The 57671-nt window shown below is 59.7% G+C and carries 48 protein-coding genes (1 of these 48 only partly in view); 26 read left to right on the forward strand and 22 right to left on the reverse strand.

Annotated elements, in window-relative coordinates; all coding sequences use genetic code 11:
* Both IEX75_RS02570 and IEX75_RS02575 read left to right on the forward strand, forming a co-directional pair.
* Positions 1 to 2782: response regulator (locus IEX75_RS02570; RefSeq protein WP_188792685.1), on the forward strand; the 2782-nt coding region annotated here is incomplete at its 5' end.
* On the forward strand, positions 2779 to 4791 hold the full coding sequence (locus IEX75_RS02575) for a response regulator (protein WP_188792686.1): 2013 nt from the start codon (positions 2779 to 2781) through the stop codon (positions 4789 to 4791). The genes IEX75_RS02570 and IEX75_RS02575, both read left to right, overlap by 4 nt.
* 87 nt (positions 4792 to 4878) lie before the next feature.
* Here IEX75_RS02575 and IEX75_RS02580 read toward each other — a convergent pair whose 3' ends face one another.
* Complete coding sequence (locus IEX75_RS02580; protein WP_188792687.1) at positions 4879 to 5952, reverse strand: MBL fold metallo-hydrolase; 1074 nt, start codon at positions 5950 to 5952, stop codon at positions 4879 to 4881.
* 204 nt (positions 5953 to 6156) lie between these two features.
* On the opposite strand from IEX75_RS02580, the gene IEX75_RS02585 reads away from it, so the two are divergent.
* Positions 6157 to 6504, forward strand: coding sequence for a hypothetical protein (locus IEX75_RS02585; protein WP_188792688.1), 348 nt, complete (start codon positions 6157 to 6159; stop codon positions 6502 to 6504).
* A 62-nt stretch (positions 6505 to 6566) separates the two neighbouring features.
* On the opposite strand, the gene IEX75_RS02590 is transcribed toward IEX75_RS02585, so the two are convergent.
* Positions 6567 to 7070, reverse strand: coding sequence for a phosphatase PAP2 family protein (locus IEX75_RS02590; protein ID WP_479725507.1), 504 nt, complete (start codon positions 7068 to 7070; stop codon positions 6567 to 6569).
* On the opposite strand from IEX75_RS02590, the gene IEX75_RS24065 reads away from it, so the two are divergent.
* Positions 7026 to 7391 carry a hypothetical protein gene (locus tag IEX75_RS24065; RefSeq protein ID WP_229720780.1) on the forward strand — a complete coding sequence of 122 codons (366 nt, stop codon included), beginning with the start codon at positions 7026 to 7028 and terminating at the stop codon, positions 7389 to 7391. The genes IEX75_RS02590 and IEX75_RS24065 overlap by 45 nt on opposite strands.
* A gap of 176 nt (positions 7392 to 7567) precedes the next feature.
* On the opposite strand, the gene IEX75_RS02595 is transcribed toward IEX75_RS24065, so the two are convergent.
* Together IEX75_RS02595 and IEX75_RS02600 are read right to left on the reverse strand one after the other, a co-directional pair.
* Positions 7568 to 8779, reverse strand: a complete 1212-nt coding sequence (locus tag IEX75_RS02595) for an ABC transporter permease (RefSeq protein ID WP_188792690.1) — start codon at positions 8777 to 8779, stop codon at positions 7568 to 7570.
* A 10-nt stretch (positions 8780 to 8789) separates the two neighbouring features.
* Positions 8790 to 10112: an ABC transporter permease gene (locus IEX75_RS02600; RefSeq protein ID WP_188792691.1), complete on the reverse strand. Its 1323-nt coding sequence runs from the start codon at positions 10110 to 10112 to the stop codon at positions 8790 to 8792.
* 513 nt (positions 10113 to 10625) lie between these two features.
* Here IEX75_RS02600 and IEX75_RS02605 point away from each other — a divergent pair.
* The gene (locus IEX75_RS02605; RefSeq protein WP_188792692.1) at positions 10626 to 12422 is read left to right on the forward strand and encodes a M61 family metallopeptidase; all 1797 of its coding nucleotides are present in this window, start codon (positions 10626 to 10628) and stop codon (positions 12420 to 12422) included.
* 60 nt (positions 12423 to 12482) lie between these two features.
* On the opposite strand, the gene IEX75_RS02610 is transcribed toward IEX75_RS02605, so the two are convergent.
* Positions 12483 to 13295, reverse strand: coding sequence for an AraC family transcriptional regulator (locus tag IEX75_RS02610; RefSeq protein ID WP_188792693.1), 813 nt, complete (start codon positions 13293 to 13295; stop codon positions 12483 to 12485).
* 79 nt (positions 13296 to 13374) lie between these two features.
* Between IEX75_RS02610 and IEX75_RS02615 the strand changes: the two genes are divergently transcribed.
* Positions 13375 to 13908 carry a hypothetical protein gene (locus tag IEX75_RS02615; protein ID WP_188792694.1) on the forward strand — a complete coding sequence of 178 codons (534 nt, stop codon included), beginning with the start codon at positions 13375 to 13377 and terminating at the stop codon, positions 13906 to 13908.
* Positions 13909 to 13955: 47 nt separating this feature from the next.
* Here the strand turns inward: IEX75_RS02615 and IEX75_RS02620 are convergent, their stop codons facing one another.
* From IEX75_RS02620 to IEX75_RS02640, 5 genes are all read right to left on the reverse strand, one after another.
* Positions 13956 to 14510 carry a GNAT family N-acetyltransferase gene (locus IEX75_RS02620; RefSeq protein WP_188794296.1) on the reverse strand — a complete coding sequence of 185 codons (555 nt, stop codon included), beginning with the start codon at positions 14508 to 14510 and terminating at the stop codon, positions 13956 to 13958.
* A 209-nt stretch (positions 14511 to 14719) separates the two neighbouring features.
* Positions 14720 to 15910 carry a cellulase family glycosylhydrolase gene (locus IEX75_RS02625; RefSeq protein ID WP_229720611.1) on the reverse strand — a complete coding sequence of 397 codons (1191 nt, stop codon included), beginning with the start codon at positions 15908 to 15910 and terminating at the stop codon, positions 14720 to 14722.
* Between the two features lie 140 nt (positions 15911 to 16050).
* Positions 16051 to 18081: a beta-L-arabinofuranosidase domain-containing protein gene (locus IEX75_RS02630; protein WP_188792695.1), complete on the reverse strand. Its 2031-nt coding sequence runs from the start codon at positions 18079 to 18081 to the stop codon at positions 16051 to 16053.
* Between the two features lie 123 nt (positions 18082 to 18204).
* Complete coding sequence (locus IEX75_RS02635; RefSeq protein ID WP_188792696.1) at positions 18205 to 18951, reverse strand: SDR family NAD(P)-dependent oxidoreductase; 747 nt, start codon at positions 18949 to 18951, stop codon at positions 18205 to 18207.
* Positions 18952 to 18996: 45 nt separating this feature from the next.
* Positions 18997 to 19845 carry an alpha/beta fold hydrolase gene (locus tag IEX75_RS02640; protein WP_188792697.1) on the reverse strand — a complete coding sequence of 283 codons (849 nt, stop codon included), beginning with the start codon at positions 19843 to 19845 and terminating at the stop codon, positions 18997 to 18999.
* A 179-nt stretch (positions 19846 to 20024) separates the two neighbouring features.
* Between IEX75_RS02640 and IEX75_RS02645 the strand changes: the two genes are divergently transcribed.
* Positions 20025 to 20924, forward strand: coding sequence for a LysR substrate-binding domain-containing protein (locus IEX75_RS02645; protein ID WP_188792698.1), 900 nt, complete (start codon positions 20025 to 20027; stop codon positions 20922 to 20924).
* A 16-nt stretch (positions 20925 to 20940) separates the two neighbouring features.
* Here the strand turns inward: IEX75_RS02645 and IEX75_RS02650 are convergent, their stop codons facing one another.
* Entirely contained in the window at positions 20941 to 22353 is a 1413-nt protein-coding gene (locus IEX75_RS02650; protein ID WP_188792699.1) for an aminotransferase-like domain-containing protein, read from the reverse strand.
* A 104-nt stretch (positions 22354 to 22457) separates the two neighbouring features.
* Here IEX75_RS02650 and IEX75_RS02655 point away from each other — a divergent pair, with 104 nt between their 5' ends.
* Complete coding sequence (locus tag IEX75_RS02655) at positions 22458 to 23093, forward strand: hypothetical protein (protein ID WP_188792700.1); 636 nt, start codon at positions 22458 to 22460, stop codon at positions 23091 to 23093.
* A 258-nt stretch (positions 23094 to 23351) separates the two neighbouring features.
* Here the strand turns inward: IEX75_RS02655 and IEX75_RS02660 are convergent, their stop codons facing one another.
* Positions 23352 to 23756: a GFA family protein gene (locus tag IEX75_RS02660; RefSeq protein WP_188792701.1), complete on the reverse strand. Its 405-nt coding sequence runs from the start codon at positions 23754 to 23756 to the stop codon at positions 23352 to 23354.
* A gap of 110 nt (positions 23757 to 23866) precedes the next feature.
* Entirely contained in the window at positions 23867 to 24751 is an 885-nt protein-coding gene (locus IEX75_RS02665) for an aldo/keto reductase family oxidoreductase (protein ID WP_188792702.1), read from the reverse strand.
* 95 nt (positions 24752 to 24846) lie between these two features.
* Between IEX75_RS02665 and IEX75_RS02670 the strand changes: the two genes are divergently transcribed.
* The 6 genes from IEX75_RS02670 to IEX75_RS02695 all read left to right on the forward strand — a co-directional run bounded on the left by IEX75_RS02670 (position 24847) and on the right by IEX75_RS02695 (position 30325).
* Positions 24847 to 25767 carry a LysR family transcriptional regulator gene (locus tag IEX75_RS02670; RefSeq protein WP_188792703.1) on the forward strand — a complete coding sequence of 307 codons (921 nt, stop codon included), beginning with the start codon at positions 24847 to 24849 and terminating at the stop codon, positions 25765 to 25767.
* 124 nt (positions 25768 to 25891) lie between these two features.
* Positions 25892 to 26968, forward strand: coding sequence for an NAD(P)H-dependent flavin oxidoreductase (locus IEX75_RS02675; RefSeq protein ID WP_188792704.1), 1077 nt, complete (start codon positions 25892 to 25894; stop codon positions 26966 to 26968).
* Between the two features lie 182 nt (positions 26969 to 27150).
* Positions 27151 to 28122: a LysR family transcriptional regulator gene (locus IEX75_RS02680; RefSeq protein WP_188792705.1), complete on the forward strand. Its 972-nt coding sequence runs from the start codon at positions 27151 to 27153 to the stop codon at positions 28120 to 28122.
* A 104-nt stretch (positions 28123 to 28226) separates the two neighbouring features.
* Positions 28227 to 28937, forward strand: coding sequence for an SDR family NAD(P)-dependent oxidoreductase (locus tag IEX75_RS02685; RefSeq protein ID WP_188792706.1), 711 nt, complete (start codon positions 28227 to 28229; stop codon positions 28935 to 28937).
* A 54-nt stretch (positions 28938 to 28991) separates the two neighbouring features.
* Entirely contained in the window at positions 28992 to 29222 is a 231-nt protein-coding gene (locus IEX75_RS02690) for a tautomerase family protein (RefSeq protein WP_188792707.1), read from the forward strand.
* Positions 29223 to 29323: 101 nt separating this feature from the next.
* Complete coding sequence (locus tag IEX75_RS02695; RefSeq protein WP_188792708.1) at positions 29324 to 30325, forward strand: YncE family protein; 1002 nt, start codon at positions 29324 to 29326, stop codon at positions 30323 to 30325.
* Positions 30326 to 30540: 215 nt separating this feature from the next.
* On the opposite strand, the gene IEX75_RS02700 is transcribed toward IEX75_RS02695, so the two are convergent.
* Positions 30541 to 31524, reverse strand: coding sequence for an aldo/keto reductase (locus IEX75_RS02700; RefSeq protein ID WP_188792709.1), 984 nt, complete (start codon positions 31522 to 31524; stop codon positions 30541 to 30543).
* Between the two features lie 182 nt (positions 31525 to 31706).
* Entirely contained in the window at positions 31707 to 32606 is a 900-nt protein-coding gene (locus IEX75_RS02705) for a LysR family transcriptional regulator (RefSeq protein WP_188792710.1), read from the reverse strand.
* Positions 32607 to 32742: 136 nt separating this feature from the next.
* Between IEX75_RS02705 and IEX75_RS02710 the strand changes: the two genes are divergently transcribed.
* Both IEX75_RS02710 and IEX75_RS02715 read left to right on the forward strand, forming a co-directional pair.
* Positions 32743 to 33861: a hypothetical protein gene (locus tag IEX75_RS02710; protein ID WP_229720612.1), complete on the forward strand. Its 1119-nt coding sequence runs from the start codon at positions 32743 to 32745 to the stop codon at positions 33859 to 33861.
* 289 nt (positions 33862 to 34150) lie between these two features.
* Entirely contained in the window at positions 34151 to 36511 is a 2361-nt protein-coding gene (locus tag IEX75_RS02715) for a TonB-dependent receptor (protein ID WP_188792711.1), read from the forward strand.
* A 125-nt stretch (positions 36512 to 36636) separates the two neighbouring features.
* Here IEX75_RS02715 and IEX75_RS02720 read toward each other — a convergent pair whose 3' ends face one another.
* The 3 genes from IEX75_RS02720 to IEX75_RS02730 all read right to left on the reverse strand — a co-directional run bounded on the left by IEX75_RS02720 (position 36637) and on the right by IEX75_RS02730 (position 39950).
* Complete coding sequence (locus tag IEX75_RS02720) at positions 36637 to 37626, reverse strand: hypothetical protein (protein WP_188792712.1); 990 nt, start codon at positions 37624 to 37626, stop codon at positions 36637 to 36639.
* Between the two features lie 172 nt (positions 37627 to 37798).
* Positions 37799 to 39394: a SulP family inorganic anion transporter gene (locus IEX75_RS02725; protein WP_188792713.1), complete on the reverse strand. Its 1596-nt coding sequence runs from the start codon at positions 39392 to 39394 to the stop codon at positions 37799 to 37801.
* A 103-nt stretch (positions 39395 to 39497) separates the two neighbouring features.
* The gene (locus IEX75_RS02730; protein WP_188792714.1) at positions 39498 to 39950 is read right to left on the reverse strand and encodes a DUF3574 domain-containing protein; all 453 of its coding nucleotides are present in this window, start codon (positions 39948 to 39950) and stop codon (positions 39498 to 39500) included.
* 454 nt (positions 39951 to 40404) lie between these two features.
* On the opposite strand from IEX75_RS02730, the gene IEX75_RS02735 reads away from it, so the two are divergent.
* Positions 40405 to 42789, forward strand: coding sequence for a TonB-dependent receptor family protein (locus IEX75_RS02735; protein WP_188792715.1), 2385 nt, complete (start codon positions 40405 to 40407; stop codon positions 42787 to 42789).
* Between the two features lie 160 nt (positions 42790 to 42949).
* On the opposite strand, the gene IEX75_RS02740 is transcribed toward IEX75_RS02735, so the two are convergent.
* Together IEX75_RS02740 and IEX75_RS02745 are read right to left on the reverse strand one after the other, a co-directional pair.
* Entirely contained in the window at positions 42950 to 44239 is a 1290-nt protein-coding gene (locus IEX75_RS02740; RefSeq protein WP_188792716.1) for an NAD(P)/FAD-dependent oxidoreductase, read from the reverse strand.
* 114 nt (positions 44240 to 44353) lie between these two features.
* Positions 44354 to 45319 carry a GlxA family transcriptional regulator gene (locus IEX75_RS02745; RefSeq protein WP_188792717.1) on the reverse strand — a complete coding sequence of 322 codons (966 nt, stop codon included), beginning with the start codon at positions 45317 to 45319 and terminating at the stop codon, positions 44354 to 44356.
* Positions 45320 to 45434: 115 nt separating this feature from the next.
* On the opposite strand from IEX75_RS02745, the gene IEX75_RS02750 reads away from it, so the two are divergent.
* From IEX75_RS02750 to IEX75_RS02765, 4 genes are all read left to right on the forward strand, one after another.
* Entirely contained in the window at positions 45435 to 46076 is a 642-nt protein-coding gene (locus IEX75_RS02750) for an HD domain-containing protein (RefSeq protein WP_188792718.1), read from the forward strand.
* A 95-nt stretch (positions 46077 to 46171) separates the two neighbouring features.
* On the forward strand, positions 46172 to 47116 hold the full coding sequence (locus IEX75_RS02755; RefSeq protein ID WP_188792719.1) for a peptidylprolyl isomerase: 945 nt from the start codon (positions 46172 to 46174) through the stop codon (positions 47114 to 47116).
* A gap of 127 nt (positions 47117 to 47243) precedes the next feature.
* Positions 47244 to 49355: an AsmA family protein gene (locus tag IEX75_RS02760; protein WP_188792720.1), complete on the forward strand. Its 2112-nt coding sequence runs from the start codon at positions 47244 to 47246 to the stop codon at positions 49353 to 49355.
* Between the two features lie 426 nt (positions 49356 to 49781).
* Entirely contained in the window at positions 49782 to 50708 is a 927-nt protein-coding gene (locus IEX75_RS02765; protein ID WP_188792721.1) for a DMT family transporter, read from the forward strand.
* 8 nt (positions 50709 to 50716) lie between these two features.
* Here IEX75_RS02765 and IEX75_RS02770 read toward each other — a convergent pair whose 3' ends face one another.
* Entirely contained in the window at positions 50717 to 51598 is an 882-nt protein-coding gene (locus IEX75_RS02770; RefSeq protein ID WP_229720614.1) for a LysR family transcriptional regulator, read from the reverse strand.
* 124 nt (positions 51599 to 51722) lie between these two features.
* Here IEX75_RS02770 and IEX75_RS02775 point away from each other — a divergent pair, with 124 nt between their 5' ends.
* From IEX75_RS02775 to IEX75_RS02790, 4 genes are all read left to right on the forward strand, one after another.
* Positions 51723 to 52364 (forward strand): NAD(P)-dependent oxidoreductase, encoded by a 642-nt coding sequence (locus IEX75_RS02775; RefSeq protein ID WP_188792723.1) that lies wholly within the window; start codon positions 51723 to 51725, stop codon positions 52362 to 52364.
* 84 nt (positions 52365 to 52448) lie between these two features.
* Complete coding sequence (locus tag IEX75_RS02780) at positions 52449 to 53381, forward strand: 23S rRNA (adenine(2030)-N(6))-methyltransferase RlmJ (protein ID WP_188792724.1); 933 nt, start codon at positions 52449 to 52451, stop codon at positions 53379 to 53381.
* Positions 53382 to 53415: 34 nt separating this feature from the next.
* The gene (locus tag IEX75_RS02785) at positions 53416 to 53922 is read left to right on the forward strand and encodes a Slp family lipoprotein (RefSeq protein WP_188792725.1); all 507 of its coding nucleotides are present in this window, start codon (positions 53416 to 53418) and stop codon (positions 53920 to 53922) included.
* A 159-nt stretch (positions 53923 to 54081) separates the two neighbouring features.
* The gene (locus tag IEX75_RS02790) at positions 54082 to 54699 is read left to right on the forward strand and encodes a GNAT family N-acetyltransferase (RefSeq protein ID WP_188792726.1); all 618 of its coding nucleotides are present in this window, start codon (positions 54082 to 54084) and stop codon (positions 54697 to 54699) included.
* An 82-nt stretch (positions 54700 to 54781) separates the two neighbouring features.
* On the opposite strand, the gene IEX75_RS02795 is transcribed toward IEX75_RS02790, so the two are convergent.
* Positions 54782 to 55444 carry a class I SAM-dependent methyltransferase gene (locus IEX75_RS02795; protein ID WP_188792727.1) on the reverse strand — a complete coding sequence of 221 codons (663 nt, stop codon included), beginning with the start codon at positions 55442 to 55444 and terminating at the stop codon, positions 54782 to 54784.
* A gap of 176 nt (positions 55445 to 55620) precedes the next feature.
* Here IEX75_RS02795 and mfd point away from each other — a divergent pair, with 176 nt between their 5' ends.
* Positions 55621 to 57671: the 5' portion of a transcription-repair coupling factor gene (mfd, locus tag IEX75_RS02800; RefSeq protein WP_188792728.1), read on the forward strand. It continues 1399 nt past the right edge of the window; only the first 2051 of its 3450 coding nucleotides appear in the window; its start codon is at positions 55621 to 55623; its stop codon lies beyond the right edge, outside the window.

A 57671-nucleotide genomic window follows, 5' to 3' on the forward strand; every position in this document is an offset into this window, starting at 1 on the left:
AATCCTGGAACTGAAAAACACCATCAACACGATGGTGGACCAACTCAACTCCTTCGCCTCGGAAGTGACGCGCGTCGCACGCGAAGTGGGTACCGAGGGCAAGCTCGGCGGACAGGCGCGCGTACCCGGCGCGGCCGGTTTGTGGCGCGACCTTACCGACAACGTGAACCAGCTGGCCGCCAACCTGACCAACCAGGTGCGTTCGATCGCCGACGTGGCAACCGCGGTGACCAAGGGCGACTTGTCACGCTCGATCGCCGTGGAAGCCTCCGGCGAAATGGCCTCGCTGAAAGACAACATCAACGAGATGATCCGCAACCTCAAGGATCAAACCTTGAAGAATGCGGAGCAGGATTGGCTGAAGACCAACCTCGCCCGCTTCTCGCGCATGCTGCAGGGCGAGCGCGACCTGGCTACCGTGTCCAACCTGATCATGTCGGAACTTGCGCCGCTGGTGAATGCGCAATATGGCGTGTTCTACGTAGCGCGCCGCGAGGAAAGCGAAACCGTGCTTGACCTGGTCGCCAGTTACGGCGCGGAAAGCACCGGGATGCTCAAACCTACCTTCACGTTGCGCGAAGGACTGATCGGTCAGTGCGCAGCCGACAAGCGCGCGATTCTGCTCTCCGAGGTACCGGGTGATTTCATCCGCATCAACTCGGGCCTCCTCCAGGCAGCGCCGGTCAATATTGCGGTGCTGCCGGCGCTGTTCGAAGGCGACGTCAAAGCCGTGATCGAGCTGGCATCGTTCAGCCGTTTCAACGAAACGCACCAGAGCTTTCTCGGTCAGTTGATGGAATCGGTGGGCATCGTCCTCAACACGATCGCCGCCACCATGCGTACGGAAGGTCTGCTGAAACAATCGCAGCTGCTGACGCAGGAACTGCAAGCACGGCAGACCGAGCTGACCACCAAGCAGAAAGAGCTGCACACCACCAACGAGGAACTGCAGGAAAAAGCGCAACTGCTGGAGAACGAAAAGAGGCAGGTAGAAGCGAAGAACTTCGAGATCGAACTGGCGCGCCGCGCCGTGGAAGAAAATGCCGAGCAGCTCGCACTCACGTCCAAATACAAGTCCGAGTTCCTGGCCAATATGAGCCACGAGCTGCGCACACCGCTGAACTCCCTGCTCATTCTTTCGCGGCTGCTGGCCGACAATCCGCAGGGCAACCTCAGCAACAAGCAGACCGAATTTGCGCGCACCATCCACTCCGCCGGTTCGGACCTGCTCAGCTTGATCAACGACATTCTCGATCTGTCCAAGATCGAATCCGGCACCGTGTCGATCGAGATCGGCGACATGTCGATGAATAGCCTCAAGCAGCACATGGAACGCACCTTCCGCCAGTTGGCCATCGACAAGAATCTGGATTTTCGGGTCGAATTCCGCCCTATCCTGCCGACGTCGATCCGCACCGACGAAAAGCGCCTGCAGCAGATCGTGCTCAATCTGCTGTCGAATGCCTTCAAGTTCACCTCGCAAGGCAGCGTCACGCTGGCGGTGAGCCGCGTGGCCGGCGGCTGGAGCCCACATCACCCTGTACTGCGCGGCGCGGAATTCGCCATTGAAATTGCCGTGACCGATACCGGCATCGGCATTCCCAGAGACAAGCAGAAGCTGATCTTCGAAGCCTTCCAGCAGGCGGACGGCACTACCAGCCGCAAATACGGTGGTACCGGCCTGGGGTTGTCGATCAGCCGCGAAATCGCGCGTTTGCTGGGTGGCGAGTTGCAGGTTCGCTCCACGCCCGGCCATGGCTCCACCTTCACTTTGTTCGTGCCGATGGAGCTGCCCACGCATGCAGCCTTCTCGCCCAGCACCTATGGCGCGCGTTATGAAGACGGCGGCACCATGCTGCCCGACAACGAACCCGCTCAACTGGAAGCGACTGACGACCGGGATACCCTGGCCGATTCACCATTTGTGCTGATCGTGGAGGATGACCCCGCCTTCGCCTCGATCCTGTTGGACATTGCCCGCGGCGTCGGGCTCAAGGGCGTGATATCGACCGCCGGCGCCGGCACGCTGGCCCTGGCGCGCAAGCTTCGCCCCCATGCCATCACGCTGGATCTTGGCCTGGCGGATATCGATGGTGTCGTGCTGCTGGATCTGCTCAAGCACGATCCCCACACCATGCATGTGCCGATCCACATCATTTCCGGCGACGACAAGCTGGTGGGGGATCAGTCATTGAACGAATACAGTGTCACGGAAAAGCTGGCGACACTGGAACGCCTGACCGCCGTGTTTACCGATTTCGCGCGGCGCATCCGCCAGACATCGGCGTTGTCTCCGCCCGTGGCGACAGACGGGGCACTCGTCACGGAGTTGAACGCCATGCCCGAATTGGCGGGCGCAAAAATCCTGATCGTCGACGACGACATCCGCAATATTTATTCACTGACCAGCGTGCTGGAAAACTACAACGTGAAGGTACTGCATGCCGAACGCGGCCGCGACGGCATCCTCATGCTTGAGCAAACGCCAGGAATCGATCTTGCGCTGATCGACATCATGATGCCGGAGATGGATGGCTACGAAACCATGCAGCAGATTCGCGCGCAGCTCACGCTGGCCAGCGTGCCGCTGATTGCGGTAACCGCCAAGGCCATGAAGGGCGACCGGCAGAAATGCCTGGAAGCCGGTGCTTCCGACTACATCGCCAAGCCGGTCGACATCGAGCTGCTGCTTGCGCTATTGCGTGTATGGATCACGCGCTCGCGCGAACGTGCATGGCCTGGTTCCCATACGGCGGACCTGGCGCTGGAGAACCAGCCATGACTCCCCGCGCACACACGACATCCGACGAACCCGTGCAAACCGACGTCCACGCCCGTGTTCTGCTCGTCGACGATGACGAACGCAATCTGCGTGCGATCAAAACCGTGCTGGAAGACATTGCGGAAGTGGTGCTGGCCCGTTCGGGCGAGGAAGCACTGCGGCAATTGCTGAAGGACGAATTCGCGGTCATTCTGCTGGATGTCTACATGCCCGGCATGGACGGCTACGAAACCGCCAAGTTGATCCGCGCACGCGAACACACCAAGCGCGTCCCGATCATTTTTCTTTCGGCCGTCAACAAGGAGATGGAACACCTCATTCGCGGCTACGCGATGGGTGCGGTCGACTATGTGTTCAAGCCGGTCGAACCGATCGTGCTGCAATCGAAAGTTGCCGTGTTCGTCGACCTGTTCATGATGCGGCGGGACATGCAGCTGAAGGCCATGCGGGAGCAGCAACTGCGCGACGCCGCGTTGCAAGCCGAGCAGGCGTTGCGCCGCGTCGAACAGCGGCAGATCGCCATACTCGAATCGCTGCCGATCATGCTGTATCTGGAAAAATATGATCGCTCGCCGCACGCCCCCACGTTTGTGCGCGGCAACTTCAAGGCACTGACCGGCTTCACGATGGATGAGCTGATGGCCGAACCCGTGCCATGGATGGAACACGTGCACCCGGATGACCGGACACGCGTAACGGCAGAGCTGGCGGCACGCAGTGACGGCCGCGCCTATGCGGTGGAGTATCGCTGGCGTACGGCCGAGGGACAGTACCGTTATTTTTTGGATCAAGGCGTGCTGCTGCACGACACCCAAGGCCACGCTTTGGAATACGCAGGCACGCTGCTGGACGTGACCGATCGCAAGGAGCTGGAGTCGCAATTGCTGCACTCACGCAAGATGGATGCACTGGGCCAGATCACCGGCGGCATTGCGCACGATTTCAACAACCTGCTCGCCGCCGTGCTAGGTGGCCTGGAGATGCTGGAACTTCGCTTACTCATGGCGCCGGAGCAGAGCAAGATCTTCAACATCACCCGCCGTGCGGCCGAGCAAGGTGCCGCACTGGTGGCACGCCTGCTGACATTTGCGCGCAAGCAGAAGCTCGAACCGGCCAGCATCGACCTCACCAGGTTTTCCACGGCGGTGACGCAATTGCTGGAACACACGCTCGGCGGCCTGGTGATGCTGGACTGGCAGATGGACGAGGGTATTTGGTACCCCTATGTCGATGCGGGACAATTGGAACTTGCTTTGGTGAACCTGGCGATCAACGCCCGCGATGCGATGCCGGAGGGCGGCACGATTCGCGTCAAAGGCCGCAATGCACACGGCGACCATGCCAGTCTTGCCGACGGCGATTACGTGGTGCTGGCCGTATCCGATAGCGGCGTGGGCATTTCGCCGGAAGACCTCGAGCGAGTCACCGAACCGTTCTTCACTACCAAGGCGCAAGGCAAGGGTACTGGGCTGGGACTGAGCATGGTCTACGGCTTCGCCCGCCAATCCGGCGGCACCGTACATATCGAAAGCCGGCTCAGCCAGGGCACCACGGTGGAAATCTGGCTACCGCGCGCGACGGAGCTGCCGCAAGTCGCCGTCACATCGTCCGCATCCGCGATATCGCAAAGCACACCTTCGGACGGATTGCAGCACATTCTGCTGATCGACGATCACGACGGCGTACGCCTGACCACCATGACCCTGCTCGAAGAACTCGGCTACCGTGTCACCGCCCTGCCCGATGGCGTGCAAGCCGTCGAACTGCCGGATGAAGAACTGGAAGCGGTGGACATGCTGATCAGCGATTACGCCATGCCGCTGATGTCAGGCTCCGAAGTCATCCGCAAACTGCGCGCAAAGAAACATGCGCTGCCGGCGATCATCATTACCGGCCATGCGGATGCGATCGCGAATATCCCGGAGAGTGTGCGTGTGCTCAACAAGCCGTTTACGTTGATGCAGTTGCAGGAGGCGATTGTAGCGGTGGAGGCGATGCAGGCTGCATAAGCCACCGTAGGTTGGGGTGCAAACCCCAACATGGTGCAAGGATAAGCGTGGTGATGTTGGGGTTTGCACCCCAACCTACACGTATTGCTACCTCGATACCACCTGCAACCCCGAATCCTTCCACCGCTCCTGCTCAACCTTGCGCCACCAAGGCTGCACATCTTCCACGAACGCCGGTTCGAACGGCTCGCCCAGCAACGGCATGACCAACCCCTCGGGTGCCTTCGCGAACAACACTTCCGCCGGCTCATCCCAGGCATGCATCGCCAGATTGAACGTAGCCCAATGCACCGGCAGAAAGCTTCCACTGCCTAACTGCTTCCACGCTTTCAAAGCATTGTCAGGCCCCAGGTGCACGCTGCCCCACGAAGGATGAAACGCACCCACCTCCATCATCACCAGATCGAACGGCCCGAGCCGCTGACCGATCTCAGTGAAGTGCGGAGCGAGGCCAGTGTCACCGCTGAAGAACACCGAGTGCCGCTCGCCGCGGATCACGAACGACGACCATAGCGTCGAATTGCGATCGCGCAATGTGCGGCCTGAAAAGTGATGCGAGGGCGCAGCAGTCATGGTGAGGCCATTCGGCAGCGTCGTACTTTCCCACCAGTCCAGTTCGATGATGCGTTCGGCCGGAATGCCCCAAGCCTCCAGACGCGCGCCAACGCCAAGCGACGTTACAAAAGGTACGTTCAATGCCGCCAGTGCACGTACGCTGACGTAATCCAGATGATCGTAATGATCGTGCGATATCACGATGGCATCGAGTTCAGGCAGTGCATCGATGGCCACCGGCACCGGCTGAAAGCGCTTCGGCCCCAGAAACGGAAACGGCGAAGCCCGCTTGCCCCAGACGGGATCGGTCAGCACGCGCCTTCCGTCGATGTCCAGCAAGACGGTCGAATGGCCAAGCCAGGTGGCGCGCAAACCGGACTGCACCCGGCGCGTCCACGCCGCGCGCGGATCGAGCGACGGCAGCGGGCGCGAGGGCACCCGCAACTCCTTCCCGCGCAACATGAAGTCGACCATGGTCGGCCTGTTTTCCAGTACGCGCACGGCGCTAGGGGTATAGGTGTTGACGAAGCCATCCGCCGCATACTGCCTGGACGCATGCATGCGCTCGAGCCGAAGCCCGGCAAGCTTTTCGCGAAATGGGGACATGCCTACCTCGTGGAGAAACCTAAGTTCATGCTGCAGGCACGCGCGAGTGGCCTGTCTGTGTGACTATGTGTGCGGGGTAAACACTATCAAGTCCTACGAAAATGGAATTCGAGTACATTTTTTTGGATTTGTTATATAAGCGCTATATAAGCGGATCGAAATGACCATGCGCACGTTCCATGCCAGGCTAAGGGGGGTATCGCCATGGATTTCTCATACATCGTCCACGACGGCCTGATTCCTTTTGTTGCCGTGGTCGTGACCACCACGCTGGTGGCTCTCGTTTGCCACTACTTCACGAGCGGCTGGCCATCGATCCTTGAATCCCTGTTCTGGGATTTCATCGCTACGCTGGCTGCCTGCGGAGCCTTCGCCGCCATTCCTCTCTGGCATCTCTCAGGCGCCTCGTCACTGCCCTGGCCGGGAGGAATGGGACCGACCGAGACGTACCGTGCCCTGGTGGAGCTGTCGTGCTTGGGCTCGCTTATCGGCTTCGTCTTGGGGGCGATGCTCATTCCCGTGGCCTGCAGACGCGCGGGCTGGTGGCAGTAACGCCAACGGCCTCCATTAACCAAAAGTTGGCCTGATGAGCTAAAGCGCTGGCAACACGCTGATCATGCGTTTTTCAACAGGAATTCGCCCAGCTTGCGCAACTCGTCGAATTGGCTTGCCAATTCAAAACTCAACAGAAAAACGGCAGCGTAGAAAACACCCTGGTACTTGATGGACCAATCCAGAGCCGGCGTTGCGATACGTTCGCGGATCGTGGGGTGGTTGAGTATCAAGCAGATCACGATGCCGAGCACAGCTCCTGCCAATACATCCGTGGGGTAATGCATGCCCAGATAGATGCGCGGAAAGCAGATGAAGATGATGGTGTAGATGAACGTGACAATCCCCAGCCGCCGTGACGCCAGATAGATGCCGGTTGCCACCGCGCACCACATCATCGCGTGATCGCTGGGAAACGAGCTCCAGGTACGTATGACGGGCGCCTTGCACGTGAAGGCATCCGCTGGGAAACGCATCATCAACGTCGGATCCGCCATGGGGCGGAGCCGGAATGGCAGGTAATGAGCGAGCAGCCTCCCGATGAACAGGGCAAGAAATGCCGCCACGGTGGTGGCGATGACAATTTCACGATCGCGCCGCGCGGCCGGGCCATGGCGGAACCAGAGCCACCACAGCAAACAGATCAAACCAAGGCCACGCGTGAAATAGAAACTCTCCATGCCCATGGTCATGCGGTCAAACAGGGCGGACCGGAAGGCAAAGTGGTTGAAAAACTTGAGAATGGCGAGATCGAAAGGATTCACAGGCGGCAGTATTTGCTACAGAGCAATGACAGCTCTTCCATCTACTGTTTCAACTGTGCGTCAGACGTGAAAAATGTGCCAAGGCTGTTATCGCGCGCGCGACCAGCCATCATGCATTCATGATCAATGGCAAGTCGCCCCCAAGTGATCCTCTAGGGATGCCCTGATCTATTCCACGTACCCGGCATGACGTCCAGAGCGTGCCGCGTGGTGCAGCCTGCGGGCCTTCTGGACGCCACTCCGTCACTATTTCGCCGGTTGAGGCGTGCGGATGTGCATGTCTGGACGCACCAAGGCACTTATTCGGTGCGCGTTGCGACAACCGGCGGCACCGCCGCCGCACGAAGCGCTGGAGCAAGCACTGCCAGTTGCCCGAGCAACCAAAGTGCCAGCACGCCGATGGGCAGGTAATACACCGGCAAGCGTGGCAACTCGTAGGACAGCATCAACCAAATGTTCAGGCCATACGTGAGCACCATGCCAAGCATCACGCCCATGCTGACGATCAGGAAATTCTCGGTCTGGAAATAGCGCAGGATGTCGCGCTGGGTTGCGCCCAGCGCACGGCGCACACCGATCTGCTTTCGCCGTTGCGCCACCCAGAAGCTGGCAAGGCCGACGATGCCGAGTGCCGTGACCAGCAACAACGCGGCGATGACTCCCACAAGGATGCCGGTCATCGCGACGTCCTGTTGAAAGTAGCCGTTGCGCAGTTCACCGATCGTGCGGCTTTGCTGCTGATCGAGCACGGCTTCGGGAGCGGCTTTGATGGCGGCGGCACGTGCGTCGCGTAGCACGCGCTGCAATGATTCGGGCTGTGCGCGAATCAGGTAGTTGTCGGCGAAATGTTTGCCTGGAATACCCGGTACAAATACCGACCACTCCCGGGTCGATGGACCGCCCTCGCCGCCACTAGGCCGCGCCAGATGCGCCACCACGCCCGCAACACGATAGTGGTACCTGTCCATCCAGAATTCGCGGCCAAGCGGATCTTCCCCAGGCCATAGATGTGCAGCCAATGCATGCGTTATCCATACAGACGCGTCTGCCGGAACAAAGTCATTCAAGGCGCGATAGTCATCCGCCTGAGGTAAGGCGCCTTGTATCAGGTTTAACCCCAATGCCTGGAAGCTGCCAGGCCCGCCGACATAGAACTCGACCACCCCGCCGGGCTTTTGATTGGCGGCATCCAGATGAATGCCGGCGTCGCCGGCATGCTCCCCAAACGGCACCGCGTTGATCACGCTGACCGATTGCACGCCCGGGATTTGCCTCAGTGCGGACAGAACGCGTGCGTTGAGATCGACATCATTGCAGTCGTCACAGTCCAGCTTGATTTGCGCCAGGGACGCCTCATCCACGCCGCTGTTGATGTGCATCTGGTCGACCCGGCTCGCAATCAGAAAACATGCATTGCATAGCACTGCACAAGCCAGCGCGATTTCCAGCGCGATAAGCAGGGTAGCCAGGCGATGGCGGCGAAGGGCGGAAAGTATCGGCGCGATATGCATGATCAGCCCCTCATAGCGTCTTGAGCTGCAAGGCTGGTGCCACGCGGCTCGCCCGGAAGGCGGGCAGCAGTCCGGCAAGCAAGGTTGCCGCGACCGCTGCGGTGAACGTCAGCATGAACATGGCCAGATCAAGGTGCACCAGATCCGCATAAGCCGTCGGTTGCCGGCGCACGATCCATAACCCGAGCAACGTCAGCAGCCAGCCACCCAAGCCGCCCAGCAAGCCGACAACAGCAGCCTCCACCAGACACTGCATGAAGACCGCTGCGCGCGTGGCCCCGAGTGCCCGCCGCACACCAATTTCGCCGCCGCGATGCAGGAACTTGGCCAACAAAAGCCCGACCGTATTGAACAAACAGATGACCAGAAAGGCGGATGCCAGCCATGTCTGCAACCGCACGTCGCTCGGCACCACATGATTGAAATCCAGCCATCCCATCAGATTTCTCATGCGGGTATTGCCGGCATGATTGAAACGTCCAAGCGACATTTGCTGGGCGGCATAATCGCCGATGAAGCGCCGATACGACGACACCTTGGACGCGTCATTCAACTGCACCCACAGGCTCACCCATAAACATGGCCAATTTTGCTGGCTGCCAGTCAGATCGGGGCTATGCCAGCAGGTGAATTGTTCGAAGTGATTGCGATTGATGTCTTGCCCCGTGGAAAACGGGATCATGATGTCCTCGGGCTTCACGTAGAAGTCCGCGGTATCGCCATCCGAAAAGCGCCCGCCGGCCACGTTATAGAACAGCGGTGAGGGACGCCACGGCTTAAGCACACCCACGATACGCAGATCGCTGTCGCGAACCCGCAGGATGCGGCCAATGCTATCGGCACCGCCGAAGAGTTTCCTGTTCAAGTCGTCGGAAATCACTACAACCCTCGCCCGACTCGTATCATCCGTTCCACTCCACGATTGACCGTACTGGAACGGAACGTCGAACATCGGAAAGAAATCCGCCGTGGTCGCCAACATGCGTATCTTCAGCGCGGGGATATTGGCGTCTGGGGCTATGACTCGAATGTCGCCTTTCGCAATGAGCGCTTGGCGATCGGCACGATGAGCAGTCCAGAGATCCACGGCGGAATGAAAATCCATCACGTCGCGAGGTTCGTGATTATCGCCGTCATTAGGATCGGGGTCGACTTGCGGATAGAAGATGCGCGCGCTCCGCCCCGGAAGCGGATCGCCAGAGAGAATGTGCATCACCGTGAGCGTGGTCATGCTCGCGCCGATTCCCACAGCAATCGCCAATACCATCAATGCGGTGAGGACTCTGTTGCGTTTCAGGCTTTGAAACGCCAGTAGCAGGTAGTAACCGAACATCCCCTCTCCTTGCTCCCTTCTTCGACTCGCAGGTCAAACCGGCGGCATACCCTGACCACCAACAGCGAAGGCCAACGAGGAGAGACAGCAAACCATATGCCACCAAAAAGAAGATCGAGAAGGTGCTTATGCATCAATACGATACATGCAACGTCTCGCTCAGACAGGGTGTCCGCGGACATTTACGCGGACAGGCGGACACGGGGGCACGGCGACAACGTCTGCTTCGGGATTACAGATGCAACAGACGGACACAGTTACGCAAAAACTTTGGATATATTGCTCAAACCATACACATGGCCTAAGCGACGAAAGAGGTACTGAAAAGTGGGTGCGATTTCCATGCTGTTCGGCCAAGTCCGCCCTCTTTTCATAAGCCTTGGTCTGGCGACCTTGATAACCGTCTCCATCCCGCGCATGGCTACCGCACAGATCGGGTCGGGACCGATGGCCATGCCGCTACCTCCCGCCTTACCTGCTCCGCAAGACAGACCTTTCAATGGAGCGATCAGATTGGCCGTCAATGCCGCGGACACCGACCATCAAATTTTTTCCGTTCGCGAGATGATCCCCGTTCAAGAACCCGGTGACACGGTATTGCTCTACCCGGAATGGGAAACAGCAAGTCATGCACCCACGGCGGGCGTGGCTGAGCTAGCCGGTTTGAGGGTACAAGTCGACAGCACGCGCTCGGAATGGGTGCGCGATCCGGTGGATATGCATGCCTTCCATATCGACGTGCCCAAAGGCGCTAAATGGATAACGCTGGATTTCCAGTTTCTTGCGCCAGCCAAGAGTCATTTGCTGCGACCCGATATGGTCGACGTACCTTGGCAACGTGTACTGCTCTACCCTGCCGGTTGGTATGTGCGGGATATTCCCATTGACGCCCTGCTCATGCTCCCACACGGTCTTACAGCCTTCACTGCGCTAGCCTTCCAACATGACGGCACTGCACTGGCCTTCCAACATGACGGCGCTGACATGCTCCGTTTTCAGAGGGTAACGCTTGAGCAATTGGTCGATGCGCCTGTCTATGCCGGTAGATACACCCGCCAGATCGTGCTCAACCAACGTGATGCCAAGGCGGTGACATTGGATTTACTGGCCGATGCACCGGAAGATATCGCCGTCACTCATGACGACATCGAGCGCATGAAAACGCTGGTCACTCAAAGCCTGAAGACTTTCGGGGCAGCACCATACCGCCATTACGATGCGATAGTTACGTTGAGCGATGTGCTGTCGCCGGACGGTGGCGGCGGCGGCATCGAGCACTTGGAGGAAGGTGAAAACAACCTTCCTGCCGCCTACTTCAGCAACGCCACACAACAACTCAATAATCTCGATCTGATCGCGCACGAGTTTGTCCATGCCTGGAACGGACGATGGCGCGAACCTGCTGATCTATGGTCGCCCACCTTCAATCAGCCGACCATGGGATCGCTGCTGTGGGTGTATGAGGGTCAAACCGAATTTTGGGGTCGTGTCCTGGCTGCCCGCGCAGGCCTGCGCGACCGTCAGCAGACCTTGGACAAGCTGGCATTGGACGCCGCCATCGTTGCCAACCGTGACGGTCGAAGCTGGAAAAATCTGCAGGACAGCACCAATGACGCGATCTATATGGCAGGACATCACGTGTCATGGCGCGATTGGCAGCGCCGAGAAGATTATTATCCGGAAGGGGTATTGCTATGGCTGGATGTTGATGCGCGCTTGCGTGAGTTGAGCCATGGCAAGCGTGGTTTGGACGACTTCGCTCGAATCTTCTTCGATGCGCAACAAAATCAATCCCGAACCTATACCTTCCAGGATGTCTGCGATGCACTGCACCAAGTCGCGCCAGATGATTGGGCCGCGTTCCTGGATCGCCATCTTCGCAGTCACACGGCCGATGACGCGGTCGCTGGGCTGGCACGCGCCGGATGGAAGCTCAGCTATAGCGACGTACCTACCGAAACTTTCCGGCAAGACGAAAAGGAAGCTGGCGCTATCAACCTCGACTATTCGATCGGACTACAGATCGATACAGATGGCGGCGTTCAATCCGTTCGATGGAATGGCCCGGCATTCTGGGCTGGCTTGTCACCCGGCTCACGGGTGATCGACGTGAATGGACAAGCCTTTTCGGATCGTGCGCTTATAGCCGCGGTTCAATCGTCCACATCAGAACCGCTGAATCTGCGCGTCGATATCAATGGCGACAAACGTGTCGTCAAGATCGACTACCACGGCGGATTGCGCTATCCACATCTTGAGCGTATCGCTGGCACGCCCGACAGGCTGTCCGCGCTGCTCAACGCGCGATGACACTGGCTCAGTCTTTACAAATAACGACTCGTACGCACCCAGTCGCGATGAAGAAGCTCTTCAACTTTTCACGGAACGCGCCTCATCCGCCACCGATTGACCAAAGTATCGCGCAGGCGTCGTTCCAAGCGCAGCGCGAAAGGCTGCAATAAATGCGCTAGGCGTGCTGTAACCGGCTTCAAGGGCAACGTGAGTCACCTTCGATCCTTCGCCGAGAAGACGCAAAGCGCGCAACAGTCGAAGCTGCTGCCTCCACTTACCAAACGTCATTCCCGTTTCGTCAAGAAAAAGCCGTTCGATCGTTCTTCGACTGGCACCGCATGCTTTAAAGATTTGCCGGAGCGATGGGTTGCAACCAGACTCAGCCTGCAATGTTTCGGCAACGCGGAGTGCCCGAGGATCGGTCAAATGGGGCAGTTGCAAAGGCACCATCTGTATGACCTGCAACTGGTCGATGATGATGTCGATAACGTGGCGCTGCGCGCGAACCTTCGTGTTCAATGACCCGAGTGTACAGGCATGAAAAATAAGCTGTTGCAGCAACGGCGATATGTTTATGACGCCACATTCGTGCGGCAACGCCCTCGCACGCCTTGGCTTCAGATAAAGCGTGCGCATCGCCACGTTACCCGACATGGTTATCGCGTGCGGCATGCCCTTGGGGATCCAGACGCCTCGATGAGTAGGCACCACCCATGTGCCCTTGTCGGCACGAACCGTCATCACACCACGGGATGCGTAAACCAGCTGGTGACAATCATGCAGATGCAGCGGAATGGTGTATCCGGCAACGTAATCGCGCGTAAGGGTAACTATCGCGTCCGCGCTGTGGGCGACGCGATCAACGATTACCACTTGTCGCATATTCGACATTTGTTGTCATTGTATCGATAGCCAACAACGGTCCACAATGGCCATGCTGCGTTACGGAAAACGATGGAGCATCGCGAAAATGACGCAGCAGCTAAGGCAGCTTGTTCTGGTTTCCGCGGCAACCGTATGCATGGCGCTGACCCCACACGCCTTTGGCGCATCGGCGTCGTCGCCCTGTGCCAACAACACGGAAAGCCGTCAACTTGACTTTTGGATCGGCGACTGGGCTATTGGCGGGCAAGGTGCGGCGACCAGTGCATCCAGCCATGTTTCTTTGGCGCTGGACAAATGCGCGATCATCGAACAATGGGATGGCGGCCGGGGGCATCGTGGCGAAAACATCTTTGCGTACAGCGCAGACGACAAAAACTGGCACGGCATGTTTGTCGATAACGAAGGACGCGTACATATCTTTCTGGAAGGAAAAGCATCATCGGATGGCTTGACGTTTTTAGGCCCCGGCATCGGCGCGGATGGCGCTTCGGTGCTCAATCGCGTTCGCATCATCCGGATCGGGCCAAACCGGGTGGATCAGCTGTGGGAGAAATCCGCCGATCACGGCAAAACCTGGTCCACGGCGTTTCATGGTGAATACTCGCGAAAGAATTCCTGATTTCTCGATGGATTACGCGAGCGGAAGGATCGTTGCAGTTTCTCGGATCACACCTGATACCGGTCGCTACGGAGCAAGCCATAGAGAACGGTATCCAATGCCTCCCCACCAATCATCCACCGCTCGCGCAAATACCCTTCGCGCTTGAAGCCCAGACGCTCAAGCAATTGAATCGATGAAAGGTTACGTGGATCAACGTCTGCCTCGATGCGGCGCAGGCCTGCATGGTTGAAACCATGCTCGATGAGCGCGTCCGCGGCTTCGGCCATGTATCCGTTTCCCCAGTACCGGCGCCTCAGGCAGAAACCGATCTCGGCGCGTTGGGAGTGCGCAACGCCACCGAATAACGTGCAGTCACCGAGCACTTCCTTGGTATCCAGCAATTCGATGACGCAGATCATGCTGTTGCCATCGCCCAGCGACTGCAGCTTTTCCACGACGCGGGCGTGGGCCTGCTCCATGTTTTGCATCGGCAGAAACGAGAAATAACGCATCGCTTCCGGGTCGGACCATACTTCAAAAAAGATGGACGCATCCTCTTGCTGGAGCGGACGAAGCCGAAGGCGCTTGGTGTCGATAGTTACGGGTTCAAACATATCCATGACCACATACCTCATCATGATTCTGATTCAGAGCGAATCGTCATTCCGGCGAAAGCCGGAATCCAGTCAAGAATGACGTGCGCAGCACACGATATAAAGATATTGTGTGCTGCGCACGATGTATTCCAACTGGATTCCGGCCTTCGCCGGAATGACGCGAGGCGGAAAAGCGCCTACGCTAAACCTCAAGCGTATTCGCCGAACTTTCTTTATGGAATTGCCTTAGTCTTGGCCTCATCCACAGGGAACAGCATGGCGCTAGCCGGTACAACACCTTTCGGCGCATGACTCAACGCCTGAATGATATCCGCTTCCCGCTGGCGATAAGGCGTGCCATCCGCATGCAGCAAATCGTGGAACCAGACCACGGGCGGCTGTTGGGTGTAAGGGTGCAGCCAGGAATCCCACGGGAAAATCGTTTGCGTTTTTCCTGATACGAAACCCCAGTTGATCATGCCAACGCCAAGTTTCTTGCCGAGCGGCAACACCGTATCGATCATCGAGCCTGCGCTTCGCGCCATGTATTCGGTGCAGATGACCGGGCGGCCATAAGTGCGCAGCTGCTTCACACGGCGGTAGAAGGATTCGGGGAAGTCGTAATTGTGAAAGGTAATGACATCGGATTGGGTGAGTTGCGTTTGCTGGATCTCACTCAGCGACTGAAGTTTTGACCAATCGCCCTCATTGGAAATAGCACTGGTCAATGGTTGCTGCGGCGATTGGCTACGCGCCCACGCAAACACCTGCGGAAGCAATGGCGCCACACGCTGCATCTTGTCTTTCGGCTCCGTGGCGTAATTGCTGCTGGGGTCACCGTCGGGCTCGTTCCAGACATCCCACGCAAGAACACGGTCGTCGTGCGCAAAGCTGCCGACGATGTCTTTGACGTAGGCTTCAAGTTGCGGGTAGTGCGATGGATCGTCCAACACCTTGGCGCCCGGCGCTTGCACCCAGCCGGAGTTATGCACGCCGGGGATGGGCGGATGTTGCCGACCCAGCACAGGATCAGGATCCCAGCAGGAATCGAACAATACCAAGATGGGCTTGATGTGATGCCGAGCGGCGATCTTCAAAAACGTATCGATGCGCTGTTTGAAACCCTTAGGATCTTGCTCCCACAGAAGGTTGTGCAGGAATACACGCATGGTGTTCATGCCCAATCCCTGCGCCCATCCCAGTTCCTCATCGATGCGCGAGGGATCGAAGCTGCTCGCCTGCCACATTTCCAATTCGTTGATGGCATCGGATGGGATGTAATTGCTTCCCACAAGCCAAGGTTGCCTGGCATACCAGGCATTTGCTTTCGCGTCGCTCCATCGCTGCGCGTCGGCAGCATGCGCCATGGGGACAGCCATCACCACGGTAACGAACAACCACGTCATCCAGCCCTTGTGAATCATTGTTGTTCTCGCTCTTTGTTTAAGCGTTGATCATGAAGAATAGTCCGGCATGGCCGGATGCGAGCTTCGCTCGCCTCACCCCACCCCAACCCTCCCCTGCGCACAGGGGAGGGAGCACATCGTTGCAAGTGTCATTCATCTCAACTAAGCGACGGAAATGCGGTGATGCGCAATTTGGCTCCGGCATAAGGCACCAGCGTGATCGCTTGTACGGGCTCATCGTTGGATGGTTCCACTTTGGCCGGTACGGGCTCTGCGTTACCCTCCTCGGCCTTCCATGCAGGGACGTAACGCCCTTGCAGCGCCAATTGCACCGCAGGCGTGACGCCTGCAAAAGGCTTCTCGCCGATGGGATGTTCGCTCACGACGACAGGCACATCGGGCTCGATGCCCAGATTCCAGCGCGAACCGGGATAGACCTGCCAATCGTTGGTCGGGCCGCGCTTGCGCCAGATAACCCAGTTTTCCTTGATCGGCAGCACATAGACCAGAGCTCCTCGGCTGAAACTGAGAGCACCGCTGTAGCCTTGTTCGATTTTTACTCCCGCGTTGAAGCGCACTTCAACGACATCGCCTGGCGCCCAGGTGCGTTCGATCGTTGTAAAGCCATCTGCAGCCTTGATCGATTTTCCATTGACCGTGATGTGCGTGTCTTGCGACCACGCCGGCATGCGCAGACGCAATGGAAATGCCAAGGCACGCTGCGGCTTGATGGTGATAGTGACGGTTTGCCGGAAGGGGTAATCACTCACCTGCTCAACCACCACGGGTACGTCTCGCACCACTGTCTTGACCATACAAGGTGCATAGCTCATCGCGGCCAAACCCTGATCGGCCGTCGCCATCCACAAGCTGTTGGCGAACTTGGGCCAACCTTGATGGAAATTCGCCGTACAGCAGCGGAAATTGGGCTCCAGTCCAAACAGGTTCGACTCCGGGCCATCCGTGGTCCACGGTTGGCGATGCAAGCTGCACTCCACCTGGTTGGGTTGCTGGTTGTACTGATGCGTCCACATGTCGTCGGTCAACGCAGCAGGCAGCGCATTGAACGCGATACGTTCCAGGCGGTCGCCCAGCGCGGCATCGCCGGTAATCGCCAGTGCCAGCTCCAGCGAAAACATGGTCTCCACGACGGTGCAGAGCTCGGTGCCTTGCGAAGGACTGCGGCCAGCCAGGTGTTCATCGGCGGAAAACATGCCGTTGGGCAAGCCGTGATAAGTATCGAGCATCAACAATTGATGATGGATCGCATCGCGATCGGTGGCATTGCCGGACACAACCGACCATACGGGCGATGCTTTCAGCGCCTGCGCATTGTTGACGCCGTGCACTTGCAGGCCGATATCTTCCATGAATGCATCGGTGCCGCCGGCCTGCTTGCGTAGTGCATCCGCATCGACCTTTTGCGTGAACCGAAAGCGGGCAAAGTCGCCCTGCCAGTCATAGCCCTGCTGCTTGAGCAACTGCGCCAGCTCAAGCAGCTTGGGATCGTGCGTGTGCTGATAGAGCCATAGCACCGAGACCAGTTCGTCCTGCCAACGCATGCGGCCCCAGTCGCGCAAGGGGCGCGCCGGCATGGCTTGCAACTGATAATGAAAATAGCGCGTCATCAAGGGCATCACGCGCGGATCGACGGTGAGCTCGTGATACTGGGTCAGCACCTTGAGCATGACCATGCGCGGCCACCAATCGTCGTTGCTGCGGGGACCGAACATCCCGTTCTCCCACGGATGGTCCAGCGTCCAGTTGATAAAGCGCATTGCCTTGGCTTTGAGCTGAGGCGAATCCAACTGCCAAGCCAGCGGCACCAGGCCATCGAGGAAATAAGGACCGTCTTCCCACGACTCGCCTTTGCCGCCTGACCAACCGCTATCCGGCCCCACGATCGGCCAGAACTCGTCCAAATGGCCGCCCAAACCACTCGCCTGGATTTGCAATTGCCGCAACAACCAGCCACTGGCCTTGATCGAGCCGGTAGGCAGCAGTGCAAAGAGTTGTGGTGTCAAAGGCGCCTGAGGAAACAACGGTGCTTGCTCCGCGCTACCCGCTAGCGCACCGACCGTCGAACTCTTGGCGGCGTCGAGCGGGCGGAACGACATCGCACTCATGGCGCCCGCCAAGGCCATGCCTTGCAAAAAGGACCGGCGACTCATCGGGGAAAGCTGGGACATGCTCAGGCCCTTGGCTCGTGAGGGGCCTGAGTGTTGTCCAATCATCCGACAAATTCAAATGCCAAGGGGGAAATTGACGAAAGAGAAGTCGTTGGTAACCAGCAAAGGCTCATGCTGAGTCGATTACACCTTGGAGCCGCCATCCACACGCAACGTGTCGCCGGTGATCCAGCGGGCATCATCGGAAGCCAGGAAGGTAATGGCACCCGCAATGTCATCAGGCTGGGCGATGCGCTTGATCGATTGCATCGCCAAGGTGGCGTTTCGGCCTTCATCCGTCTTGGTGAAGTTGGACATGTCGGTTTCCACAACGCCGGGCGCTACGGCGTTGACGCGGATACCGCGCGAACCCAGCGCCGCGGCAAAGTGTTTGACCATCGTATCGATGGCACCCTTGGTTGCGGCGTAGGCTGAAAGATTGCCCACCGCCGCACGCGCCGCCAAAGAGGACGTGAAGATGACGCTGCTGCCCTCGCGCAGCACGCCAAGCAACTGCTGCACCAGGAAGAACGGCGCGCGCACATTCACCGCAAACAGCTGATCGAAGTCGGCGACCGTCGTGTCTTCGATCGTAGCGGCCCTGAATACGCCAGCGTTGGCAACCAGGATGTCCAATCGGTCACCGACGATGGCGTGAACTTGCCGGGCCAGTTCATGCGGACCATTCGGCGTGCCCAGATCCGCTCCTACTTTTTCCGCACGGCCACCTGCCTTGCGGATTTCTTCCACCACAGCCTCGGCTTCTTTTTGCGCGCTGCCGTAATGGACCAGCACCTGGGCACCGGCTTTGGCAAGCGCCAGCGCGGCGGCACGGCCGATGCCGCGGGATGCGCCGGTAACCAGCGCGGTTTTACCCGTGAGATTGCTCATGATCATGCTCCAGAAGAAAAGACGGAAGGGTTGAATGCGTGCGCATTACTGCGCAAGGAAAGTACTCACGTGTTGCACGAACTGTTCCGGATACTGGTATTGCGAACCGTGGTTGGCATCCGGATATAGAATCAGCTGCGCGTTCGGAATGTGCTGCTGCAGGATGTAAGAGTTGACGGTGTAGATGATCACGTCCGTGCCGCCATTCATCACCAGCGTGGGTTGATGAAGATGCTGCAGGTAGTCATAGGGGTTTTCGCGCGGCGCGCCCCACTTGCCTAGTGCTTCGATCTGCGCTGGGGCGACTTTCTCGCTTACCTCCGGATCGCGCTCCTGCGTACGCAGACGAAACCGCTTGAGGAAAGCGCGGCCGGCTGCCTGACTGGCTTGCGAATCGGTGAAGAACACTTTCAACCACAGGTGATCGGGTTCGTCGTAGGAGGCGCCGAAGATGTGCTGCGCTTCGGGTGTGAGCGAGGCCATGCCCTCACCGCTGCGTGGCCCCGTACCGACCAGAATGAGCTTGCGCACCAGCGGTGGCTCATCGATTGCCAGCGTTTGCGCCACCAAACCACCGAGCGAAAAACCCAATACGTCGACCTGGGTAAGCCCCAGTGCCTTGATAAAGGTTGCGGCATTGGCAGCCATGCCTTCGATGGTGGTCGGAACCTCACCGGAGGTACTTGAAATGCCGGCGTTATTGAACAGGATGACTTCGCGATCTTTGGCAAAGCCGTCGGTAATGGCCGGATCCCAGTGGTCCATGGTGCCGGTGAAATGCATGTTGAGCACCAAGGGCACGCCGCCGGTCTTGCCGAACCGACGATAGGCAAAGCGGATGCCGTTGGCTGCTACGTATTGGGTGGGTGCAGTCTGGTGAGTATGGGTGGTCATGATGACAACTCCGGTCATGGAATATCGGTTTGGAACCCTCCACCCGGCCAAGCTTGTGAGGCATTGCCGTGGAAAGTGCCGTATCGCTTCGAAGCGCAATCTAGGCTTATATGGCGTATTTGAAAAAGACTTAATAAGCTGTCTGTCATGCCTAGAAAGCATGATCTAGGAAACCAATCATGGAACTTCGCCATTTGCGGTACTTCATTGCGGTTGCCGAAACAGGAAGTCTCACGATTGCAGCGGAGCGGCGCTTATATACCTCACAACCTTCACTCAGCCGCCAAATCAAAGATCTGGAAGACCAAGTAGGCGCGGATCTGCTGGCTCGAAGCGCCCGCGGTGTCACGCTGACGGAAGCCGGCAAGGTGTTCTTCGATCACGCCAAGATGGTGCTGAGCCAGGTAGACGCCGGCATTGAAGCGGCACGCAAGGCTGCGCAACCCAGCAAGCAGCGTTTCGCGATGGGTTTTCTCACCGGTCAGGAAATGACGTGGCTGCCCGAGGCCATGCATATTCTTCGCGCTGAACTGCCGAACATCGACGTGACGGTTTCCAGCGACTACTCACCGGACCTTGCCGACGCATTGGTACGAGGCAAACTGGATCTTGCCTTTCTTCGCGCCGAGCCTGACTACGATCTGATCTATCGCCCCGTGATGCAGGAGCCCCTGGTCGTCTTGATGCCAAGCGATCACCGTCTGGCATCGCGCGACAAGATCCGCGCCAGGGATCTGCTGGGCGAGCCCTTTATCGGCATGGGCAACAAGGCCACCGTGCTGCGTGCCGTGATCGATGATTATCTGCGCAGCGCGAAAGTAGACATCACGCCCGGCCAAGTCGTCGACAATCCGGCCATGGTGATGTCACTGGTCGCTTCGACGCGAGGCGTCACCTTGATCCCGGCGTACGTGCAGAAGCTGATGCCCTGGTCGGTGACGAGCCGTCCGTTGGCGGGCAAGGCACCGACCATTGATCTGGCGATCGGCTACCGCAGATCAAATCATTCGCCCATCCTGAAAATGTTCTTGTCGCATCTGGATGAATTGATGAAGCGTGTGTCTGCACCCAAGCATTGAGTACTTGCTCGGACGATTACGGCATCGCATGTAGCGCGGCACCATAGCCGGAAGGACCGGCCTTGAGCATGGCTGCGAGTATGCCCAGCCCTTCCTCGACACGCCCGACATGTTCTTCTGCGCTAAAGCACACCCGCACGGCATGCGGCGTCGGCTCACGTCCCGGCACGAAGATATCGGTCGGTGCCAGCGAAACACCGAGGTGTTCGGCGTTCGCAACGAACTCATCCACCCGCCACGGTTCGGGCAGTGGAAGCCAGATATGAAAGGCTGGTGTTGCAGCCGGTACGAAGAACGATGCCAGATGGCGGACGGCCATGCGCTGACGTTCCTGTGCCGCGCGAACACGCCGCTGCATGATCGACGAGGCCGTCCCGTCGTCGATCCAGCGGCTGGCCATTTCAGCGGCGAGCGGAGGTGTCCAACTCGTCGCGCCGATACAGGAGGCGATGGCGTTGCGTTGCGTGGGTGACGACGTCACGACGTATCCGACGCGCAGCCCTGACGCCAGGCATTTCGAAAAGCTGCTGAGATAAATCACCGCTTCGGGCGCCAGTGCCTGCAGTGGCGTTGGCGTGTCCGTCGCCATGAAGCCCCAGGCATCATCTTCGATGGCCACCAATGCCTGCTCACGCAGAACAGCTGTAATGGCACGGCGCCGGCGCTCGGACATGGTAAGTGCCGTCGGTGTATGCACGCTGGGCATGGTGTACAGCACGCGCGCGCCAGTGGTTTGCTGCGCATGGACAAGCGCATCGGGCAGGATGCCTTCATCATCACCCGCCACGGCAACCAGGCGCAGCTGATGGATGGCCGCAAGCGCTTTGATGCTGGGGCTGGTGAGCGCTTCGGTAAGTACGACGTCACCGGGTGCCGTGAGCGCCGCCAGCGAAGCCGCCAAGCCATGCTGGACACTGGTACACAGCAACACATCTTCCGCGGTGACAGATAAACCGAAGTGGCGCAGCCATCGCGCACCCGCTGCGCGATGTTGCGGGCGGCCTGCATACGGTGAAACACCCATCAGATCGGCCACGTTTCGATCTTGCGACAACTGCATCAGCATCTCGGCCAGCGGTCGTTCCACGTCGCTTGCCGCCGGATAGTTCAAGGCGAAATTGATCGCAACCGTTTTGCCCAAGCCGGTGCTGTGAATCGCCGCATCACCTGTCGCCGTAACGAACGTACCGCGCCCTACTTCCGCACTGACGACACCCATGCGTTCCGCGATTGCATAAGCACGATTCACCGTGCCGGGCGTGATGCCCAAGTGTTTTGCCAGCGCTCGCTGCGTGGGCAATTGGTCACCGGGGCGAAGCCGTCCTGATGCGATGTCTGCAGCGATAGCTTCGGCCAGCCGTTCGGCCCAACGGCCACCACCCGGGAGCTCGGGGCGCCAGGTGGATGGGGTTTCGGCTTGTCTTGACATGCCTGCGCTCCGATTGTAGCGTCCATAAATCGACACAATTGAATCAATAAGACAAATTGTATCGATACATTTCTGCTCCAGCAAGTCCGGCCAGGAGATACCTCATGAAGCGCTTTTCCCTTGCGGCGACGTCTTTGTTTGTTTGCACATGCGGGCTAATGAACCCAGCGTGGGCACAGGCGTCTTCCCCTTCTGACATGACCATGCCAGCAACGGCAACCCACCCCAGCAGTGCACAAGAACAGAGAAACCTTGCCACGTTCGCCAAGATCAAAAACCTTGCCGGCGAATGGAAGGCTCCGCTCGACGACAACGGCACCATGGTGAATATTTTCCGGCCGTTCGCCTATGGCACCAAAGTGCTCGCGGAAGAATGGGAAAACGGCAGGCACATTACGTCCACCATTTTCTATATGGTGGATGGCGAATTGCGTGCCGATCACTATTGCGACTATCGCAACGAACCACGCTACACCCTGGAACCGGCAACGAACGACGCCAATACGCTGCAATTCAAATTCCGCTACGCCACCAATCTCGACCGATACCCTATCCACTTCCACTCCACGACATGGCGGTTGGTGGACAACAACCATCTCGTCCAGGATTGGTATACCGAGGGTGATAAGAAACCGGTCGCACCGATACGGATGGAGTTCACGCGGACGAAGCTGTCGGTGCGGGAAGATGGTTCGCCTACGGTGTTTTCGGTTGATGAAGTTGAGAAGGCGAAGAGTTAGCGTTATCGCGCTTTGCTTGGTGTCTTAGCCAGATCCATGTTTACTTTGTTGCTGGCTATAGCCATTCAAACTGGGATGAAAGCGAGCGCCCCCTTATTGCCGTCATTCCGGCGAAGGCCGGAATCCATGCTTCGTACTGGCGATGGATTCCGGCCTTCGCCGGAATGACGACTCGCGCTGAAACAGCCTTAACACAAGCTTCGATTCTTGCCGGAACGATGGAAAGACATAGGGATATATCAGGGCTTTCATCCCAACCTAGGTGGGATCCTTCTCATACCGCGCCACCCCATCCGGCAACTGTACCCACGCATGCCGCCGGCACTCGTACACCGAATCCTGCGGCGGCGGAAAATGGGGATCAGCAAAAGCACCTACCGCCACCATGACGTAGTTGTCGTTGCCTTCTTCCGTATGAAACACATTGCTTCCACACGTAGGGCAAAATCGAAAGCGGTACTTCGAGCCTTGATCGCCAGTGCGAACAAATTCGGTGGCGTTGCCCGTGACCGTATAAGGCACGGCGAACGCTGCCAGCGCCGCAAACACGCTACCGGTACGCTGTTGGCAGGCGAGGCAGTGGCAAACGCCCGCGCCCAAGGTTTCTCCGTGAACTTCAATGCTTAGCTGCCCGCAATAGCAGGAAGCCGTTTTGCTCGACATGGCGATCCCTTATGAAGGTTGGCGTGGCCGCAAACGTTGCGGATGGTACGCCTTCTTTCACGCCGAGTGCCGGCCGGTTCGAACCGGCCGGCACTGGAGCACGGCATCGATCAGTGCTGTTCGCCTTGCTGGCGAATGGCATCGAGTTCTGCCAGAACGTGTTGCGGCAGCTGCAATGCAGCGGCTTGCAGGTTTTCGCGCAAGTGTTGCAATGAGGAGGTGCCGGGAATCAGCAGGATATTGGGTGCGCGTTGCAGCAACCAGGCAAGCGCAACCTGCATCGGCGTGGCGCCAAGCTCAGCGGCAATCCTGGATAGCCCGGATGACTGGATCGGCGTAAAGCCACCCAGCGGGAAGAATGGCACGTAAGCGATGCCCTTCTGTGCCAGCTCGTCAACCAGCGCGTCATCTTCCCGTTGCACCAGGTTGTATTGGTTCTGCACACAGACGATTTCTGTAATGCCTTGCGCTTCGGCGACTTGCGCTGATGTGGCGTTACTCAAACCGACGTGACGGATGAGACCCTGCTGCTGCAGTTCGGCCAGTGCTTCGATCTGTCTGGCAATCGAACCTTCACTGGGCGAATGCACGTTGCCCATGATGCGCATATTGACCACATCCAGCACATCCAAGCCAAGGTTGCGCAGGTTGTCGTGCACGCCACGCTCGAGGTCTTCCGGCGTCTGCGCCGGCAACCACGAAGCGTCTGCGCCACGCACGGCGCCGAGCTTGGTGACGATCAACAAATCTTGCGGATACGGATGCAGCGCTTCGCGAATGATCTGGTTGGTGACGTGCGGCCCATAGAAATCGCTGGTGTCGATATGGTTGACGCCGGCCGCTACCGCTTCGCGCAAAACCGCGATAGCCGTGTTGCGGTCCTTGGGCGGACCGAAAACGCCGGGGCCGGCGAGTTGCATGGCGCCATAACCCATCCGGTTCACGGTGCGGCCGGCGAACGAGAAGGTGCCTGCGGCGGAAACGAGCTTGGACATGAGGATCTCCTGGGTGGGTACCCATCTACTATGCCGTCAACGCGTTTGTTAGATAATCCGCCGCAATGTGCACGGGCTGTGCGAATAACTGAACAATGGCCGTAGAGATCAACGACCTTGCCGCCTTCCTGTCCGTGGCTCGCGCCGGCGGTTTTCGCGATGCGGCCCGGGTGAGCGGCGTGTCTGCATCCGGCTTGAGCGCGGCGGTACGCCGGCTGGAAATGAAGCTCGGCGTGCGGTTGCTCAATCGCACCACACGCAGCGTCGCACCTACCGAAGCGGGGCTGCGCCTGATCGAGCGACTGGCGCCGGCGCTGGCTGAAATGGAAGCCGCGCTGGATGTACTGAACCGGTTCCGCGATCGCCCGGCAGGCACGCTGAAACTCAACGTACCGGCGGGCGTTGCGCGCGTCATATTGCCGCCCATCATCACGGCGTTTCTGAAAGCCTACCCGGACATTCGCATGGAGACGGTGGTGGAGGACAGCTTCGTCGATGTGCTTTCCGCGGGATGCGATGCCGGCATCCGCTACGACGAGCGGCTTGAGCAGGACATGGTGGCGATTCCGATTGGTCCACGCGTGCAACGCTTTGCCACCGCCGCGTCACCAGGCTATCTGGATCAGCATGGCCGCCCGCAACATCCGCGCGACTTGCTTGCCCACGCTTGCTTGCGCGGACAATTTTCAAGCGGTGCCATGCCGGCGTGGGAATTTGAACGCGATGGCGAAGTGATTCGCGTGGACACGACCGGACCGTTGCTGGTGCGGCCTGGTCCGGCCTTCGATCTCGCCATCAGTGCTGCCATCGGCGGGCTCGGCATTGTGCACTTGTACGAGGACTGGGTGCGTCCGCAACTCGACAGTGGCGTGCTCGAACCCATTCTGCAGCCCTGGTGGCAGAACTTTGCCGGACCGTTTCTGTATTACCCGGGACATCGTCACTTGCCGGCGCCGCTGCGTGCGTTTGTGGATTTCGTGAAGGAAAGCAATGCGTCGAGCTTCGCGATGCGCTGAAGCGCGAAGCGATTCTTTCGTTTGGCGGAAGGCTGCCTGCCGTGCTGCATGGCTTCGGTCCATCTGTCAACGCGCGTAAAGTTGTGCGCGTCTCCCGCCTTCCCCAGCACAGGAGTCTTCGATCATGGCGACACTCCCCTCTTCGCCCTTGCTTGACCGCATTGGCATGCGATTGCCCATCATTCAAGCGCCCATGGCCGGCGTTTCCTCGCCTGCCATGGCAGCGGCAGTGAGCAACAACGGTGGCCTCGGCTCGCTCGGCGTAGGCGCCATGAATGCGGCGCAAGCGCGGGAAGCGATTCATCAGTTTCGTACGCTGAGCCAAGGGCCGCTCAACGTGAACGTGTTCGTGCATCGGCCGGCACAGGCCAATACGCAGAAGGAAGCCGCGTGGCTCAAGCGCTTGCGTTCGGAGTTTGATCGTACCAAGGCGCAACCGCCGGAAAATTTGCGGGAAATCTATACCTCGTTTCTTGTCGACGACGAGATGCTTGCCATGCTGGTGGAGGAAAAGCCGAAAGTGGTGAGCTTTCACTTCGGCCTGCCACGCCCGGATCAGATCGCAGCACTGCACCAGGCCGGCATCGTGCTGCTGGCGTCCGCCACTAATGCACAGGAAGCCAAGGCGCTTGAAGCGGCGGGCGTCGACGCGATGGTGGCCCAGGGTTATGAAGCAGGCGGGCATCGCGGCGTATTCGATCCGGATGTCGACGATAGCCGCATGGGTACGTTTGCACTCACGCGTGTCTTGGTGCGAACGCTTGGCATTCCGGTGATTGCGGCGGGCGGCATCATGGACGGTGCGGGTATTGCTGCGGTGTTGAAGCTTGGTGCGGTTGCTGCACAACTGGGAACGGCATTCGTGGCTACTGATGAGTCGCTGGCGGACAAGGGATTTCGTGCCCTGCTGTTTAGCGATGCGGCGCATCACACGGTGATGACGCGCGTGATTTCGGGACGGCCTGCGCGCAGCTTGGCGAATGACTTTACGCGCTGGGGTGCGGATGTGCCGGATGATGTGGTGCCGGATTATCCCGTGACGTATGACGCGGGCAAGGCGTTGAATGCGGCAGGGAAGGCTGCGGGATTGAGTGGATATGGTGCGCAGTGGGCAGGGCAAGGAGCGCCGTTGGCGCGGGCGTTGTCTACAGGGGCGTTGATGAAGGCGTTGGAGAGTGAGGTTGAGCAGGCCTTGGGTTGAATTTCCCCAGCCTTGACTCTCTTGCCACGTTGTCAGTCCGGCGAAGCACTGCGTAGGCTGGGGTGCAAACCCCAGCATTGGATTGCATGAGCATATCGATGTTGGGGTTTGCACCCCAACCTACTAGCTGTAGCAAACTCCTCCGCAGCCGCCGTTCAACTCACCACCACGAGGCACGCCTTATGGACCGCATCGACGCCATGAAAGTCTTCGTTACGGCGCTGGATGAAGGCAGTCTCGCTGGCGCAAGCCGAAAAACCGGGCGATCTGCCGCGGCAGTGAGCCGGGCGATTGCCTTTCTGGAAACCCATGTCGGTGTGCCGCTGCTGCACCGGACCACCCGCTCCATCAAGCTGAGCGAAGCCGGCGAACGCTATGCCATGGCGTGCCGAAAGATGCTTGCGGATCTGGAAGAAGCAGATCGTCAAGCAGCGGGAGAAAAGTCGGTGCCGCACGGCACGTTGACCATTACCGCTACCGTTTACTCGGGCGTGGAATTGCTGCGTCCGATCGTGGATGCGTTCATGGAGCAATACCCGACCGTCAATGTGCGCATGTATCTGCTGGAAAGGCCGGTCAACCTTATCGACGAAGGTATGGACTTGGCGTTGCGCATTACGCATCTGCCCGATTCGACGCTGGTTGCGCATCGCGTCGGTGAGGTGCGCAGGGTGGTGGTGGCATCGCCGCGTTATCTGGCTACGCATCCCTGCATTGATGAACCGGCGCACCTGTCCAAGCATCCGGTGGTTGCCTTGCAGCATGGCGGCATCGATTCGTGGACGTTTCCGCCGCAGGAAGGTTCATCGGTACCACTGGCTGTTCCCATCACGCCTCGCCTGGTGGTGAATAACGTGCGTGCAATCATCGCGTCGGTCGTCGATGGGTATGGCGTGACGCGCCTGCTTTCGTATCACGTGGCGGCAGAAATCAAGCAAGGCTTGTTGCGCATCGTGCTTGCCGACGCGGAACCGGCGCCGATTCCCGTTCACCTCGTTGCGCCGTATGGACGTCTTTCTGTACCGAAGGTGCGTGCCTTTGTGGACTTCGCCCTGCCCCGCCTGCGCGCGCAATTTGCAAGCCTGGCCAAGGCGGCGGAGATGAAGCCGGATGCGACGATTCCACCGCGCCGCGGAAGAGTGTCTGCCGGATAGCAGGGATTCGCTATCGCACATGATGAGCCTAGATTGAAGGCGTCGGCGCTCCCCACTGATTCGGTAGCGCGCTGGCTTCCCTTCCTTCTAGCGAGATCGACATCATGAGCAACTCACGCAAAGTCGCCATCATTACCGGCGCATCCCAAGGTATCGGCGCAGGCCTGGTCAAGGCATTCCGCGATCGCGATTACCGCGTCGTCGCCAACTCACGCTCGATCAAGCCGTCCAGCGATCCCGACGTGCTTGCCGTGGCTGGCGATATTTCCGATCGCGCGGTGGCCGAACGCATCGTCAAGGAAGCATTGGCGCGCTTCGGCCGCATCGATACGCTGGTCAACAACGCGGGCGTGTTCGTCGCCAAACCGTTTACCGCCTATACCGTCGAGGACTACGCCAACATCTTGGCCACCAACCTCAATGGCTTTTTCCATATCACCCAGTTGGCCGTCGCCGAGATGGAAAAGCAGCGCAGCGGCCACATCGTCAACATCACCACCACGCTGGCCGAGTACGCCATCGATGGCGTGCCGTCGGTGTTGGCGTCGTTGACCAAGGGTGGCCTCAATGCGGCAACCAAGTCGTTGGCGATCGAATATGCCAAGCGTGGCGTTCGCGTCAACGCGGTGGCGCCCGGCGTGATCAAGACGCCGATGCATGGGCCGGAAACACACGCTGCGCTGGCTTCGCTGCATCCGGTCGGTCGCATGGGTGAGATCAGCGATATCTCGGATGCGGTGCTGTTTCTGGAATCCGCCGGTTTCGTCACAGGCGAAATCCTGCACGTCGATGGCGGCCAGAGCGCGGGTCATTGATCGCTTTGGGGCGAGCGCAACGCTCGCCCCCCCGGCTAATTGAGGAGAACCATCATGCCTATCGTCAACATCAAGGTGACCCGCGAGGGTTCGAGCCCCGGCCAAAGTGTGGTCACGGCAGAACAAAAGGCCGCACTGATCAAGGGAGCCAGTCAGCTGTTGCTGGATGTGCTCAACAAGCCGCTCGAATCGACCTTCGTGGTGATCGACGAAGTGGAACTGGAGAACTGGGGCTGGGGCGGCCTGCCGGTTCCCGAGTATCGAAAGCAGTTGCAGGCCAAATAGAGGTCACGGCGTTCTGATGTTTGAAGCTTTTCGTAAGGTTGGGCGCGGCATCATTGGCTGGATGTCAGGTTTTGCCAGAACACCACCATGGGAGTCGTCACATGAAGAAGAAAGTCGCGCAGGCACTTGCCCTGGCAGGGCTGCTCTGCACGCCGCTGTGGGCCGGGGCGCAAAGCTCGGATGCCTATAAGGTCACGCATCAATATGAACTGGGCGGCACGGGAGGGTGGGATTATCTGTCACTCGACCAGGACGCCCACCGCCTGTTTATTGCGCGCAACGACCACGTGATGGTGGTCGACCCGGCCAGCGGCAAGGTACTGCAGGAAATTCCGGGCATGGAGCACGTGCACGGCGTGGCGCTGGTCCCCAGCCTGCATCGTGCCTATGCCAGCAATGGCCACGGCAACAACGTCAGCGTGATCGATCTCAATACCCTCAAGGTGGTGGGCCATATCGCCGTCAGCGGCAAGGACCCGGACGCCATCATCTACGATCCGGCCACGTCGCACGTGCTGACCATGAATGGCGACAGCAACAACATCAGCGTGATCGATCCGGTCAGCGGCAAGGAACTGACCACCATCGCGCTGGCCGGCAACCCCGAGTTCGCGGCGAGCGACGGCCAAGGGAATGTCTACAACAACATCGAAGACAAGGCCGAACTGGCGCATATCGATATCAAGACCGGCAAGGTGCTGCACACCTGGTCGCTGGCGCCGTGCGAAGGCCCGACTGGGCTGGCGGTGGATGTAGCGAACAAGCGCGTGTTTTCCGCATGCGCCAACGGCTGGCTGATCGTGACCGATGCGACGGATGGCCACCAGGTGGCCAAGCTGCCGATCGGCAAGCGGCCCGATGCTGCCGCCTACAACCCGCAGACGCATGAAGTGTTCGCCTCCAGCCGCGATGGCGTGCTGAATGTGTATCACCAGGATTCGGCGGATCAGTACTCCAAAGTGGTGGACGTGCCGACCATGAAGAGTGCGCGCACCATGGCGCTGGATGCGGCGTCGAACCAGGTTTACCTGGTGGGCGCGAAGGTGGCGGAGAAAGGGAAGCCGGTGAGTGGGTTTACGTTGTTGGTGGTGGGGAAGCCGTAAGAGCAATGCGCTGAGCTTGAAGTTCGCCGAAAGGCACTGTCCCACCTGATGTCATTCCGGCGCAGGCCGGAATCCAGTTTGAATGCATCGTGCGAAGCACACGAACTGCTTTTAATGTTGTGTGCTGCGCACGCCATGCTTGACTGGATTCCGGCCTGCGCCGGAATGACGATTCGCTCTGAAACAGCATCACCAGGCATATTGAGTTCCTACACTCACCGCCCAACCAACTGCTCCAAATGCGCCGGATAACGCCCACCTACCACGGTAATCTGCGCTAGCGCCGACTGGATCGCATCCAAATCCCCCGCATCCAGCTGCACATTCATCGCGCCGATGTTTTCTTCCAGCCGATGCAGCTTGGTGGTGCCGGGAATCGGCACAATCCACGGTTTCTGCGCCAGCAGCCAGGCAATGGCGATCTGCGCACGCGTGGCGCCCTTGCCGTCGGCAATCTTGCCAAGCACGTCGACCAGGCCCGCATTGGCCTTGCGGTTTTCTTCCGAGAAGCGCGGCACGACGTTGCGGAAATCGCTTTTGTCGAAACGGGTGGTTTCGTTGATGGCACCGGTGAGAAAGCCCTTGCCGAGCGGACTGAACGGTACAAAGCCGATGCCCAGCTCTTCCAGCGTGGGCAGAATGTCTTGCTCAGGTTCGCGCCACCACAGCGAATATTCGCTCTGCAAGGCAGCGACTGGCTGCACGGCGTGCGCACGGCGAATGGACTGCACGCCAGCTTCGGACAAGCCGAAATGTTTCACTTTGCCCTGCTGGATCAGCTCCTTCACAGCACCGGCAACATCTTCCATCGGCACGTTCGGATCGACCCGGTGCTGATAGAACAGGTCGATGCGATCGGTTTTCAGGCGCTTGAGCGAAGCCTCGGCCACGGCGCGGATGCGTTCGGGGCGGCTGTCGACGCCCTTGCCCGGCTCGCCATCTTTGAACCCGAACTTCGTGGCAATGACCACCTGGTTGCGAAATGGCGCCACGGCATCGCCAAGCAGTTCTTCGTTCGCGAATGGACCATAGGCTTCGGCGGTATCGAAGAAAGTCACACCACGCTCGAAGGCATCACGAATAAGCTGGATGCCCGCAGACGTTTCGACGGCCGGGCCATAGCCAAAGCTCAAGCTCATACAGCCAAGGCCGATTGCCGAGACTTCCAGGCCACCGTTACCGAGTTTACGTTTTTGCATGCGTATGTCTCCTGCCGGATTTCGTTGACAGGAGATGCTACGAAGAGTGCCGGCGAGGATTAAGATCCGCCACCCGCATGGGCTTATGCATGGCATTCATCAATGTCGCCGCACGCAGGTTGGGGGTAAACCCCAACATGGCGCGATGACATGCATGGCGACGTTGGGGTTTACACCCCAACCTACGGTGATCTTTCGTAACGCAGTGCGTCGATCACCACCGCCATGGCGCGCGAGGATTGGCGCCGGCTCGGGTAATAAAGGTGGTAGCCGGGAAACGATGAACACCAGTTTTCGAGCACGCGCTCCAGACGCCCATCGACAATGTGCTGCAAGACCATGTCCTCAGGCAGGTAAGCCAGGCCGCATCCGGCCAGACACGCCCTGAGAATATGCGAGCTGCTGTTGAATACCCATTGGCCATCGACGCGGGCTTTCAGCTCCTGCCCTTTCTTGTCGAACTCCCAGGCAAGCAAGCCGCCATGTGTCGGCAGGCGAAGATTGATGCAATTATGGGCGGCCAGATCGCGTGGTGTGCGGGGACGCGGGTGCTGTACGAAGTAGGCCGGCGTTGCCACCACCGCCATGCGCATATCCGGCCCGATGCGCACCGCAATCATGTCTTTCTCAACCTGGTCCCCCAGGCGTACACCTGCGTCGTAACGCTGCGCGACGATATCGGTCATGCCGTAGTCAATGGTGATCTCGAGGTTGATATCCGGGTAATGCGGCATAACCTTCGAGAGCTTGGGCCACAGGATGGTGTTGGCGGCATGCTCGGCGGTGGTGATGCGGATGGTGCCGGCCGGTTTGTCGCGAAACTCGCTCAAGGCCGTCAGCTCTGCTTCGATTTCCTCAAAGCGCGGCCCGATGGTGCGCAACAGGCGCTCACCTGCTTCGGTGGGTGAAACACTGCGCGTGGTGCGCGTGAGCAAACGCAAGCCAAGCCGCGATTCCAGCGCGCGGATGGTATGGCTCAACGCCGACTGGGATACGCCAAGCTGCGCCGCTGCGCGCGTGAAGCTGCCCTCCCGTGCCACCGCGAGAAAGGCGAGCAGATCGTTGAAGTTCTCGCGCGGCATTCATGAGCCCTGTTCATGGGAGCATACGGATTATACGTCCCATCCCGCACCGACCAGTCCCTGTTCACACGCAGGACATCCGGAACCAGTGAGACTCTTCGGTTTCAAAGCACCATCCAGCCTCAAGAAACAGGGAATGCTCGTGCCGTACCGCCATATCTTTCGACGTTCTTTTCACCCTTTGGCCTGCCTGCTGCTGTCGGCCACCTGCCTGGGCCTGATGCATCCGGCGCAAGCGCAAAAAAGAGCGACGCGCGAGCAAGGCGCCGGCCAGCTCAACATCCAGGTGAACGACGATCGCATGACGCTGAGCATGGCGCGCGTGCCGCAGATTTACCTCTACGGCCCGATCGATGCCGATGCACCGCAACGCTTCGAATCCTTGATGAGGTCGGGTCGCATCAAACAAGGTTCGGACGTCTATTTGAATTCGCCGGGCGGCAGTGTCGATGCCGGCATCGCACTGGGCCGCCTGTTCCGGCAAGGCTCGATCGTGACGCACCTGGGTGTGCCGCGGCTGCCCAAGCAAACGAGCACCTTCAACCGATCCGCGATGTGCGAAGGCGCCTGCGCCTACGCCTACCTCGGCGGCCTGTATCGCTGGGCAGTAAGCGGCAGCGATCGCATCGGTTTCCCTACCTATCGTGATCAGCAGACGCCAGCGGAGGTCACGACGTATCTGAAGGACATGGGTATCGATCTTGCGACGCTCACGACAACCGCAAGCGGAACCGCCCCTGCTGGATCCGCGCCGGATCCCACGCTTTGGCCCAACGGCGACGAGATGATCGCCAAGGGCCTGGCCAACAACGGCCGGCAGAATCTGATCGCCACCTATAAGTATTTGCAAGACCAGCCTTATCTCGAACTCAAGCAGCAGGATCGCAACGGCGAGCACAAGATCACTTTCATGTGCAAACCGGGCGGCGCCGAACTCACCACCTACAACACGATCGGTGCCGTACGCGCCCGGGGAATCGTGACACGCGAACAGCACTCGTATTTCGAGATCAACCAGCAGGAAACGCTGCCGCAAGAGCGCGGTGGCGTGAGCGTGGTGGATGAATCCGTGGTGATGCAACGCATCTATCCATTGAATCAATTGCAGCAACTGGCTTCAGCCAAGGCGATGGGAGCATGGGTGCGTGATCGCGCGGGCATACGCTACGGTTTTGCGTTCGAAGTAACCGGTGTGAAAAAGATACTCAACGATTTCTACGACGCTTGCACATGGACGACGCAGCAACATTCTTGAAATAGTTTTTGCCCCACTAGCTTGCGCTTACCTGACATAGCCATGGCTGCCTGATCAGCCATGGCTTTTTTATCGGCGCTACTAAGCATCCCCTAAGGCTTGCAATAGAAGCGAGCTAGTGCCGCTTCACGCAGTCACTCTATATAGACAAAGGCGCGACCACAGCCTGGCGTGACGTCGATCAGCGCCCCGCACGTCATCGTTTTGCAACAAGACACGCCATTCGGGCTGCACGCATGACGAACCGGTCCGCATCCGACCATCACTGCGTCTTTGAGGGATTTTTTAAATGAGCACACGCAAGCATGGCCAAAAGATTTTGGCTGCACTGATTGCCGTCGCCCTGATGGGTGGCAGCTTTGCAACACCTGTCTACGCTGATGACCAAGGCACCGCTGCGCCAACGCAGGATGTCACTTCAGGTCAAAACAGTTCGCAGCCGACAACATCCTCGACGCAAAGCGATGTCAGGCAGCTCAAGCAGGTTTCCGTTAGCGCCACGGTACAGACCGTTCCGCTTACCGCTGCCTATACCCAGGGCCTGATCGACGAGGACACGCTGCGCAATCTATCGCCTGCGCCCACCGTCACCGTACAGACCATGCTCAATCAGCAGCCTTCGATCTTCGCGTATGCCAATGGCCCGAATGGCGTGGAGACCACGATCTATCTGCGCGCGTTCAATTCCAGCCAGTTCTCCGAGACTTTCGACGGCGTGGCGCTGAATGACCTGTTCAACGGCGGCGTCACCGGCCAGGCCGAAAATCGCAACAACGTATTGCTGATTCCAGGCAACCTGCAATCAGTGGAGATCTATCGCGGCATCAACAACCCGGCGGTCAACTCCTATAACTCGCTGGGCGGCACCATCAACTTCGTGCCGCGTGAACCGGACGAGACGATGGGCGGCAGCGTTGGCGCCAGCTATGGCAGCTTCAAGAGCTGGGACTATCACGCCACGTTCAACACCGGCGACTGGAACGGCATCAAGCAGGTGTTTTCGTTCGACCATTCGGCCAGCCGCGGCTGGATCGACAACACCGGCGACCATAACAACAATTTCTACTGGGGCCTGAGCTACGACTTCAACGACAACAACCATCTGTCGAACTACCTGCTGTTCAACAACAACAAGGGTTTTTCGCCGTACAACATGCCGGCGCCGCTGCAGCAACAGTACGGCCGCAACTATCAGTGGCCGCTGAGCTGGACGAATGCGCCGATCAAGGACACCAACTGGATGGACATCATCGACTTCAAGTCGAACGTCAGCGAGGACATCCTGTTCCAGAACAAATTTTTCTTTGGCCGCAACGACTATCTGCGCACTTCGTTCTCGAACCCGATCTTCCAGCAGAGCGCAACCCAGCCTTACAACCTGGAAGATGATCCGAGCTCATCCGCGTTCTGGCTTGGCAATCCTTACGGGCCCACCTACGACCCGACCGCTGCATTCGGTTCGGCGGAAAACGGCACCGACTATCACTTCTACGGCTACACCACCAAAGGCGTGGGCGACTCGCCGAGCCTTACGCTGAAGCTGCCACAGAACGAGATCGTCATCGGCGCCAATGCCACCTATGGCGAGCTTTACTCGCGCGAATATTGGTATGGGTCTTCGCCCGTACCGAAGATCCTTGGTTACAACGATACATGGGACGAACACGATCGCCGCACGCTGACCTCGTTCTTCGTGCAAGACACCATCAGCCTGTTCGACAACACCCTGCATCTCACGCCGGGTGTGAAGTACATCTATGCCAGCACGACGGATCGCGACTCCGTAGGCATCTACTACCCCATTCCAGGCGAAATACACGACACCGAGCACTTTCTGTCGCCCACCTTCGGCATCAACTACCAGCTTATCGAAGGTTTGAACCTCTACGCCTCATACGGCAAGAACTTCAAGTTGCCCGACATATCGGCCTACTACGGCGCTTTTCAAGGTAACTCCATCGTTCCACCACACGCAAAACCCGAGTACGTGCAGGACTATGAAATCGGCGCACGCTATCAGATCGACGGCTTCAGCGTGATGGCGAACGGCTATCGCGAAAACTTTCAGAACACTTTCGTCACTGTCACCGATCCAAATACCCAGCTGAGCTTGTTCACCAACGGCGGCGCCTCCCGCTATCAGGGCGCGGAACTGCAATTGCAGAACAACTTCGGTTCGGTAGGTGTGGGTGATCTCAGCGCCTACTTCAACTACGCGCACAACCAGGCCAAGTTCACCTCCAGCTTCACGTCCGATTACGCCGGACAGGTCAACGCCGGCCAGCCGCTTGCCGGCGTGCCGCAGAATTTGATCAGCGCCGGTTTCGTGTGGAAGTACGAAGGCTGGCGTTTCAATATGGATGCGCGTTTCGTCGACAAGCAATACCTCGACCAACTCTATGCCGGCACGCCGACCGCTTCGACGATCAAACCGTATACGGTGGTCGACCTGGGTATCAGTGACACGATCCGCCTGCGGGATTCAGGCTTCGGCAAGCAGATTCGCGTGGGTTTGAATGTCGACAACCTGCTCAACCGCGAGTATTTGAATACGGCGTACACGGATACGGATTACTTCGGCAACAGCTTCATACGTGGGGTGATTGCACCGCCGCGGTCGATTACGGGAAGTGTTGACGTGGATTTTTAGCAGCCTTTGTCCCCTCTCCCACAGAAAGGGAGAGGGGTTGCTCTAACGTAGGTTGGGGTGCAAACCCCAACATCGTCATGCCCATGTATCCTGATGTTGGGGTTTGCACCCCAACCTACGCGAGCTCAGTCCATCAACGCCAATACACACTCATCCGCACCGCAACTGCGGCAGCACACGGCGAAGATCGACAGGCCCTGCGACGCCACCACCGGCCCGATCAAGCCTTCCAGATAACCGCTGAAAAACTTGCAGCTCGAACGCCCATCTTCGGTGCACAAAGGGCTGTTGCGGATGTGCAGCTGGTTGCCGGAATAATCCACTTCCGCCAGCGCGCGCAAGGCCGGCACGCCGATACGTTCCATCGCTTCGTCCACCCCCATCTTCGCCGTCACGGCGTGGTTGCGCTCGAACAGCCAGGTGCCGATGCGCTGACCGGCGAGCGACAATGATGATTCGCGTGCGCCCTCTTCCACCGCTTGCTCCAGCTTTTTCAGCAATGGGAGGATTTGCGGGTAGTCGCTCATCAGTTTTGGCAGCAGCTTTTCCACCGCTGCCTGGTCGGCATCCAACTGGATCAGTTCCTTGAAAGGCTCTGCTGGCGCCGGAGGTGGTGCTGGCGCGGGAGTGCGCACAAAGACGAATTCGGGCTCCGGTTCCGGTTCGGACTGCAGCAATGGCTGCGGTTTTACGAAGGGTTGTACCGGTTCCGGTGCAGCCGGCGTGCGGCTTACGACTTGCGCGATCACATCGGATGCCTTCGGCGAACGATTGGCTTCCGCCGGCTTGGGTGTTTCGGCAGGTGGCGCAGGCGGCGGAGGTGGTACGTAGCCGGCCGACACCGAACGCGAGGCCGCGAAGTGCGGCTTCGGCTGCCCTTCCACGACCGGAGAAATTTCGAAGCTGATGATGCGCTCGAGTTTATCCAGTGCGGTTTCCAGCGTGCGCTGATTGCGTGCCAGCCCACGCACGACCATGGTAAGCAATGTGCCGTTGCGATCATCGGCCAGGCGCTGGCGTACCAGCGCAAAACCGCATGCCGCGGCGCAGCGTCCGACATCGATAAGCAGACCCTCGCGCGACAGCGCGAGCGCCTGTATTTCCAGCTCGATCATTAGGCCCCCCTGTGTTCGATGCTGGTGATTGAGTGAAGCCTAAAGGATGAATGGTTGCGTCGGAAATTACCGTGATGCGTCTCAAGCACCATGCAACGACGCTGAACACATTCGCTGCATACCGCGCCAGCGCCTGTCTTTCAGGGCCAGCATCTGCCTTGTTTGACTCCTGCTAAGCGTGATCCGGAGCTGGCTCCCCGCGCCAAAAGGAAAATACCAGCAACACGGCGGCTAATGCCAAATAGGCACCCGCAAACTGGAAGGCGATCGTGCGCATCGCCGGATCAAGTGTCCATGGCAGATACAGATTGCCGGCCGGCATGACGGAGTGGATGATGCCGAACAAGGTCAGCCCGCCGCCCAGCAATGCGATCCATGCTGCATGACGCGGTTTGTGATCGATCATCGCAACGACGAAGCTGGCCCAGATCATCGAGGTAATGATGAAGCCATTGCCCAACACGTTAATCACAGCCAGTTCGGAAATACCTTGCGAGGCATCGTTGTAGAGCGCCATGAAATGATCCGGCGCAACATAGGTAGGATCGCCCAGCTTGATCGCGACCATGCGCGCGATGGCGGGAAAGAAGCTGAACACCACGGCCGCCGCGTAGCGTAGCGGCGTTGCTTCGAACGCCTGCGTGGTGATGCTGATGGCGATGAAGATCAGGATCGGCGCAAGCACCGCCAGCGGCAGCATTTCCACCAGGTTGGAGAGGTAGCCGAAGATGCCGCCCAGACCCACCACGATGCCGGTGATCAGGGTATAGCCCGTGCGTGCACCCATCGCGCGAAACGCCGGCTGGCCGATGTACGGCGTGGTTTGCGCCACGCCGCCGCAGAAGCCGGCAGCCAGCGTGGCCAGTGCTTCCACCAGCAGGATGTCGCGCGTGTTGTAGTCGTCGCCAGCGGCACGAGCGCTCTCGGTGACGTTGATGCCGCCCACCACCATCAGCAATCCGAACGGCAGGATCAACGATAGATACGGAATCGTCAGCGGCAGGCCATGCAGCCATGCCAGCGTCGGCCACGGCAAGGCAAAGCGCCACTGCCACGCGGCCATCGGGTGATAGCCATGCCCCAGCCAGCCCAGCGGCCCCAGCACTTCATACAGCAGCACGCCGACGACGAAAGCCACCAGCACGCCAGGCAGGTTCCATGGCATATGTCCGCGTGCCACCAATGCATACAGCACCACGCCAAGGCCGGCGAAACCGACCACGGGCACTTTCATGATTTCCACCAGCGGCAGAAAACCCATCAGCACCAGCGCAATGCCGGCAATGGAGCCAAGCAAACCTGCGCGCGGCACGTGCCGCTGAACCATCGGGCCGAAAAACGACAGCACGGTCTTGAGCACACCCATGACTACCAGCGAGGCCATGCCGAGCTGCCAGGTGGCGATCGCCGCGGCGTGCTCGTCCATGCCGGACTGCTTGTAATGCAGAAAGGCCGGACCGAGCACCAGCAGCGCCATGCCGATGGTGGTAGGTGCATCGACACCCAGCGGCATGGCCGTGGTTTTTGCGTTGCCGGTGCGCCTGGCCACACGGCGCGCCATCATCGTGTACGCAAGATTGCCGAGCAGGATACCCAGCGTGGTGCCGGGGAACATGCGCGTGTAAACCAGGTCGGCGGGGAAGCCGAAGATGCCGATCAAGGCTGTGGCGAGGAAAGCCATCACGGACAGGTTGTCCACCAGCAGGCCCAGGAAGCCGTTGAAGTCGGCGCTGACGACGTGGGGGAGTTTGCTGGTGGGTTGGGTCACGATGCGTCTCGATGTGCGGATGTAGGTTGGGGTGTAAACCCCAACATGGGATGCCAAGCATGGCGATGTTGGGGTTTGCACCCCAACCTACGATGAGATGCCGTTAGAACGACACATCCGCCGGCTGCGTCACCCGCAACACCGACTGGTCGCCCGTACGCTGTTTCCACGCTGCGCGAATCGCGTCGATCTTGCCGCGGTTGTCGCTCGTATCGGGGTAATAGATCACCAGCATTTTCGAATGCAGGCGTTCGGGCGTGGATTCCTGTTTACCCTGCCATTGCCCGTACACGTCGATAACCGTCAGGCCATCGGGAAAACGCGGCGTGACTTCCTTGTCGAGAAAGGCGCGCCATTGCGCTTCGCTGATGCCCTGCTCCGGGTGATCCGCCGGGCCAAGGCCGAAAAAGAGCTTGGTATCCACCCAGCCTTGCGTTTGCGCCGGATGCGCTGCATCCCCTTGCAAGGTGGAAGAGGTGACGGGTGCCGAGGTGGTGGCACAGGCAGCGAGCTGGAACGCAAACACGGCGGCAAGCAGCGAACGGTGAATCTTCATGCACTCCCCTTCAAAACGTTTGGACGTCCAGACGGTGCGTCCTGCCCGCGAGTATTGATGACGGGTCGCCGCCTTCGCAACCTGCCACGACGGCTCGAGGCCACCGATGTTTCAAACAAACCCATCGCAATTTGTTGCGTCAGCACACCGTAAGCCATCTCGCCTTATAGGCATAGCACCATTGGTAAAAAATTTCTTCCAACTGGTTTATTGACGCAAATTCAAAGGCCTTGGTTGGCATATCTCGACCCGGTATGCACTGCGCGGTTTTTGCGATCTAGACAAGCCCGCGTCATTACGATAAAAAATTTGTTACATCGCAGCATTGGGAGGGAGCCGGCGCTTAGATCGGCTTCTGCGATGTTTTCCATTTGTCATGACAGGCCATCCAAGTACCAGCAAAGACTGGGCGCGCGCTGTTTGTCGGCACATTTCGTTCCGGGGAATACCAGGCATGCATAGATCCGCAGTTCGTCGTCACAAACCGCTTTGGCTTGCACTGGCCACGGCCCTGATACTTGGCACGGTCGGCACCGCACACGCGGACGACACACCGCAATCATCCAGCAACAGCAACAGCGGCACGAACGACAAGACCCGCAAGAGCACCACGCTTTCCACCGTCAGCGTCAATGCGCAGTCGCTGGCTGGCGGCTTGATGGCCGTCCAGGACCAGCCCAAGCAGGTGTCGACGATCACCGCGCAGGCGATCGCCGAGGTGCCGATCACGGCGGATTACACGCAGATGATCAACAGCGCGCCAGGCGTGAACTCCGCTTCCAGCGATGGCTTCGGTCTTACCGATGCCAGCAGCTATACGATCCGCGGCTTCAACGCGAGCGAGATCGGCGTCACGCTCGACGGCGTGCCGGTGAACGATGCGGGCAACTACGTTCCCTACGCCTCGGAATACGGCGAGGCGCGCAACTACGAATCCATCAACGTATCGCAAGGTTCGGCCGACCTGGACATGCCCGATCTCGGTGCAGTGGGCGGCCATATCAGCTTCATCACGCGCACACCGACTGAGAATTTCAACGTCTACGCGGGCCAGACGTTCGGCAGCAACGATGCGCGAAGCACCTACCTGCGCTTCAACACCGGTGCGATCGGTCCGGTACGCAGCTGGATTTCGATATCGCGCAACTCGGATGACAAGTGGCGTGGCGGCGGCTACAACCACATCGACCGTATTCAGGCCAAATCGGTGTGGACGATCGACGACAACAACAGCGTTACCGCCAACTTCAATCTCAACCGCGAACACAATTATTTCTACATGCCGCTGACCAAGGCGCAGGCGGCGCAGTACGGCTACAGCTACGACTACGGCACGACCTGGACGCCCACGCCAGCCGGCGGCTTCCCCGCCAGCGCGCTTTACAGCGATCCGGCCACGCTAACCCAGGTCAATTACTACCGGCTGTTCCAGAACCCGTTCAAGTCATGGGTGGCGAGCGTGAACGGCGAGTTCAAGCTCAGCAACAATCTTTCGCTTTCCGTCATTCCCTACTTCCAGTTCGGTGACGGCAACGGCAGCTTCGGTGGATTCCTGCCGCTGCAGTTCAATGCGAAGGGGCAGCCGATCGTACAGTCCAACCAGTTCGCGGATGGCCAATACACGGTGTATGAAGCGTATCGCCCGATCACCTATCGCCCGGGTATCAATGCGAAGTTCACGCTGGAACTGGGATTGGACAACACGCTCGACTGGGGCATCTGGTACGAGCGCTCGCGCCAGCTGGAATACATTGATGCGTCGTACGTCGATCCGAATACCGGCATACCGGTATCTGTGTGGGGCGACAAAGATCTGCTTACGTATAGCAACGGACAGGTCTGGAAAAACTACTCCGAGTACGACGTCACCACGGTGAAGAAGGCGTTCGTGGAAGACACCTGGACGCCCAACGATGCATGGACGTTCAACGCCGGCGTAGCCTATCTGCATACAGAGCGCGCCAATCAGTTCGTGCTGTATCCCGGCAATCCCGATCCGGTGGATTGGACGTCCTACCAGAACTCCGACGACCGCTATCATCGCTTCCTGCCGACGGCGGGCGCTTCGTGGAAGCTGGATGACAACAACCAGCTTTACTACAGCATCACCCGCACCTTCCGCGCGCCACCGGACGATGCCACATTCGGCAACTCGCGGCTCGGCCTGCCGCCGCCGATGCCGGAAAGCGCATGGTCGAACGAGATCGGCTGGCGCTTCACGCAAGGACCGCTCACGCTGCACACCGATGCGTACCTGGCCAACATGGGCAATCGCACGGCCGTGGGCCTGGACCCCAACACCTTCATCAACTACTACATCAACGCCGGTCGCGTGCGCATGGCTGGCGTGAATGCCGAAGGCAACCTGGACCTGGGGCACGGCTTCACGCTGTACAGCTCGTACACCTATACGCAGGCGAAGGTGGAGCAGGATCTGAACCTGCCAGCCACCCCGGATACCGCTGCTGCGTTCTACGACACCAAGGGCAAACAGTTTCCTGGCACACCGCGCAACATGTCGTACCTTGGTGCACGCTATTCGGCGAACGGCTTGACGTTGAACCTCAACGGCAAGTTCACCGGTAGCGAGTACGGCGACTTCTTGAACACGGAGCGCGTGTCGTCAAACTTCACCTTGAACGGCAGCGCCAGCTACGAACTGCCGGATTTCAGCGTGCTGCACAAGCCGACGATCGCCATCAATGCGCTGAACCTGCTCAACCGGCGCTATTTGATGCTGCCGTCGAGCCCGACGCTGTCGGCGGGGCAATCGTCGCCGACGTATTACGTGGGGGCGCCGCGGCAGTGGTATGTGACGCTTAGTACGGAGTTGTTCTGATCTGGCACCCATGACTCCCTCTCCCGGTTGGGGTGAGGGACACGGCTGGATTCGAACCCCAGTCGAAACTGCGTAGGTTGGGTTAGCGCAACGTAACCCAACATATTCGAAGCGGCCTTGTTGGGTTACGCTGCGCTAACCCAACCTACGCGCTACAGACTCAGGACTTGCGGCTAAGAATGATCCTCGCCCCACGGTCTCCCTTGATGTAAAGCCACAACCAATTCAACGCCACCATCAAGCGATTGCGCACACCGATCAAGAAATAGATGTGCGCCAGCGCCCACATCGCCCACGCTACCCGCCCGCGCAGTTTCACCTTCCCGAAATCCACCACCGCCGTGTGCTTGCCGATGGTGGACAGGTTGCCGTAGTTGCGATAACGGAAAGGACGCGGCGCCGGACGGTTGTGTAACCGCGCCTTGATCAATTCCGCTACGTACTGTCCTTGTTGCTTGGCGGCGGGAGCGAGACCGGGAACCGGCTTGCCGTTTTCCTGCTCGACCAGGGCCGTATCGCCGATCACGAAAATGTCTGGGTGCGCGGCAACGTGGAGATCGCCTTCCACCTTGACGCGACCGGCTCTATCCGCCGGCACGTTCAACCATTGCGCCGCCGGCGATGCGCGCACGCCAGCCGCCCAGAACACCGCGCCGGCATCGATGCGCTTGTCGTTGCAAACGACACCATCGGCGTGGCATTCGGTCACCGGACAATTCAGCATGACCGTGACGCCGATGTGCTCCATGGTCTTTAGCACGTAATCGGACAGCGGCTCCGGGAAGCTGGACAATACCCTCGACGCGGCTTCAACCACGATGACGCGTGCCGTGCGTGTATCGGCGTGTCGAAAATCCCCGGGCATTTCTTCGAGCGCCAGTTCAGCGATGGTGCAAGCCAATTCCACGCCCGTAGCACCGGCACCAATCACCACGAAGGTCTGCAGCTTCTGCCGTTTGTCCGGATCGGGTTCGCGCTCGGCCTGTTCGAACACCGTCAGCAGATGCTGCCGGATCGACAAGGCATCGCCCAAGGTTTTCAGCCCTGGCGCAAACTGCGCCCACTCGTCATGGCCGAAGTAAGCATGCGTGGCACCGGTGGCGATCACCAGCGTGTCGTACGGTATGCGCTTGCCATCGGTGAGCCGCACGGTCTTGGCGGTCGTGTCGACACCGTCCACCTCGGCCATCAGTGTGGTGACGTTCTTGAAGCGACGCAGCACATGCCGGATCGGCCATGCGATCTGGGAAATATCCAGGGCAGCGCCCGCCACCTGGTAAAGCAGCGGTTGGAAGACATGATGATTGCTGCGATCGATCACCGTGACGTCCACGGGTTGATGGCCTAGGTGCCTGGCGGCTTCCAAGCCACCGAAGCCGGCGCCGATGATGACGACGCGATGCAGAGGTGAGGTGGCCTTCAAATGACTTCTCCTTGGCTTGCCGAACATAACCGTTCGAGGATACATGGCGCCGTACATAGCGCACGTGCTTTGTAGGTTGGGGTGCAAACCCCAACATTGCCATGCCTGTGCAGGTGGCGATGTTGGGGTTTGCACCCCAACCTACATAGCGATGGGCATGTAACGCTTGCGATACTCGGCCGGTGTCACACCCACATGCTTGGCAAACACGCGCCGGAACGTATCGATGTTTTGGAAACCGCATTTCGCAGCCACCTGCTTCGGCGCCGCGTGACCGCCTTCAAACAGCGCGCGAGCCGCCGCAATGCGTGCCGCTTCGACCCATGCTGCCGGCGTGCTGCCTACTTCGGTATGGAACAGTCGTGCAAAATGACGTGGACTGAGGCCTGCTCGCTCGGCAAGCTCCGGAACACTGTGGTCCAGCTCGGGATGCGCCACGATCCAACGTTGCACTTCCTGCAATACCGAACGTCCTGCAGGCCGTGTTTCACCGCTTCGGCTGAACTGCATCTGCCCACCCGGCCGCTTGAAAAACATGACCAGTTGGGAAGCGACGCGCATGGCAATGTCGCGGCCCAGGTCTTCTTCGACCAGCGATAGCGACAGGTCCAACCCCGCCGTCACGCCTGCCGCCGTGCGTAATTTTCCGTCGCGCACGTAAAGTGCGTCTTCGTCGACGGTGACTGAGGGATGTTCCTGCCGCAGACGTTCTGCGGCTGCCCAATGCGTGGTGATGTGCTTTCCGCGCAGCAAGCCAGTGCCGGCAAGCACGAATGCGCCGGTGCAGACCGAGCCATACCGACGTGCGCGGACCGCCATGCCGCACAGCCAGCTGAGCGTTGCATCCGGCATCGCATAGTCGGCGGCGTGCGGGGCACCTGCCACCAGCAAGGTATCGACACGTTCGTCTGATTCGCCTGCCACCCGGTCCGGCAGCAGGCGCACGCCGGACGAACTGATCAGTGGACCGCGCTTGCAAGCCATCACCTGCAGCGCGTAGAACGCCTGCCCCGCCTCAATATTGGCCTGGGCAAAGACGTCGAGCGGACCGGAAACATCCAGCAACTGCACGCCGGGTAGCGCCAGCAAAGCGATCGTCTTGGCCATGCCTGACTCCTGTGTCCGTGATGCGCGGAGGATGGCAGTATATGACGTATTACGCCATTTGATGACATGCGCGATGCGAATGACACTGGGCTTGCTTCCTCTCAGGAGACTTCCCATGGCACTCACCATCAATGGCATCGGCATTCCCGACAGCCAGCTCGCACGCGAAATCACCGATCTGGTGCGCGATACCGCATCGCCGCTGCTGTTTCACCATTCAAGCCGCGTCTATTACTTTGGCGCACTGGCCGGCAAGCGCCGCGGCCTTTCGTTCGATGCCGAATTGCTGTACGCAGGCGCGATGTTCCATGACATGGGGCTTACCCCGCTGCATCGCAGCCCCGACCTGCGCTTTGAAGTCGACGGCGCCAACGTCGCGCGCGACTTCCTTCACCGCCATGGCATTGCCCAGGCGGACATCGATACGGTTTGGACGGCTATTGCCCTGCATACCACGCCGGGCATTCCGGAGCACATGCACCCTGTGGTTGCGCTGGTGACGGCCGGTGTGGAAATGGACGTGCTTGGCATCGACTATCAGCGTTTCGGCGCGCAGGAACGCGAGGCGGTGGTGCATGTGCATCCGCGTGGCAGCCACTTCAAGGAAGCCATTATCCAGACCTTCTACGACGGGATTCACCACAAGCCGGAGACGACATTCGGCAACGTAAAAGGCGACGTGATTGCGGATAAGCAACGCGGTTTTGTCCCCGGCAATTTCTGCAGCGTGATCCGCGGCTCGGCGTGGCCCGAGTAGCACTGCTTCGGCGTGATGCGTACTGCCAATGGGACTACGCATCACGGGGTGTCTCTGTTACCGTCACGCAGCCGACACCTATGGGGAAACCGTTTATGCGCCTGCGCCGTCTTTCTGCCGGTCTGCTTATCGCAATGGGCCTGCTTGCGTTGCCTGCCATGGCGGATACGCCGAAGGCCACGCCCACTGCGAAGGAACTGATTGCCAAATCCAAAGCGGACGAATGGCGCACGCCCGATCCCAATAACCTGCTGTACATGCAGTTGCCGCAAGGACGCGTGGTGATTGAGCTGGCGCCCGACTTCACGCCGCTGCACGCCGCCAACATCCGCACGCTGGTGCGGGAGCATTATTTCGATGGGCTGGCGATCATTCGCGTGCAGGACAACTTCGTCACGCAATGGGGCGATCCCAATGACGACGACAGCGGCGATAAAAGCAAGATCAAGCCACTCGGCAACGCCAAGCGCACGTTGCCGCCGGAGTACACGCGTTCGATCGATCCCAAGTTGCCATGGACGCCCCTGCCCGATGGCGATGTCTACGCACCACAGGTAGGTTTCAGCGAAGGCTTTCCCGCGGCACGCGACCCAGCCGGCGGACGCGAATGGCTGGTGCACTGCTACGGCATGGTCGGCGTGGCGCGCGACGTGGCGCCGGACAGCGGCAGTGGCAGTTCCTTGTATGTAGCCATCGGCCAGGCGCCGCGGCAGATCGATCGCAATCTAGCGATTGCCGGCCGCGTGCTGGAAGGCATGCCGTATCTGTCAGGGCTGCCGCGCGGTACCGGGCCGCTGGGGTTCTACACACAGGCAGCACAGCGCACGCCGATCCTGTCGGTGAAACTGGCGGCCGATCTGCCACCGGCACAGCGTGAGAAGCTTGAGGTGTTGCGTACCGATAGCGCCACCTTCACCGCCATCATCGAGGCCAAGCGCAACCGTCACGACGCGTTCTACACATTGCCGGCCGGGAAGATCGATATCTGCAATATCGACGTGCCGGTGCGTACGGAACCGCCGGCGAACGCCGCTCATTGATGAGATAACGTGCCCGACGAACGGTGCGGGCACGAAAACTACACACGATCTTCGCTTCAGCCGTAGTTAGTTGAGCCGGGCAGACGCTAACCGCACCTCGAGCGGTGACTGGCAAAGGCAGGGAGTGATGCGACTCAGTCTGAAAATACTCGCTTGGATCGTGGGTGTGCTGCTGGTACTGGTGCTTGCGCTGGTGCTGTTCGTGGCGCTGTTCAACTGGAACCGGCTCAAGCCGACGATCGACGACAAGGTCAGTGCGGCGATCGGCCGTCCCTTCACGATCAACGGGGACATCACTGCGGCATGGCGGCGCGAACCGAGCGAGCCTAGTTTGCGCAGCTTGATACCTTGGCCAACCTTTACGGCGCGCGACATCCGTATCGGCAATCCATCGTGGACCAAGCAACCGCAGCTGGTGCAGCTCGATGCGCTGCAATTCCGGATTTCGCCACTGCCGTTGCTGCTCCATCACATCTATGTACCTTGGGTGCAGTTGTCCAATCTGCACGTGGATCTGGAGCGCAACAGCCGAGGCCAGGCCAACTGGCAGCTTGCCCTGCAAAACAACCAGCAGCCCTCAAGCTGGAAACTCAGCATGGGCACGATGGGCCTCGACAAGGGTGAGATCGCGCTGGACGACGTGCAGACACGTTCGAAGCTGCGGATCGGCATGACGCCACTGCAGCAGGCGATCCCTTATGACCAGCTCGTGGCGCAGGCCACCAGCGAATCGCGCGCCGATGTGGGGCATGACGTGGGCCGCGTGGCGAACAGCGCCGAGACCAATCCCGATCTTTCCAATAACGCCAAACGCACTGCCTACCAGTTTGCTTGGAGCGTTAACGGCACCTACAAGGGCGCGCCGGTGAGTGGGGACGGCAAGACTGGCGGGGTACTAGCACTGGAGAGTGCCACCCAGCCATTCCCCATCCAGGCGCGCGTGCATATCGATACCAGCAAGATCGCCGTGGTCGGCACGCTGACCGATCCCATGCACTTGTCTGCATTGAATATGCGCGTGTGGTTTGCCGGCGCAAGCATGGCGAAGCTCTATCCAATTCTTGGCATCACGTTGCCGGATACGCCGCCCTTTGCAACGGAAGGCCATTTGTCCGCGGAAGTGCATATGCAAGGCAGCCGCTATAGCTACCGCAACTTCCGCGGCCGTGTCGGCGGAAGCGACATCGGCGGCAATCTCGAGGTGGTGACGGGCGGGCCGCGCATGACATTGACCGGCGATCTGCACTCGCAGGTGCTGCGCTTCGCCGACCTTGGCGCACTGGTCGGTGCAGGCAACCCGGCGCAGAAACAAGAGCGCGGCGATACCACGCCGCAGCCCGGAAACAAGGCGCTGCCGGTGGAGCAGTTCCATACCGATCGCCTGAAGACCATGGATGCCGATGTCAGCTTCGACGCGGCTCGCATCGAGCATCCGAGCTCCTTGCCGATCGATGCACTCAGCACGCACGTTCACCTGGACAACGGCGTGCTGAAGCTCGATCCACTGCATGCGGGCGTCGCAGGTGGCACGATTGATGGAAATGTGCAGCTAGACAGCAATGCCCAGCCCATCCGCACCGCCCTCGATCTGCGCGCTCGCCATCTGCAACTGAAGCAGTTGTTCCCGACCGTGCCATCCATGCAGAACAGCCTCGGTGAGATCAATGGCGATATCACCATGAATGGAGCCGGCAGTTCTGTGTCGGGCTTGCTCAGCAATGCGAACGGCGAAGCCAAAATGCTGATGAACAACGGCATGATCAGCAAAACGCTGCTGGAAATGGCCGGCTTGAACGTCGCCAACGTGGTGGTCCGGAAATTGTTCGGCGACCAGACCGTGAAGATCAATTGTGCTGCGGCCGACATGACTGGCGACAACGGCCTGTTCACCAGCCGCCTGTTCGTGCTGGACACGTCGGACGCGATCATCAATGTGAGCGGCACCATCAACTTCCACGACGAACATCTGGATCTGGATGTGGTACCGCATACGAAGGGGCTGCGCGTGTTCTCGCTGCGCTCGCCGCTTTACGTGAAGGGTACTTTCAAAGATCCCGACGTAGGCGTGAAGCCGTGGCCGCTGATATTGAGAGGCGGCGGCGCAGTCGCGCTGGCGGTGTTGGCGGCGCCTGCGGCAGCCTTGCTGGCGGTGGTCGTGCCCAGTCGCGGTCAGCACAATGATTGCCAGCAAGTGTTGACGCAGTTGCGCAACGCGCCGCAGGGGAATGTGAAGCAATAGCTCCGCACCTATTCTTCGATTGAAGTACAACCCTGATATATCCCCACGTTTTTGGTAGCTCCGGGGTGCCATTCGCCGCGAAAAACGTCAATCTTGCCTCGACGTCATTCCGGCCTTCGCCCACTGCTGTCCGGGGAAGTTTCGTAACACCTCACCGTCATTCCGGCGAAGGCCGGAATCCATGCTTCGTACTGGCGATGGATTCCGGCCTTCGCCGGAATGACGATAAGGCAAGATTGAAGGCTATGGTGAAAACAAGTTCCTCGCTGCATTCCTTTGCAAAAAGCGCTATAGAGCGGCAATTTTCTGAGTTTCGACAAAATCTTCCCCGGACAGCAATGGGCCTTCGCCAGAATGACGACTCGCTCTAAAAGGGAACAACGCATCGTCATAGAATAGGCTCCTTCCCCACTAGCCCACCGCCCCATGCAGCCCGTCACCAAGGCCCGCCTGCAAATTCATTTCTGCGTACTGCTATGGGGCTTCACCGCCATCCTCGGCAAGCTGATCACGTTGCCTGCGTTGGCCCTGGTAGGTTGGCGCATGCTGCTGGTGGGCGGCAGTTTGCTGCTGATGCCGCGCGTCTGGCGCGGTTTGCGCAGCATGCCGATGAAGTTGCGCCTGGCGTACGCGGGTATTGGTGTGCTGGTGTCGCTGCACTGGCTGACGTTCTACGCGGCCATCAAGCTGGCCAACGCTTCCGTCGGCGCCACCTGCATTGCGCTGGGGCCGGCGTTCCTGGCGTTCGTCGAGCCGTGGATCGCACGGCGGCGTTTCGATCCGCGCGAATTGTTGATGGCGATTGCCGTAGTGCCTGGTGTCGCGATGGTGGCGGGCGGTGTGCCGGGGCATATGCGCATCGGCATTGCGGTAGGCGTGGTATCGGCGCTGTTCGTCGCGTTGTTCGGTTCGCTCAACAAGCGCATGGTCGAGCATGGCGATCCATTGACCGTGACCTGCATCGAGCTGGGTACGGGCGCGCTATTCCTAGCGTTGCTCGCGCCATGGATGCCGCATACGGGTTCGGCCTTTCCCGTGCCGAATCTGCATGACGCCGTGCTGCTGTTGCTCCTGTCGTTCGGCTGCACGCTGTTGCCGTTCTCCCTGGTGTTGGTCGCGCTGCGTCACGTCAGCGCGTTCGCGATGCAGATGATCACCAATCTGGAACCGGTCTACGCCATCGTGCTGGCCATGCTGTTGCTGGGCGAGCAACGGCAATTGGATGGCTGGTTCTATGCCGGTGTGGTGGTGATTCTTGCGGCGGTGTTTGCGCATCCGCTGCTGCACCGGAACGAGCAAGCGCCGGTGCAGCCGGAGCTACTGGGGACGGCGGAGAGTCATAATCTGGATTGATCTGGCGCCTACCGTTTCGCCAACCGGTCGCGCATGAAATCAATGAACGCCCGCACTTTTGCCGGCGGCTGCGGATCGGGATACACGGCGTGGATGCCGCCTTCCTGCAGTCGATATGGCGCAAGCAGCACCTGCAGGCGTCCGGCCTGGATGTCTTCCTGCACCAGATAATCGGGCAACACGGACACACCGGCTCCTGCGAGTACCAGCGCGCGAATCGCTGCCGCGTTGTTCGCCTGCATCACCTGGCGCATGCGTACGATGCGGCGGCTGTTGCCGCGCGTGAACGTCCAGCGCAAAGGCGTAGCCAGCGCGGACATCGCAATCCAGCCGTGCATGGCAAGATCCTCCGGCCGGCGTGGTGTGTCGTGCTCGGCCAGATAAGCCGGGCTGGCCATGACCAGCTGGCGGAAGCTGCCGAGCCGCGTAGCACGCAGGCTGGAATCGCGCAGCCAGCCGATACGGATGGCCAGATCAAAGCGCTCGGCGATCAGGTCATTGATCTGGTCGTCGATCACAAGGTCTATCTGCAGCGACGGATACAGGCGCCGAAATTCACTCAGTGCCGGTGCAACCACCGCTGCGCCGTAATCGGTGGAAGTGGTAAGACGCAGCGTGCCGGTAGGCTTGCTGCGCTGATCACCGATGCGCTCGATGGCGGCCTGCGCCTGTTCCAGCAATTGCACACAATCGGCGTGAAAGACCGCACCCGCTTCGGTCAGGGCCATGCGCCGCGTGCTGCGCACGAGCAACGTCACCCCCAACTCGCGTTCCAGACGCAGCAGGTGCTGGCTGACCATGGCCTTGGTCATCCCCAAGTGTTCTGCTGCAGCCGTAAACGAGCCCGCGCGCACCAGCGCCACGAAAACGGCCAATCGGTTGAGATTCACGTCGCGTCCCATGGGCGAATGATTGTCAACCTTTTCTTGACAGTCAATTCCGTATTAGTCGGCTTATCGAACCGACGGCATGCGCGCATGCTGATGCACCGCTGCTTTCCTGACGGAGATATCCATGAAATTGGTTCTATTCGGCGCCACCGGGCATATCGGCCATGCCATCCTCGATGAAGCGCTGGCGCGCGGGCACGACGTTACCGCTATCGTGCGTGATACCAGCCGCTTGAAGCTGAGCCACGACCGGCTGCACGTGGTGGAAGGCACGGTGGAAGAATCATCGCTCTGGCTTGCTTATGCCAAACATGCGGATGCCGTGATCGCCAGTATTTCTCCGCGCCGCGATGGCAACAGCAACACGCTACCGAACGCTGCCCAGACGCTGCTCGACACACTCGATGGCACCAACATCAAGCGTCTGCTGTGGGTGGGCGGCGCCGGCACCCTGGAGATCGCACCGGGGAAGCAGCTGATTGATGATCCGCACTTTCCCGAAGCCTGGAAGGCGGAGGCGCAATCCATGGGGCGTGCTCTGGAGGTGTTCCGCGCCAGCAAGGCCAACGTCGATTGGACCTTCATCAGCCCGGCCGCCCTGATCGAAGATGGCGAACGTACCGGCAAATACCGCGTCGGTGGCGATCAGCTACTGGTGGATGCGAAGGGTGTCAGCCGCATCAGCGTGCCGGATTATGTAGCAGCGCTGCTGGATCAGCTCGATAACAGCGATACGTTCAGGAAGCGGATCACGGTGGCGTATTGAGGCTCATGAGCATGTTGGGGCTTGCTCCAACATGCGGATGGCGGGCTGGGATTTATACTGGCGCATCCCAGCCTGCCGACCGCCATGAACTACCGCCACGCCTACCACGCAGGCAACTTTGCCGACGTTCTCAAGCACAGCGTGCTGTTTGCGCTGATCGAAGCCTTGAAGGCGAAGGACACGCCGTTTGCCCTGATCGACACGCACGCCGGCAGCGGCTGCTACGCACTCGATAGCGAAGAGGCCGGCAAGACCGGCGAATACCGTGATGGTATCGCGCGCCTGCTGTTTCCCGATTTGCAGCAGACCCGACAACACGGCGCGCTGCCCCCGCTGCTACGCCATTGGCTCGACACCATCCTCGCCCTGCCCGGCAATGAGCATGGCTTGAAGTTGTATCCCGGCTCGCCGCTGCAGGCTGCGCAAGCGATGCGCGCGACCGACAGCGCGCAGCTATGCGAACTGCATCCGGAAGAAGTTTCGCGCTTGCGCGAACTGTTTCGCCATGATCAGCGCGTGCACGTGCATCACCGCAATGGTTACGAAGCGCTGAAAGCACTGCTTCCGCCGAAGGAAAAACGCGGTCTGGTGCTGATCGATCCGCCTTACGAAGCACAAGAAGACGAATTCCGCCTGGTCGAAGCTGCATTGAAGATGGCGCTGCAGCGTTGGCCAAACGGTATCTACGCGATCTGGTATCCGATCAAGCTGCGCAGCCAGGTGCAGCCGTTCCTGCGCTGGCTGCAACGCTGCGGCGCACGACGCGTGTTGCAAGCGGAACTGCTGGTGCATCCGGATGACTCGCCGTTGCGTTTGAACGGATCGGGCATGGCGATTCTCAACGCGCCCTGGAATCTCGATCAGATACTGCGTGAACCGCTGCAAGCGATGGCGCGTTTGCTATCGCAAGAGCATGCGGCGACTTGGCGGTTGGACTGGCTGGTGCAGGAAGGCGAAACAGCAGGCTCACAAGCGCATCACACTCGGCCGCTACCGCAATCCAGGCGTCCCCGCTAAGCTCGAATCCGCTTCGTGCTGAAAGGACATCGCCATGCATCTGCGCACTGTTTTCCGCCTGTTCGCGCCGCTCGCACTACTGCTGTTGGCGGCTTGTGCGCCTGCGCCCATCTACAAAGCCGCGCCCGGTACCGTGACGCCGCTACCTATGCAGGTCGCGCACGCGCCGGAGCAGTACGGCAATAGCTCGGTGATCTGGGGTGGCAGCGTGGTCGCCGTACGCAACTTCCCTGGTCATACCGAGATGGAAATCCTGGGTTACCCGCTGGATTCCTCGCAGCGCCCGCAACCGAATGCGCAGGGCATTGGGCGCTTCATCGCGGTGTTTCCTGGCTATCTGGAAGCCTTCAATTACCCGAACGGCAGCCTGGTCACGCTGACCGGGCAACTCAGCGGCACACGTACAGGTTCAGTGGACCAGGCGGCTTACACCTATCCGGTGGTAAGCGTGGCGCAATCGCATCTTTGGACCCAGGCCGAATTGCGCCAGGGGCATCCGAACGTGAGCTTTGGTGTCGGCGTGGGCGTCGGCATCCATTGATCACATGAGCATGGCGGACTAGATGCGGCGCCTTGTCGCAACGCAACATATTCAGTAGGCCGGCTGGATCGACGATCTATTGATAACCTTAAATAGGCTCGGAACAACCATCCTAGCGTCCATGCTGCAGCGCAAACAATACGCTATAGTACGGGCATTATGCCTACAAGCCCTGTCCGCAATTTCGACGCCTACCCCCACCACACCGAACTGCCGCCACGCAGCCGTGAGCGGTTTACGCCTGCGCCTTCGCCCTTGTCTGGCAAGCCGCGTGGCGAAGCGGTGCGTACTGCCGATGGGCGCGAACTGATCCTGCGCAGCGTCGAACCCGGCGACGTCACTGCCATCCAGCGCTGCTTCAAGCGCCTGCCGCAGGAGGACGTGCGCCGCCGCTTCATGCACGCCATGTCGGAGTTGCCCGCACCGATGGCGCAACGACTGTGCCGTATCGACCCGGAATTGGAAGCTGCCTACGTGTTGATCGACGAAGCGGTGAAACCAGCCGAGTTGCGTGGTGTGGGCCGCATCTTCGTCGACGTGGCTGCCAACACAGCCGAGTTCTCAGTGCTGGTGGAACGCGAATGGACGCGCATCGGCCTCGGGGCGCTGCTGATGCAGCGACTGGTGGACGAATGCCGCCGCCGCGGCCTGGATGAAATCTGGGGCTACGTACTGATGGAAAACCGGCCGATGCTGCAGTTGTGCAAGGAGATGGGCTTCGTCGCCACCATGGTGCCGGGTGAAGGTAGCACGGCGCAAATTCGCCTTAAGCTCTGACCATCGTAGGTTGGGGTGCAAACCCCAACATCGCTATGCCAATCATCACGCCATGTTGGGGTTTGCACCCCAACCTACGCGACTATCGGGCCGTAAAACAGACCACTTTGCCGTGCTGCGCAAGCTCCACTTCGGCGAAGTGTTTACGTAGTGCCTTGTCCAAGCCATCCAGCGTATCGGCCCGATTCCCGAAGATGCCTTTCTTGTTGTAGACGTCCATCAGCTTGCGGCCGAACGCGTTATGTCCGGCTGCATCACCCAGGATGGTCGCGCCATACAGCACGCCGCCTTCGGCGAGATGCGGTTTCAAGTTGGCAAACACGCGCGCCTTGTCCGCCATGTCACCCGGCAGGCAGTGCAGCAAGTAGAACAGCGCCATCGAGTCGTACTTGCGCTCGCCCAGGGCAGTCACCGGCTGCATGACGTCCTGCACGAATCCACTCACGCCGGAGCGTCCCAGGCGATGCGCGGCAGTGCGCAGGCTGTTTTCGTTGAGGTCAAGCAAGCCCAGCTGCTGGTCGGCGCGAAATCCGGCGTGCTTCAGATAGAAACCCGTGCCGACACCGACATCCAGGTGCCTAGGCCCGATGAGTCGTCGATAGAACGGCAATAGCACATCCTGCGTGGAGCATTGCCACGCCCAGCGGTTGGAGACGCTCAGCACCCACCAGTCGTAAAGCTTTAGTACCCAAGGCGAGTACACGGCGGCGCCCGCCTGGGTGTCGAGGGTGGTTTCGGTGGACATGGGTGGGATCTGTCTCAGGGAAAAAAGCCGGCGAAAGTTTGCATGAGGCGTGTTGAAGTGCAATGACCCGGCGTCCACCTCTCGAAGCACTTGATGGGTCCCAACCGTCCAACGCGCTAAACTTGCGCGCTCGATTGGCCCAGGCACCCCGCCAGCGCCCTCCACGCTCGATCCCCATGCCTACCCTGATCAGTCACCCGCCCCTGCCTACCAGCCCCAAGCAACGCCGTTTCTGGACGCCTCCGCACGGCTCCGCCCGTGCTTTGCTGGTGGTCGAAGCTGCGCGTTCGCATGATGGCCTGATGGTTGTGGTCACGCGCGATACGCAGCGTGCCCACGCCTTGGAAGACGAGCTGCGCATTTTTGCAGGCACGTTGCCGGTACTGCACTTCCCGGATTGGGAAACCTTGCCCTACGACGTCTTCAGCCCGCATCCGGACATCGTCTCTCAGCGCGTCGCCACGCTCTACCAATTGCCGGGCGTGAAACGTGGCGTGCTGGTGGTACCGGCGGCCACGCTGATGCAACGCATTGCGCCGCGTACGCATATCGCCGGTTCCGGCCTGATGCTGCGCAAGGGACAGAAGCTCGATCTCGCCAACGAACAGCGCCGACTGGAAGCCTGTGGCTACCGGCACGTGCCGCAAGTAGCCGAACCGGGCGATTTTGCGGTGCGCGGCGCATTGATCGATATCTATCCGATGGGTGCAGGCGAGCCATACCGCATCGAACTGTTCGACGACGAGGTGGAATCGATCCGTAGCTTCGATCCGGAAACGCAGCGCTCGCAGCAGCAGGTGGAGAAGGTGGAGCTGCTGCCTGCGCGCGAATTCCCCGTCACCGACGAGGCCGCCAAGGCATTCCGCAATCGTCTGCGCGAACGCTTTCCCATCGACGTGCGCCGCTGCCCGCTTTACCAGGACATGAAGGAAGGTGTGACGCCCGGCGGCATCGAGTATTACCTGCCGCTGTTTTTCGACAACACCGCCACGTTGTTCGACTATCTCGCCGACAACGCACTGTTCGTGCTCGGCGAAGGCACGCACGAAGCGCCGGAGCAGTTCTGGGTGCAGACGGCCGAACGTTACGACCAGCGCGCGCACGATATCGAACGTCCGGTGCTGCCTCCGGCCGAGCTGTATCTCTCGCCTGAGCAGTTGCGCGAGCAGCTCAACAAGCGCTTGCGCGTGGAAGTGGTCGACAGCGGCCACGAGCACGCCGTTGATGCGGGCACGCAGCCGGCGCCGGAGGTTCCGCTCAATCGCAAGGGTGAGGAACCAGGCACCTCACTGCGGCATTTCATCGAAGCGTATCCCGGACGCACGCTGATCGCTGCCGATTCGGCCGGACGCCGTGAAGCGTTGCTCGAACAATTGGCCACCGTGGGCCTGCGCCCGCAGAACGTCGACGGCTGGACGGCATTTCTCGCGGACGCGAAGTCACTCGCGATCACCATCGCTCCGCTTGAGCAGGGTTTTGCGCTGAAGCAACCGGCCATCACCGTGCTGACCGAGCGCGAACTGTTCGGCGAGCGAGTGCGCACCGAACGCCGACGCAAGCGCGGTGCGGCACGCGATCCGGAAACGATCATCCGCGACCTGACCGAGCTTTCCGTCGGCGCACCGATCGTGCACGTCGATCACGGCGTGGGTCGCTATCAGGGCCTGGTATCGATGGAACTGGGCGGCATGACCGGCGAGTTCCTGGTGATCGAATACGCCAAGGGCGACAAGCTTTATGTCCCGGTGGCACAACTGGGCCTGGTCAGCCGCTACTCCGGCACCGCACCGGAGCTGGCGCCACTGCATTCATTGGGCGGCGATGCGTGGGAACGCGCGCGCAAGAGAGCCGCCGAGAAAGTGCGCGACGTCGCGGCGGAACTGCTGGCGATCTATGCGCAACGTGAAGCGCGCGGCGGTGAATCCTTGCCGATCGATCGCCAGATGGTGGAAGAATTCGGTAGCAGCTTCCCGTTCGAGGAAACGCCAGACCAGATTACGGCGATCGATGCCGTGCTCGGCGATCTTGCCCGGCCGCGCGCGATGGATCGCGTGATCTGCGGCGACGTGGGCTTCGGCAAGACCGAAGTTGCCTTGCGCGCCGCCTTCGCCGCCGCCACTGCCGGCAAGCAGGTCGCGCTGCTGGTACCCACCACCCTGCTGGCGCAGCAGCACTACCGTAACTTTGCCGATCGCTTTGCGGACTGGCCGGTGAAGGTGGACGTGCT

Source organism: Dyella nitratireducens (genome assembly GCF_014642835.1).
Classification (GTDB): Bacteria; Pseudomonadota; Gammaproteobacteria; order Xanthomonadales; family Rhodanobacteraceae; genus Dyella_B; species Dyella_B nitratireducens.

Bases quoted from the DNA above. Each gene is read 5' to 3' on its own strand.
- IEX75_RS02735 (WP_188792715.1), top strand. From the start codon at position 40,405: ATGCATAGATCCGCAGTTCGTCGTCACAAACCGCTTTGGCTTGCACTG.
- IEX75_RS02740 (WP_188792716.1), bottom strand. From the start codon at position 44,239: ATGTTCGGCAAGCCAAGGAGAAGTCATTTGAAGGCCACCTCACCTCTG.
- IEX75_RS02785 (WP_188792725.1), top strand. From the start codon at position 53,416: ATGCATCTGCGCACTGTTTTCCGCCTGTTCGCGCCGCTCGCACTACTG.
- IEX75_RS02615 (WP_188792694.1), top strand. From the start codon at position 13,375: ATGACGCAGCAGCTAAGGCAGCTTGTTCTGGTTTCCGCGGCAACCGTA.
- IEX75_RS02685 (WP_188792706.1), top strand. From the start codon at position 28,227: ATGAGCAACTCACGCAAAGTCGCCATCATTACCGGCGCATCCCAAGGT.
- IEX75_RS02715 (WP_188792711.1), top strand. From the start codon at position 34,151: ATGAGCACACGCAAGCATGGCCAAAAGATTTTGGCTGCACTGATTGCC.
- IEX75_RS02640 (WP_188792697.1), bottom strand. From the start codon at position 19,845: ATGACCACCCATACTCACCAGACTGCACCCACCCAATACGTAGCAGCC.
- IEX75_RS02630 (WP_188792695.1), bottom strand. From the start codon at position 18,081: ATGTCCCAGCTTTCCCCGATGAGTCGCCGGTCCTTTTTGCAAGGCATG.
- IEX75_RS02775 (WP_188792723.1), top strand. From the start codon at position 51,723: ATGAAATTGGTTCTATTCGGCGCCACCGGGCATATCGGCCATGCCATC.
- IEX75_RS02700 (WP_188792709.1), bottom strand. From the start codon at position 31,524: ATGCAAAAACGTAAACTCGGTAACGGTGGCCTGGAAGTCTCGGCAATC.
- IEX75_RS02780 (WP_188792724.1), top strand. From the start codon at position 52,449: ATGAACTACCGCCACGCCTACCACGCAGGCAACTTTGCCGACGTTCTC.
- IEX75_RS02745 (WP_188792717.1), bottom strand. From the start codon at position 45,319: ATGGCCAAGACGATCGCTTTGCTGGCGCTACCCGGCGTGCAGTTGCTG.
- IEX75_RS02795 (WP_188792727.1), bottom strand. From the start codon at position 55,444: ATGTCCACCGAAACCACCCTCGACACCCAGGCGGGCGCCGCCGTGTAC.
- IEX75_RS02585 (WP_188792688.1), top strand. From the start codon at position 6,157: ATGGATTTCTCATACATCGTCCACGACGGCCTGATTCCTTTTGTTGCC.
- IEX75_RS02760 (WP_188792720.1), top strand. From the start codon at position 47,244: ATGCGACTCAGTCTGAAAATACTCGCTTGGATCGTGGGTGTGCTGCTG.
- IEX75_RS02660 (WP_188792701.1), bottom strand. From the start codon at position 23,756: ATGTCGAGCAAAACGGCTTCCTGCTATTGCGGGCAGCTAAGCATTGAA.
- IEX75_RS02790 (WP_188792726.1), top strand. From the start codon at position 54,082: ATGCCTACAAGCCCTGTCCGCAATTTCGACGCCTACCCCCACCACACC.
- IEX75_RS02765 (WP_188792721.1), top strand. From the start codon at position 49,782: ATGCAGCCCGTCACCAAGGCCCGCCTGCAAATTCATTTCTGCGTACTG.
- IEX75_RS02690 (WP_188792707.1), top strand. From the start codon at position 28,992: ATGCCTATCGTCAACATCAAGGTGACCCGCGAGGGTTCGAGCCCCGGC.
- IEX75_RS02610 (WP_188792693.1), bottom strand. From the start codon at position 13,295: ATGTCGAATATGCGACAAGTGGTAATCGTTGATCGCGTCGCCCACAGC.
- IEX75_RS02705 (WP_188792710.1), bottom strand. From the start codon at position 32,606: ATGCCGCGCGAGAACTTCAACGATCTGCTCGCCTTTCTCGCGGTGGCA.
- IEX75_RS02670 (WP_188792703.1), top strand. From the start codon at position 24,847: ATGGCCGTAGAGATCAACGACCTTGCCGCCTTCCTGTCCGTGGCTCGC.
- IEX75_RS02645 (WP_188792698.1), top strand. From the start codon at position 20,025: ATGGAACTTCGCCATTTGCGGTACTTCATTGCGGTTGCCGAAACAGGA.
- IEX75_RS02580 (WP_188792687.1), bottom strand. From the start codon at position 5,952: ATGTCCCCATTTCGCGAAAAGCTTGCCGGGCTTCGGCTCGAGCGCATG.
- IEX75_RS02635 (WP_188792696.1), bottom strand. From the start codon at position 18,951: ATGAGCAATCTCACGGGTAAAACCGCGCTGGTTACCGGCGCATCCCGC.
- IEX75_RS02600 (WP_188792691.1), bottom strand. From the start codon at position 10,112: ATGTTCGGTTACTACCTGCTACTGGCGTTTCAAAGCCTGAAACGCAAC.
- IEX75_RS02720 (WP_188792712.1), bottom strand. From the start codon at position 37,626: ATGATCGAGCTGGAAATACAGGCGCTCGCGCTGTCGCGCGAGGGTCTG.
- IEX75_RS02620 (WP_188794296.1), bottom strand. From the start codon at position 14,510: ATGGATATGTTTGAACCCGTAACTATCGACACCAAGCGCCTTCGGCTT.
- IEX75_RS02695 (WP_188792708.1), top strand. From the start codon at position 29,324: ATGAAGAAGAAAGTCGCGCAGGCACTTGCCCTGGCAGGGCTGCTCTGC.
- IEX75_RS02625 (WP_229720611.1), bottom strand. From the start codon at position 15,910: ATGATTCACAAGGGCTGGATGACGTGGTTGTTCGTTACCGTGGTGATG.
- IEX75_RS02595 (WP_188792690.1), bottom strand. From the start codon at position 8,779: ATGCATATCGCGCCGATACTTTCCGCCCTTCGCCGCCATCGCCTGGCT.
- IEX75_RS02730 (WP_188792714.1), bottom strand. From the start codon at position 39,950: ATGAAGATTCACCGTTCGCTGCTTGCCGCCGTGTTTGCGTTCCAGCTC.
- IEX75_RS02755 (WP_188792719.1), top strand. From the start codon at position 46,172: ATGCGCCTGCGCCGTCTTTCTGCCGGTCTGCTTATCGCAATGGGCCTG.
- IEX75_RS02675 (WP_188792704.1), top strand. From the start codon at position 25,892: ATGGCGACACTCCCCTCTTCGCCCTTGCTTGACCGCATTGGCATGCGA.
- IEX75_RS02650 (WP_188792699.1), bottom strand. From the start codon at position 22,353: ATGTCAAGACAAGCCGAAACCCCATCCACCTGGCGCCCCGAGCTCCCG.
- IEX75_RS02750 (WP_188792718.1), top strand. From the start codon at position 45,435: ATGGCACTCACCATCAATGGCATCGGCATTCCCGACAGCCAGCTCGCA.
- IEX75_RS02575 (WP_188792686.1), top strand. From the start codon at position 2,779: ATGACTCCCCGCGCACACACGACATCCGACGAACCCGTGCAAACCGAC.
- IEX75_RS02710 (WP_229720612.1), top strand. From the start codon at position 32,743: ATGCTCGTGCCGTACCGCCATATCTTTCGACGTTCTTTTCACCCTTTG.
- IEX75_RS02655 (WP_188792700.1), top strand. From the start codon at position 22,458: ATGAAGCGCTTTTCCCTTGCGGCGACGTCTTTGTTTGTTTGCACATGC.
- IEX75_RS24065 (WP_229720780.1), top strand. From the start codon at position 7,026: ATGAGCGAGCAGCCTCCCGATGAACAGGGCAAGAAATGCCGCCACGGT.
- IEX75_RS02665 (WP_188792702.1), bottom strand. From the start codon at position 24,751: ATGTCCAAGCTCGTTTCCGCCGCAGGCACCTTCTCGTTCGCCGGCCGC.
- IEX75_RS02680 (WP_188792705.1), top strand. From the start codon at position 27,151: ATGGACCGCATCGACGCCATGAAAGTCTTCGTTACGGCGCTGGATGAA.